53 protein-coding genes are annotated in these 53299 nt (G+C 72.6%); 26 read left to right on the plus strand and 27 right to left on the minus strand.

All coding sequences use genetic code 11. From position 1 onward, the window contains the following. Nucleotides 1–153: 153 nt before the first annotated feature. From ACP4IX_RS32615 to ACP4IX_RS32625, 3 genes are all read right to left on the minus strand, one after another. Nucleotides 154–1122: an aldo/keto reductase gene (locus tag ACP4IX_RS32615; protein ID WP_426558123.1), complete on the minus strand. Its 969-nt coding sequence runs from the start codon at nucleotides 1120–1122 to the stop codon at nucleotides 154–156. Nucleotides 1123–1199: 77 nt separating this feature from the next. Next, on the minus strand, nucleotides 1200–1670 hold the full coding sequence (locus ACP4IX_RS32620) for a flavoprotein (protein ID WP_426558165.1): 471 nt from the start codon (nucleotides 1668–1670) through the stop codon (nucleotides 1200–1202). Between the two features lie 171 nt (nucleotides 1671–1841). Further along, nucleotides 1842–2276: a nuclear transport factor 2 family protein gene (locus tag ACP4IX_RS32625; RefSeq protein WP_426519096.1), complete on the minus strand. Its 435-nt coding sequence runs from the start codon at nucleotides 2274–2276 to the stop codon at nucleotides 1842–1844. A gap of 120 nt (nucleotides 2277–2396) precedes the next feature. Here ACP4IX_RS32625 and ACP4IX_RS32630 point away from each other — a divergent pair, with 120 nt between their 5' ends. After that, on the plus strand, nucleotides 2397–3005 hold the full coding sequence (locus tag ACP4IX_RS32630) for a TetR/AcrR family transcriptional regulator (RefSeq protein WP_426558125.1): 609 nt from the start codon (nucleotides 2397–2399) through the stop codon (nucleotides 3003–3005). 304 nt (nucleotides 3006–3309) lie between these two features. Next, the gene (locus ACP4IX_RS32635; RefSeq protein ID WP_426519100.1) at nucleotides 3310–3759 is read left to right on the plus strand and encodes a nitroreductase family deazaflavin-dependent oxidoreductase; all 450 of its coding nucleotides are present in this window, start codon (nucleotides 3310–3312) and stop codon (nucleotides 3757–3759) included. A 64-nt stretch (nucleotides 3760–3823) separates the two neighbouring features. On the opposite strand, the gene ACP4IX_RS32640 is transcribed toward ACP4IX_RS32635, so the two are convergent. Further along, nucleotides 3824–4744 (minus strand): cation diffusion facilitator family transporter, encoded by a 921-nt coding sequence (locus ACP4IX_RS32640; protein WP_426519457.1) that lies wholly within the window; start codon nucleotides 4742–4744, stop codon nucleotides 3824–3826. Nucleotides 4745–4964: 220 nt separating this feature from the next. Between ACP4IX_RS32640 and ACP4IX_RS32645 the strand changes: the two genes are divergently transcribed. Together ACP4IX_RS32645 and ACP4IX_RS32650 are read left to right on the plus strand one after the other, a co-directional pair. Then, a complete protein-coding gene (locus ACP4IX_RS32645) occupies nucleotides 4965–5990 on the plus strand; it encodes a glutathione S-transferase family protein (protein ID WP_426519102.1) in 1026 nt (341 codons plus the stop codon). A gap of 52 nt (nucleotides 5991–6042) precedes the next feature. Continuing rightward, nucleotides 6043–6345, plus strand: a complete 303-nt coding sequence (locus ACP4IX_RS32650) for a DUF4235 domain-containing protein (RefSeq protein WP_426519104.1) — start codon at nucleotides 6043–6045, stop codon at nucleotides 6343–6345. 235 nt (nucleotides 6346–6580) lie between these two features. Here the strand turns inward: ACP4IX_RS32650 and ACP4IX_RS32655 are convergent, their stop codons facing one another. Beyond that, a complete protein-coding gene (locus tag ACP4IX_RS32655; protein WP_426558127.1) occupies nucleotides 6581–6976 on the minus strand; it encodes a VOC family protein in 396 nt (131 codons plus the stop codon). Between the two features lie 78 nt (nucleotides 6977–7054). Next, on the minus strand, nucleotides 7055–7519 hold the full coding sequence (locus ACP4IX_RS32660; protein ID WP_426519108.1) for a pyridoxamine 5'-phosphate oxidase family protein: 465 nt from the start codon (nucleotides 7517–7519) through the stop codon (nucleotides 7055–7057). 239 nt (nucleotides 7520–7758) lie between these two features. Here ACP4IX_RS32660 and ACP4IX_RS32665 point away from each other — a divergent pair, with 239 nt between their 5' ends. Next, nucleotides 7759–8790: a 7-epi-alpha-eudesmol synthase gene (locus ACP4IX_RS32665; protein ID WP_426558129.1), complete on the plus strand. Its 1032-nt coding sequence runs from the start codon at nucleotides 7759–7761 to the stop codon at nucleotides 8788–8790. A gap of 59 nt (nucleotides 8791–8849) precedes the next feature. On the opposite strand, the gene ACP4IX_RS32670 is transcribed toward ACP4IX_RS32665, so the two are convergent. The 5 genes from ACP4IX_RS32670 to ACP4IX_RS32690 are packed head-to-tail and all read right to left on the minus strand — an operon-like array spanning nucleotide 8850 to nucleotide 13218. Continuing rightward, nucleotides 8850–10097 (minus strand): cytochrome P450, encoded by a 1248-nt coding sequence (locus ACP4IX_RS32670; RefSeq protein ID WP_426558131.1) that lies wholly within the window; start codon nucleotides 10095–10097, stop codon nucleotides 8850–8852. Continuing rightward, nucleotides 10094–10699, minus strand: a complete 606-nt coding sequence (locus tag ACP4IX_RS32675) for a GTP-binding protein (protein ID WP_426519114.1) — start codon at nucleotides 10697–10699, stop codon at nucleotides 10094–10096. Before ACP4IX_RS32675 ends, ACP4IX_RS32670 begins: the two co-directional genes overlap by 4 nt. Next, entirely contained in the window at nucleotides 10680–11051 is a 372-nt protein-coding gene (locus ACP4IX_RS32680; protein WP_426519116.1) for a DUF742 domain-containing protein, read from the minus strand. The genes ACP4IX_RS32675 and ACP4IX_RS32680 overlap by 20 nt, the downstream gene beginning before the upstream one ends. Beyond that, a complete protein-coding gene (locus tag ACP4IX_RS32685) occupies nucleotides 11048–11458 on the minus strand; it encodes a roadblock/LC7 domain-containing protein (protein ID WP_019327713.1) in 411 nt (136 codons plus the stop codon). The genes ACP4IX_RS32680 and ACP4IX_RS32685 overlap by 4 nt, the downstream gene beginning before the upstream one ends. Before the next feature lie 5 nt (nucleotides 11459–11463). Next, the gene (locus ACP4IX_RS32690) at nucleotides 11464–13218 is read right to left on the minus strand and encodes an ATP-binding protein (RefSeq protein WP_426558133.1); all 1755 of its coding nucleotides are present in this window, start codon (nucleotides 13216–13218) and stop codon (nucleotides 11464–11466) included. Nucleotides 13219–13666: 448 nt separating this feature from the next. On the opposite strand from ACP4IX_RS32690, the gene ACP4IX_RS32695 reads away from it, so the two are divergent. Both ACP4IX_RS32695 and ACP4IX_RS32700 read left to right on the plus strand, forming a co-directional pair. Next, on the plus strand, nucleotides 13667–14608 hold the full coding sequence (locus ACP4IX_RS32695) for an NADP-dependent oxidoreductase (RefSeq protein WP_426558135.1): 942 nt from the start codon (nucleotides 13667–13669) through the stop codon (nucleotides 14606–14608). Nucleotides 14609–14857: 249 nt separating this feature from the next. Further along, nucleotides 14858–15244 carry an anti-sigma factor antagonist gene (locus ACP4IX_RS32700; protein WP_426558137.1) on the plus strand — a complete coding sequence of 129 codons (387 nt, stop codon included), beginning with the start codon at nucleotides 14858–14860 and terminating at the stop codon, nucleotides 15242–15244. Here ACP4IX_RS32700 and ACP4IX_RS32705 read toward each other — a convergent pair. Further along, complete coding sequence (locus ACP4IX_RS32705) at nucleotides 15210–16163, minus strand: ribose-phosphate diphosphokinase (protein WP_426558139.1); 954 nt, start codon at nucleotides 16161–16163, stop codon at nucleotides 15210–15212. The genes ACP4IX_RS32700 and ACP4IX_RS32705 overlap by 35 nt on opposite strands. Before the next feature lie 190 nt (nucleotides 16164–16353). Between ACP4IX_RS32705 and otr(A) the strand changes: the two genes are divergently transcribed. From otr(A) to ACP4IX_RS32725, 4 genes are all read left to right on the plus strand, one after another. After that, nucleotides 16354–18258: a tetracycline resistance ribosomal protection protein Otr(A) gene (gene otr(A) / locus ACP4IX_RS32710; RefSeq protein WP_426558141.1), complete on the plus strand. Its 1905-nt coding sequence runs from the start codon at nucleotides 16354–16356 to the stop codon at nucleotides 18256–18258. Between the two features lie 100 nt (nucleotides 18259–18358). Further along, nucleotides 18359–19021, plus strand: a complete 663-nt coding sequence (locus tag ACP4IX_RS32715) for a DUF4230 domain-containing protein (protein ID WP_426558143.1) — start codon at nucleotides 18359–18361, stop codon at nucleotides 19019–19021. Between the two features lie 82 nt (nucleotides 19022–19103). After that, nucleotides 19104–19646 (plus strand): VanZ family protein, encoded by a 543-nt coding sequence (locus tag ACP4IX_RS32720; protein WP_426519129.1) that lies wholly within the window; start codon nucleotides 19104–19106, stop codon nucleotides 19644–19646. Between the two features lie 131 nt (nucleotides 19647–19777). Then, nucleotides 19778–21025, plus strand: a complete 1248-nt coding sequence (locus ACP4IX_RS32725; RefSeq protein WP_426558145.1) for an RICIN domain-containing protein — start codon at nucleotides 19778–19780, stop codon at nucleotides 21023–21025. Between the two features lie 15 nt (nucleotides 21026–21040). Here ACP4IX_RS32725 and ACP4IX_RS32730 read toward each other — a convergent pair whose 3' ends face one another. Together ACP4IX_RS32730 and ACP4IX_RS32735 are read right to left on the minus strand one after the other, a co-directional pair. Then, a complete protein-coding gene (locus tag ACP4IX_RS32730) occupies nucleotides 21041–21277 on the minus strand; it encodes a hypothetical protein (protein WP_426519133.1) in 237 nt (78 codons plus the stop codon). 67 nt (nucleotides 21278–21344) lie between these two features. Next, on the minus strand, nucleotides 21345–22154 hold the full coding sequence (locus ACP4IX_RS32735; RefSeq protein WP_426519135.1) for an SDR family oxidoreductase: 810 nt from the start codon (nucleotides 22152–22154) through the stop codon (nucleotides 21345–21347). 189 nt (nucleotides 22155–22343) lie between these two features. Here ACP4IX_RS32735 and ACP4IX_RS32740 point away from each other — a divergent pair, with 189 nt between their 5' ends. The 4 genes from ACP4IX_RS32740 to ACP4IX_RS32755 all read left to right on the plus strand — a co-directional run bounded on the left by ACP4IX_RS32740 (nucleotide 22344) and on the right by ACP4IX_RS32755 (nucleotide 26688). Further along, nucleotides 22344–23375 (plus strand): PHP domain-containing protein, encoded by a 1032-nt coding sequence (locus ACP4IX_RS32740; protein ID WP_426519137.1) that lies wholly within the window; start codon nucleotides 22344–22346, stop codon nucleotides 23373–23375. A gap of 67 nt (nucleotides 23376–23442) precedes the next feature. Next, entirely contained in the window at nucleotides 23443–24099 is a 657-nt protein-coding gene (locus ACP4IX_RS32745) for an HAD family hydrolase (RefSeq protein WP_426519139.1), read from the plus strand. Nucleotides 24100–24160: 61 nt separating this feature from the next. Beyond that, on the plus strand, nucleotides 24161–25360 hold the full coding sequence (locus ACP4IX_RS32750) for an FUSC family protein (RefSeq protein WP_426519141.1): 1200 nt from the start codon (nucleotides 24161–24163) through the stop codon (nucleotides 25358–25360). Nucleotides 25361–25656: 296 nt separating this feature from the next. After that, entirely contained in the window at nucleotides 25657–26688 is a 1032-nt protein-coding gene (locus ACP4IX_RS32755; protein ID WP_426558147.1) for an SDR family oxidoreductase, read from the plus strand. Nucleotides 26689–26809: 121 nt separating this feature from the next. On the opposite strand, the gene ACP4IX_RS32760 is transcribed toward ACP4IX_RS32755, so the two are convergent. Beyond that, nucleotides 26810–27130: a hypothetical protein gene (locus tag ACP4IX_RS32760; protein ID WP_426519145.1), complete on the minus strand. Its 321-nt coding sequence runs from the start codon at nucleotides 27128–27130 to the stop codon at nucleotides 26810–26812. 324 nt (nucleotides 27131–27454) lie between these two features. Between ACP4IX_RS32760 and ACP4IX_RS32765 the strand changes: the two genes are divergently transcribed. From ACP4IX_RS32765 to ACP4IX_RS32775, 3 genes are all read left to right on the plus strand, one after another. Continuing rightward, nucleotides 27455–27949 (plus strand): FBP domain-containing protein, encoded by a 495-nt coding sequence (locus tag ACP4IX_RS32765; RefSeq protein WP_426519147.1) that lies wholly within the window; start codon nucleotides 27455–27457, stop codon nucleotides 27947–27949. A gap of 114 nt (nucleotides 27950–28063) precedes the next feature. After that, on the plus strand, nucleotides 28064–29320 hold the full coding sequence (locus tag ACP4IX_RS32770) for an FUSC family protein (protein ID WP_426519149.1): 1257 nt from the start codon (nucleotides 28064–28066) through the stop codon (nucleotides 29318–29320). 61 nt (nucleotides 29321–29381) lie between these two features. After that, nucleotides 29382–30434 carry a hypothetical protein gene (locus tag ACP4IX_RS32775; protein ID WP_426519151.1) on the plus strand — a complete coding sequence of 351 codons (1053 nt, stop codon included), beginning with the start codon at nucleotides 29382–29384 and terminating at the stop codon, nucleotides 30432–30434. Between the two features lie 72 nt (nucleotides 30435–30506). Here the strand turns inward: ACP4IX_RS32775 and ACP4IX_RS32780 are convergent, their stop codons facing one another. From ACP4IX_RS32780 to ACP4IX_RS32835, 12 genes are all read right to left on the minus strand, one after another. Next, nucleotides 30507–31232, minus strand: a complete 726-nt coding sequence (locus ACP4IX_RS32780) for a DUF2470 domain-containing protein (protein ID WP_426519153.1) — start codon at nucleotides 31230–31232, stop codon at nucleotides 30507–30509. A 174-nt stretch (nucleotides 31233–31406) separates the two neighbouring features. Next, nucleotides 31407–31562, minus strand: a complete 156-nt coding sequence (locus tag ACP4IX_RS32785; RefSeq protein ID WP_426558149.1) for a hypothetical protein — start codon at nucleotides 31560–31562, stop codon at nucleotides 31407–31409. A gap of 107 nt (nucleotides 31563–31669) precedes the next feature. Beyond that, nucleotides 31670–32590: an RNA polymerase sigma factor SigJ gene (gene sigJ / locus ACP4IX_RS32790; protein WP_426519157.1), complete on the minus strand. Its 921-nt coding sequence runs from the start codon at nucleotides 32588–32590 to the stop codon at nucleotides 31670–31672. Between the two features lie 4 nt (nucleotides 32591–32594). Further along, on the minus strand, nucleotides 32595–33338 hold the full coding sequence (locus ACP4IX_RS32795; RefSeq protein WP_426519159.1) for a PIG-L deacetylase family protein: 744 nt from the start codon (nucleotides 33336–33338) through the stop codon (nucleotides 32595–32597). A gap of 56 nt (nucleotides 33339–33394) precedes the next feature. Next, nucleotides 33395–34696: an alpha/beta fold hydrolase gene (locus tag ACP4IX_RS32800; RefSeq protein WP_426519161.1), complete on the minus strand. Its 1302-nt coding sequence runs from the start codon at nucleotides 34694–34696 to the stop codon at nucleotides 33395–33397. 128 nt (nucleotides 34697–34824) lie between these two features. Next, complete coding sequence (locus ACP4IX_RS32805; protein WP_426519163.1) at nucleotides 34825–35850, minus strand: LacI family DNA-binding transcriptional regulator; 1026 nt, start codon at nucleotides 35848–35850, stop codon at nucleotides 34825–34827. Nucleotides 35851–35950: 100 nt separating this feature from the next. Further along, the gene (locus tag ACP4IX_RS32810) at nucleotides 35951–37369 is read right to left on the minus strand and encodes a BNR repeat-containing protein (protein WP_426558151.1); all 1419 of its coding nucleotides are present in this window, start codon (nucleotides 37367–37369) and stop codon (nucleotides 35951–35953) included. 41 nt (nucleotides 37370–37410) lie between these two features. Further along, entirely contained in the window at nucleotides 37411–37731 is a 321-nt protein-coding gene (locus ACP4IX_RS32815; RefSeq protein WP_426519167.1) for an L-rhamnose mutarotase, read from the minus strand. Nucleotides 37732–37748: 17 nt separating this feature from the next. After that, on the minus strand, nucleotides 37749–38831 hold the full coding sequence (rhaS, locus tag ACP4IX_RS32820) for a rhamnose ABC transporter substrate-binding protein (protein ID WP_426558153.1): 1083 nt from the start codon (nucleotides 38829–38831) through the stop codon (nucleotides 37749–37751). A gap of 32 nt (nucleotides 38832–38863) precedes the next feature. Beyond that, a complete protein-coding gene (locus ACP4IX_RS32825) occupies nucleotides 38864–39895 on the minus strand; it encodes an ABC transporter permease (RefSeq protein ID WP_426519171.1) in 1032 nt (343 codons plus the stop codon). Further along, nucleotides 39888–40928, minus strand: a complete 1041-nt coding sequence (locus ACP4IX_RS32830) for an ABC transporter permease (protein WP_426519173.1) — start codon at nucleotides 40926–40928, stop codon at nucleotides 39888–39890. The genes ACP4IX_RS32825 and ACP4IX_RS32830 overlap by 8 nt, the downstream gene beginning before the upstream one ends. A 172-nt stretch (nucleotides 40929–41100) precedes the next feature. Further along, complete coding sequence (locus ACP4IX_RS32835; RefSeq protein ID WP_426519175.1) at nucleotides 41101–42618, minus strand: sugar ABC transporter ATP-binding protein; 1518 nt, start codon at nucleotides 42616–42618, stop codon at nucleotides 41101–41103. 275 nt (nucleotides 42619–42893) lie between these two features. Between ACP4IX_RS32835 and rhaI the strand changes: the two genes are divergently transcribed. From rhaI to ACP4IX_RS32875, 8 genes are all read left to right on the plus strand, one after another. Beyond that, nucleotides 42894–44054: an L-rhamnose isomerase gene (gene rhaI, locus ACP4IX_RS32840; RefSeq protein ID WP_426519177.1), complete on the plus strand. Its 1161-nt coding sequence runs from the start codon at nucleotides 42894–42896 to the stop codon at nucleotides 44052–44054. Nucleotides 44055–44206: 152 nt separating this feature from the next. Next, on the plus strand, nucleotides 44207–46246 hold the full coding sequence (locus tag ACP4IX_RS32845; RefSeq protein WP_426558155.1) for a bifunctional aldolase/short-chain dehydrogenase: 2040 nt from the start codon (nucleotides 44207–44209) through the stop codon (nucleotides 46244–46246). Beyond that, on the plus strand, nucleotides 46243–47697 hold the full coding sequence (locus tag ACP4IX_RS32850) for a rhamnulokinase (protein WP_426558157.1): 1455 nt from the start codon (nucleotides 46243–46245) through the stop codon (nucleotides 47695–47697). Before ACP4IX_RS32845 ends, ACP4IX_RS32850 begins: the two co-directional genes overlap by 4 nt. Nucleotides 47698–47788: 91 nt before the next feature. Then, nucleotides 47789–48544, plus strand: coding sequence for a (Fe-S)-binding protein (locus tag ACP4IX_RS32855; RefSeq protein ID WP_426519182.1), 756 nt, complete (start codon nucleotides 47789–47791; stop codon nucleotides 48542–48544). After that, nucleotides 48541–50034 carry a lactate utilization protein B gene (locus ACP4IX_RS32860; protein WP_426519184.1) on the plus strand — a complete coding sequence of 498 codons (1494 nt, stop codon included), beginning with the start codon at nucleotides 48541–48543 and terminating at the stop codon, nucleotides 50032–50034. Before ACP4IX_RS32855 ends, ACP4IX_RS32860 begins: the two co-directional genes overlap by 4 nt. After that, a complete protein-coding gene (locus tag ACP4IX_RS32865) occupies nucleotides 50031–50675 on the plus strand; it encodes a LutC/YkgG family protein (RefSeq protein ID WP_426558159.1) in 645 nt (214 codons plus the stop codon). The genes ACP4IX_RS32860 and ACP4IX_RS32865 overlap by 4 nt, the downstream gene beginning before the upstream one ends. A 384-nt stretch (nucleotides 50676–51059) precedes the next feature. Continuing rightward, the gene (locus ACP4IX_RS32870) at nucleotides 51060–51845 is read left to right on the plus strand and encodes an ABC transporter ATP-binding protein (RefSeq protein ID WP_426558161.1); all 786 of its coding nucleotides are present in this window, start codon (nucleotides 51060–51062) and stop codon (nucleotides 51843–51845) included. Nucleotides 51846–51848: 3 nt separating this feature from the next. Continuing rightward, on the plus strand, nucleotides 51849–53159 hold the full coding sequence (locus ACP4IX_RS32875) for an FtsX-like permease family protein (RefSeq protein ID WP_426558163.1): 1311 nt from the start codon (nucleotides 51849–51851) through the stop codon (nucleotides 53157–53159). The last annotated feature ends 140 nt before the right edge of the window (nucleotides 53160–53299 follow it).

Genomic DNA, 53299 nt, shown 5'->3' on the forward strand with positions numbered 1-53299 from the left:
CTTGAACCACCACACGAGTCTGGCCCCACCGCAGACGCGGCGGGGCCAGAACCCAAGATCTTCATCAGTCTTCTAGGCGCACGACCGCCCCGGACGCCGGAACGGGTCCCCGGGCGCACGCGGAAGCGGGCCCCGAAGCCGTCCCGTCCTAGGTCAGTGACCGGCGATCGGATGCGGCGCGTAGGGCCGCTCCAGCTCCTCCGTCTCCTTCTCGCTGAGCGTCAGTTCGACCGCCGCCACGGCGTCCTCGATGTGCCGCGGCTTCGACGCCCCGATGATCGGCGCGGTCACCGTGTCCTGGTGCAGCAGCCAGGCCAGAGCGACCTGGGCGCGCGGCACGCCGCGGTCGCCGGCGATGCGCGTGACGGCTTCGACCACGGCACGGTCGCCGTCCCGGTAGAGCGTGCTGCCGAAGTCGTCGGTGGCGCTGCGCTCGGTGGCGGTGTCCCAGTCGCGGGTGAGCCGGCCGCGGGCGAGCGGGCTCCAGGGCAGCACCCCGACGCCCTGGTCCGCGCAGAGAGGCAGCATCTCGCGCTCCTCCTCGCGGTAGACGAGGTTGTAGTGGTTCTGCATGGACACGAACCGGGTCCAGCCGTGCCGCTCGGCGGTGTACTGCGCCTTGGAGAACTGCCAGGCGTACATCGAACTGGCCCCGATGTAGCGGACCTTGCCCGCCTTCACCAGGTCGTGCAGCGCCTCCATGGTCTCCTCGACCGGCGTGTGCGCGTCGAAGCGGTGGATCTGGTAGAGGTCGACGTAGTCGGTGCCCAGGCGCCGCAGGCTGTGGTCGATCTCGGTCATGATCGCCTTGCGGGACAGCCCACCCCCGTTGGGTCCCGGCCGCATCCGGCCGTGCACCTTGGTCGCCAGCACGATGTCGTCCCGGCGGGCGAAGTCGCGCAGCGCCTTGCCGACGATCTCCTCGCTGGTGCCGTCGGAGTAGACGTTGGCCGTGTCGAAGAAGGTGATGCCGGCCTCCAGCGCCTGCCGGATCAGCGGACGCGAGGCCTCCTCATCGAGGGTCCACTCGTGCGTACCGCGATCGGGCACGCCGTAGGTCATGCAGCCCAGGCAGATCCGTGACACGTCCAGGCCCGTCGAACCGAGCTTCACGTACTGCATCGTTGCTGCTCCTGTCTTCGGGATCATCAGTACCAGGGGGAGCGTACGTCGTCGTGCGGCCTCGGAGCCGGGGCGGGTCAGCGCCGTTCGAGCAGGTCCAGCGCCCGCTCCCAGCCGAACGCCGGGGGGCCGCCGCCCTCCCCCGCGTACGGATCGCCGAAGCGCACGCCCATCCCGCGCAGCCGTGCCAGGCTCTCCCGGTACGCGGGATGGGAGGCCAGCGCGTCGGCCACGCAGGGCAGGACGGCGACGGGGACGCCGAGGCCGCAGGCCTCGCACAGAGTGGCCAGGGCGAGCGTGTCGGCCAGGCCGGCGGCCCATTTGTTGACCGTGTTGAAGGTGGCGGGCGCGACCACCACGGCGTCCGGCGCCGGGAAGGGGCGCGGTTCGCCGGGGCGGCGCCAGGCCGACCGGATGGGGCGGCCGGTCTGCGCCTCGACGGCGGCGGTGTCGAAGAAGCCGCCCATGGCGACCGGGGTCGCGAAGACGCCGACCTCCCAGTCGCGTTCCTGCGCGGCGGTGATCAGCCTGCCGACGTCACAGGCCACGCCGGCGGCGCAGACGACGACGTAGAGGAAAGGCTTGCCGGGCTTCTCACCGCTCCCGGGCTTCTCACCGCTCTCGGGGCCCTCGGCGTTCTCGGCGTTCTCGGCGTTCTCTGCGTTCTCGGCGTTCTCGGCGTTCTTGGCGTTCCGGGCCTGTTCGCTCACCCCGGAACCCTACTGAACGGGCCGCGGTCCGTGGATGCGGCGGTCCGACTCCTCGATGCGTACGTCGTTGATGCTGGCCTCCCGCCGGGTCATCAGGCCGTGCTCGTCGAACTCCCAGAGCTCGTTGCCGTAGGAACGCCACCACTGGCCGTCGGCATCGCGGGACTCGTACTGGAAGCGGACGGCGATGCGGTTGCCGTCGAAGGCCCACAGGTCCTTGCGCAGCGCGTACTCGTGCTCGCGCGCCCACTTGGCGGTGAGGAACTCGACGATGGCGGCGCGGCCCGTCAGGAACGTGTCGCGGTTGCGCCAGACCGAGTCCTCGGAGTAGGCGAGCGCGACCTTGTGCGGGTCCCGCGTGTTCCACGCGTCCTCGGCGGCCCGGACCTTCCGGGCGGCGGTTTCGCGGGTGAACGGCGGCAGGGGCGGTCGGGCGGGCGTCATGGCTGAACCTCCGTCGGCACGTGCGGAGAACGAGCGTTCTCCACGCGGCTGCTACGGTAGGAGAACGTTCGTTCTCGCGTCAAGGAACGCATCGAGGCACACGTCAGGGAAGAGGTCCCCATGGACAGCGAGGTCGCCCGCGAGCGGGCCCTGGACGCGGCGGAGCGGCTCTTCTACGGGCGGGGCGTCCAGGCCGTCGGCATGGACGCCGTCCGCGGCGGCTCCGGCGTCTCGCTCAAACGCCTCTACCAGCTGTTCCCGGCCAAGGAGCAGTTGGTGCTGGCCTACCTGGAGCGGCGCGACGTGCGCTGGCGTGGGCAGTTGGCGCAGTACGTCGACCGGTACGAGGAGCCCGGCCCGCGGATCCTGGCCGTCTTCGACTGGCTCGGGCAGTGGTTCGCCGAGCCGGACTTCCGCGGCTGCGCCTGGATCAACGCGTACGGCGAACTGGGGGCCGCCTCCCCCCTGGTGGCGGACCTGGTACGGACGCACAAGGGGGCGTTCCGCGAGTACCTCGACGGCCTGGCGGCCGACGCGGGGCTGCCCGCCCCGGTGGGCGGACAGCTGTTCCTGCTGGCCGAGGGCGCCATGGTGACGGCGGGCGTCACCGGCGGTACGGCACCCGCAGGCCAGGCGCGTGAGGCCGCGCGGGTGCTGCTGGGCGCCGCCGGGGTGAACGTCTCGGCGGCCGAGGCGCCCGGAGCCGGCCCACCGTCCGCGACACCCTGACGGGCCGACGGGCCGGCGGCCGGGTGGCGCGCAGCGGGACGTAGGCGGCTGGAGGGGGTGGCGGGCGGCGGAAGGGTGGCAGGGCCGGGTCCGGCCCCGCGGGAAGGTGACGGGTTCCGCCGCGTCCTGGCGTGCGGACGGTCGCGACGGTGCCGCGAAGCGCCCGGCGGCGCGATGACGTGCGGCGTAACGGCGCGGTCGGGTCGGGGCCGGCGGGCGTGATGGGGTAAGGATGGATCGTGCACCGGCAGGTGTCGCACCACGGTGCCGGTCAGCCGTACGACACGACGATGGGACGGATGCCATGCCTCTTGAGGGCGAGTACGAACCCAGCCCGACGCAGTGGGTGCGTGAACAGGTCGAGCTCTACGAGAGCTCGGGCGGCACGAAGGGCACGACGCTGATGGACACGGGTATGCCCGTGATCGTGCTGACCACGCGAGGCGCACAGAGCGGGAAGCTCCGCAAGACGCCGCTGATGCGCGTCGAGCACGAGGGCCGTTACGCCGTGGTCGCCTCCCTGGGCGGGGCTCCCAAGCACCCGGTCTGGTACCACAACATCAAGGCCGATCCCCATGTGGAGCTCCAGGACGGTCCGGTGAAGCGGGACATGACGGCCCGCGAGGTCACCGGCGTGGAGAAGGCCGAGTGGTGGGAGCGCGCCGTCGCCGCCTATCCGCCGTACGCCGATTACCAGAAGAAGACGGACCGAGAGATTCCGGTGTTCGTGCTGGAAGCGGCCGACGGAAGCTGAACCAGGCGCGCGGAAGTTTTCCGGATCCGCGTGCATGGCCCGGCGCCGGCCGGGAACACGTCGTTCAGGCCCCGCCGCGTTCCCCCGTCGCGGCGGGGCTTTCCGCTGCCTCCCGCGCGGGCCGGTCGGTGACGTCGAGGAAGATCTGCCGCGCCTCGGGAACGGTGCGCGCGATCGACCTCTTGATGCGCACGGCGACCTCCTCCACCCGCTCACTGTCCAGGCCCGGCACCAGGTCGACGCGGGCGGCCACCAAGGCCGAGTCGAGGCCCGTCTTCATCGTGAACAGCCCCTCGACGCTGTCTATCTCCGGCTGGGCCCGCAGCAGCGAGCGGATGCGGTCGCCGGTCTCCGGGTCGGCGGCCTCGCCGATCAGCTGGTCGCGGGCCTCGCGGCCCAGGCGGTACGCCACGAACACGAGCAGCGCACCGATCGCGAGCGAGGCGCAGGCCTCCCACACCACCTGTCCGGTGACCATGTGCAGGACCATGCCGGCCATGGCGAGGGTCACGCCGAGCACCGCGGTGCCGTCCTCGGCGACGACCGTGCGCAGGGCCGGGTCGCGCAGCCCGGTGGCCGGCCCGCCCTGGCCCCGCACCTGGTGCAGGGCCCGCAGCAGCGAGGCGCCCTCGGCGAGGAGGGCGACGGCGAGCACGACCAGTCCGGCCACGTAGCCGCCGAGCTCCTCCTGGGCGCCCGTGCGCAGGGCCTCGACACCCTGGAAGACGGAGAAGCAGCCGCCCATGACGAAGATCCCGACGGCGGCAAGGAGCGACCAGAAGAACCGCTCCTTGCCGTAACCGAAGGGATGCCTCCGGTCGGCGGGGCGACGGCTGCGGCGCAGCGCGGCGAGGAGGAAGAGCTCGTTCACGCTGTCCGCCACCGAGTGCGCCGCCTCCGACAGCAGCGCGGGCGACCCCGCGACGAGGCCGCCCACCGCCTTGGCGACGGCGATCACCAGGTTGGCCGCCAGGGCCACCAGCACGGTGACGCGCGTCCTGCGGTCGGCGTTTCCCCCGGTCCTCCGTCCCAGGGCGCGGCCGGGTGTCCGGTTCTGCTTCTCTTCCGAGGCTGTCCCACTCACGAGGGGCCGAATGCCCCGGCCGGTGCGGCTCACACACCCCTTGTGGGTGGCCCACCAGTGCCGACGGCCGAAAACGGGGAACGTGTCCCCCAGGGCACACGGACGACTGGGAGGCAGGCCCATGAGCGGTGACGGCGGAACGCCCGGCAACAGCGGCTACGGCAGGAAGGCGTTCAAGCGGTCCAGGAGCCACTTCGCGGACCGGATCACCGCGGACGGCCGGGACGGCTGGCCGGTGGCCCCCGGCCGGTACCGGCTGGTGGTGAGCCGGGCCTGTCCGTGGGCGAGCCGCGCCCTGGTCTCGCGGCGGCTGCTCGGCCTGGAGGACGCCCTGTCACTGGCGGTCGCCGATCCCGTCCAGGACGACCGCAGCTGGCGCTTCACGCTGGACCCGGACGGCCGCGACCCGGTCCTGGGCATCCGCTACCTCAGCGAGGCCTACGACCGGCGCGAGACCGGCTACCCGGGCGGGGTGAGCGTGCCGGCGATCGTGGACGTACCCAGCGGGAGGCTGGTCACCAACGACTACCAGCAGATCACCCTGGACCTCGCGACCGAGTGGACGTCCCTGCACCGGCCGGGCGCGCCCGACCTGTACCCCGACGCCCTGCGGGAAGAGATCGACGAGGTGATGGCGGACGTCTACGAGGACGTCAACAACGGTGTGTACCGGGCGGGCTTCGCGACCGGCCAGGAGGAGTACGAGGCGGCGTGCGCCGGGGTGTTCCGGCGCCTGGAGCGGCTGACGCCCCGGCTGGAGCGCCGGCGCTACCTGGTCGGCGACACGATCACCGAGGCGGACATCCGGCTGTTCACGACGCTGGTCCGCTTCGACGCCGTCTACCACGGTCATTTCAAGTGCAACCGCTGGAAGCTCACGGAGAATCCGGTGCTGTGGGGGTACGTCCGCGACCTGTTCCAGACGCCCGGCTTCGGCGACACGGTGGACTTCGACCACATCAAACGCCACTACTACCAGGTGCACACCGGCATCAACCCGACCGCCATCGTGCCCCTGGGGCCGGACCTGTCCGGCTGGCTCACGCCCCATCACCGGCAGGAGCTGGGCGGCCGGCCGTTCGGCGACGGGACACCGCCGGGGCCGGTCCGCGCCGACGAGACGGTTCCGGTGCGGGGCAGGCCCTGACCGCGGGACCGGGCCCGCCGCGGATTCATTCACCGAACACAAGGAGATCCACGTGGTCAGGAAGAAGAAGCAGAAGCTCCCGCTCGCCTACAAGCCCGTCGGCTTCGTGCTGGGCTGGGCGGGCGGCGCGCTGGCCGGGATGGCGTTCCAGAAGACGTGGAAGGTGATCCGGCACGAGGACGACGCACCCGACGCGCTGGACCCGGACCGCGGCTGGGGGGAGATTCTGCTCGCCGCCGCGATCCAGGGCGCCATCTTCGCCGCGGTGCGCAGCGCGGTGGACCGGACGGGCGCCAAGGTCATCGAACGCTCGACCGGTGTCTGGCCTGCCGCCGGGAGGGGCGGGCGGGACTGACCGCACCCCGTGCCCCTCCCCCTCCCCCGTCGCCGACGGCACCCGGCAGACCGCCGCCGGGGCCTGTCCGGCCTTCCCTGTCGCCCGAGGACGGCCCCGCGGCGTGGCGTCAGGTGAGCGGCTCCCGGCGCGCCGGCGCCCGGCCCCGGCCCTCGTACGGGAGGTACGCGGGCCGGGCGCCGGTACGGCGGGAGCGCGTGCCCGGTGTCGCGGGGCGGGGACCGTCCGTCAGGCCCTAACCCTGCTTGGGTGCCGTCGGCGCGGTGCTGCCGCGCAGGGTGAAGGAGTGGCCCGCCGGATCGGAGAAGCCGCGCTCCTCGTACGGGCCGGCCGGGTCCTTCGCCTCCACCGGGCGGCCGCCGAGCCCCACGATCACGCGCTCGGCCTCGTCCAGGTCCGCCACCACGAAATCCAGGTGGACCTGGAGGGAGTTCTCGGGGCGGGGCCAGCTCGGCGGGGTGGCGTTGGCGTCCCGTCGGAACGCCATGCGGAAGCCGCCGGGTCCCTCGATCCCGATCCGGTTGGCGGTCACGTCGGTCTCCTCCGCACCCAGCAGCCCCTTGTAGAACTCGGCGAGCTTCTCGGGCTCGGCGCAGTCGAGCACCACGACGCCCGCGTTGACCAGTGCCATGTCTCCTCCGAAGGATTCCGGGCGCGGGGCGGTCGTGCCCCGGGCCCTGTACCTTGCGGATATCCCGGCTCCGCCGAATCAGTCGGTCGGCAGCCAGCGGCCGTCGCGCATCAGTTCGCGCCCCTCCAGCTCGTTGGCCTCGCGCCACGCCTGGATCCGCTGCGGGTGGATACGGAAGTACAGGTAGGGCGTGGCGAGTCCGCGCGGGTCGAAGCCGGTCTTGGCCGCGAACAACTCGGCGTCCTGCTCGGACAGTCCGGCGGGTTCCACGGTCTCGACGGTGCCCTCGACCATCACCACGTCACGGGTGGGTCCGATGCCGACGCGCGCCCTGCCGCTCGCCTTCAGGTTCCGGCCGGTGGGACTGGCGGCGGGGGTGGAGAACAGCAGGCAGGAGCCGTTCCAGAGGAACGACAGGGGGACGAGGTACGGCGCGCCGGACGCGCCGTCGGCCGTGGCCACCCAGGCGTCCACGTCGTGCTCCAGGCGGTGCAGGGTGTCGTGCTTGCGCTGTTCCGCGCCGCGGGCGGGTGACCGGGTCATCGGCGGACGCCTCCTGATGTGTCGTCATGCTCCGTGGTCCCGATGGTGCCATGCGGCGTGGGCAGTAACGAAGATCACGACCGGGCCGCCGTGTAGATCATTTAGGGTCGGGGCAGCCTCGTACTGCTTCTCGGTTCAACTTACGGACCGGGAGGCCCGGTTCGAGTGTGCGGGTGGCCCGGTGACCGCCCGCTCGCAGGGCGGGGGGACTCTGCGTGCCGTCTCCCGAAAGGAAGCACATGTCTCAGGACGTCCGGTTCGACCTCCCCTTCGACACGCCCGTCAGCCCTCATCTCGCCCGCGCCCGCGACCGTCATCTGCGCTGGGTGCGTGAGCGGGGGCTGGTGCGCAGCCGGGCCGGGTTCGAGGAGTACCAGTCGTGGGACCTCGCCCAGGCCGCGGCCCGCACCTACCCGCATGCGTCGGAGGACGACACGGTCGTCCTGATGAACTGGTTCTCCCTCGCCTTCCTCTTCGACGACCAGTTCGACGCCGGCCGGCCGGACCGCGCGGAACGCATAGCGGAGGTGGCCCGGGAACTCATCGCGACACCCCTGCGTCCGGCGGGCACCCCGCCGCGGGTGGAGTGCCCCATCACCCTGGCCTGGGCGGAGGTCTGGGCTCACCTTTCGGATGGCATGTCCCTGACATGGCGGTCGCGTTTCGCCGCCTCCTGGGGTCGCTTCCTGGTGGCGCACTGCGAGGAGGTGGACCTGGCGGCCCGCGGCCGGGCGGGGACACTCGGACTCGACGAATACACCGTCTTCCGGCGCCGTACGGTGGGCATCCATCACAGTATCGACGCGGGCGAGCGCAGTCGCGGCTTCGAGGTGCCGGCCGCGGCGATGGCGCATCCGCTGATGGAGCGGATGCGGGACCTGGCCGCGGACACCATCGGGTTCATGAACGACATCCACTCCTTCGAGCGCGAGCGTCGCCGCGGGGACGGCCACAACCTCATCGCCGTCCTGCACCGGGAGCGCGGCTGCTCGTGGCAGGAGGCGGCCGACGAGGCGTACCGCATGACGACCGGCTGCCTCGACGAGTACGTCGCCCTCGAGGCGCGCGTACCGCGGATGTGCGACGAGCTGGGTCTGGACGCGGACGAGCGGGCCCGGGTGGCGATGGGCGTGGAGGCCATCCAGCACTGGATCAACGGCAACTACGAGTGGGCGCTGACCACCGGCCGGTACGCGGCGGCCAAGGAGGGCCCGGTGGCCACGGCCGAGCTGGCCGGGCGGGGATCGGTGGACGACCTGCTGACCGTGTGAGGCGAGTACGTGCCGCCCGGCCGGAGTGTCCGGCCGGGCGGTGCGTACTCCGCGTGGCGCTAGACGGCGAACTCGACCGGCAGGCTGTCCAGCCGCGACTCCCAGGTGGAGGCGGTGGAGGTGAGTTCGGCCGGCGGCACGGCCAGGCGCAGCCCCGGCAGGCGGTGCAGCAGGACGTCGACGGCCGTCTCGATGATGGCCTGGCCGATGTTCTGCCCCGGGCACTCGTGGGGGCCCGCGCTGAAGGCGAGGTGCGAGGCGTTGCCCTGGACCGAGACGGCGGTGTCGGGCCGGATCTCGGGGTCGTGGTTGCCGGCCGCGAGGCCCAGCACGAGCAGGTCGCCCTCCTTGACCGGGCAGCCGCCGAGTTCCAGGTCGGCGGTGGCGAACCGGCCGGGCAGCACGGCGAGCGGCGGGGAGTTCCACATCACCTCCTCCACGAGCGTGGACAGGTTCAGCTGGCCGCTCACCAGGCCGGAGAGCCAGGAGGTGTCGGTGAGGAGGAGCTGGAGCGCCCGGGCCAGCAGGTTGCTGGTCGTGGTGTGGGCGGTGATCAGGACCAGGCGCAGGTGGTTGACGATCTCGTCCTCGTCGAGACCGGAGTGGTGCTCGATGAGGCCGGAGGCGAAGTCGGATCCGGGCTCCTGGCGCTTGCGCGCGGCGAGTTCACCGAGGATGTCCATGATGCGCTCGTTGTGCGTGAGGGCGTCCGCACCGCCCTTGATCACCTGCTTGCTGGACTCCGCGAGGTGACGCCCCTCCCGCTCGGCGAGTCCGAAGACGCGGGTGAGGACCAGCATCGGCAGGTACTCCGCGAAGTCGGCCACCAGGTCGGCACGGCCCGCGTCGGCGAAGGCGTCGATCTGCTTGTTGGCGAAGTGCGTGGCGTGCCGGCGGATGCCCCGGCCGGCCACGGCGTACAGGTTGTCGGTGACCGCCCCGCGCAGCCGGCGGTGCGGTTCGCCGTCCTGGGACACGCAGTCGGGGCGCCAGCCCAGCATCTGTATCAGCGGGGACGTCTCCTCGATCCGGCCGTCCCGGAAGTCCCGCCAGATCCGGGAGTCGCGGCTGAACTGCAGGGGGTTGTCCAGGACTCGCCGGTTCTCCCGGTACCCGAGGACCAGCCAGGCGGGCACGTCGCCCTCCAGCAGTACCGGTGCGACGCTGCCGTGCTCCTTGCGCAGCCGCGCGTAGATGTCGTGCGGGTCGGTCGCCGCCTCGGGGCCGTAGAGCCGGGTGACGTCCTCGCCGTGGGCGACGGGGCAGCCGCCGCCGGTGGGGCCGGACGGGGTCTGGTCGTCGTTCATCGGGGCTCCAGGGCGGCGGCCGAGCGGTCCTTCAGATGCCGTATCAGGGTGACGAGCACGTCGCGGCTGGCGGTGCGGTCGCGGGCGTCGAAGGCGACGACCGGCGTGTGCCGGGGGATGTCGAGGGCGTCGCGGATCTCCTCGACCGGGTAGTCGCGGGAGTCGGGGAAGACGTTGAGCGCGATGACGAAGGGGACCTTCTGCCGCTCCATCTCCTCGATCGCCCGGAAACTGGAGGCCAGCCGCCGGGTGTCCACCAGGACGACCGCGCCGAGCGCGCCCTTGAACAGGCCGTTCCACAGGAACCAGAATCTCTCCTGGCCGGGGGTGCCGAACAGGTACAGCATCAGCGTGTCGTTGAGACTGATCTTTCCGAAGTCCAGGCTGACGGTGGTCTGCGTCTTGTCGCCGACGCCGACGAGGTGGTCGACGTCGGCGCTGGCCTGGGTGAGGGTCTCCTCGGTGGTCAGCGGCTTGATGTCGCTGACGGAGCGGACCATGGTGGTCTTTCCCGTCCCGAAGCCGCCGGCGATCATCACCTTCACCGAGCGGGTGTCCCCGGCCGTCGGTGACCCCGGTCGGTCAAAGCCTTTCAAGTCCACTGAGTACCTCCTCGAGGAGCGCGATGTCGGGCCCGTGCCCGGCGCCGTGCGCCGGGATGGGATCACGGGCTTCGACGCGGCCTGCCTGGAGCAGGTCGGACAGCAGCACCGCGAGAATGTTGAAGGGCAGGTGGAGGTGGGCGCCGAGCTCGGCCACCGACAGCGGTTCCCGGCAGCGCCGGAGAATCTCCTCGTGCTCGTGCTGCATGCCCGGTAAGGGAACGGCGCGGGAGACGACCAGGGTCGCCACGTCGAGGGTCGCCGCCGACCCGCCCGGCCCGCTGCGCCCTCCGGTGAGGACGTAGTAGCGCTCGAGACCGGACGGATCGGTCGGTCGGCGGGGAGCACTCATCCAGAGTGCTCCTCCTGGCGCGGCGTGGTGCCGAGGAGTTCACCCATCCGGCGGGCCAGGTCGCGCATCTGATGGCCGAGCAGGCCCTGGTCGAGGCCTTCGCGGGCGAGGACGCCGAGATACGTCTCCAGGCCCGCCCGGACGACGAAGAGGTGTCCGCCGTCCACTTCGATCATCGCCAGCCGCAGTTGCCCCGCGTGCTGCGGGAACTGCTCGGCGACCGGCTGGGCCAGCGCCTGCAGTCCGGCCACCACCGCGGCGAAGCGGTCCACGTCGTCGGGGTCTTCGGCCCCGTAGGAGGTGATGGCCTTGCCGTCGCTGGAGGCCACGAGGGCGAAGCGGATCTCCTGGATGCTCTCCACAAGGTCGCGGAGCGCCCAGCTCACGTCGGTTCCCTGGTGCGTCATGGGGACTAGTCGCTCTCTTCAGTGCGGTGCTCGGTGGACGCGCCACCGGTGGTCGTGTCAAGGGCGTCGGCGGCCCTCGGCGGGGACGCGCCGGTCACGGTGCCGGGATCACGTCCGGCGGTGGCGAAGGCCGCGAGACCGGCGAAGGAGGCGTCCGGCGGTACGACGGCCCGGTCGGCCGGGCCGGTCCGGTCGGTGTACGCGGCGGGCTCGGGAGCCGGAGCCTGTGCGGCGGCCGGCTCGGCCCGCCTGCTCCTGCGCCGGGGCAGTCCGCCCGGAGTGGTCTCCACGGTACCGGCGTCACCGTCGGTGGGGACGGGAACGGTGGCCGGTACGGGACCCGGGTCCGGGGCCGCGGTGGCGGGCGGTGCCGTGGTGGCCGGCGGGGCCTCCGGTGTGGTGACGGTGGCCGTGGCGGCCGCCGGCAGCGGGCTGAAGTACTTGTGCGGTACAACGACAACGACAGACGTACCCAGCCACGGCGAGTCGGCGAAGGTGACGCGGATGCCGTAGCGGCGGGCGAGTGCGCCGACGACGCGGAGGCCGATGTTGGCGTCCTCCGAGATGCCGCCGAGCCCCGGGCCGGGCGTGGTGCCCGCGAGGGCGTGTTCGGCCTCGCGCTTCTTCTCCTCGCTCAGGCCCTTGCCGGAGTCCTGGATCTCGATGCCGACGCCGTTGGGCACCTCCTTGCCGGAGACGACCACCGGCTCGGTGGGCGGCGAGTAGCGCGCGGCGTTGTCCAGCAGGTGCGCGAAGACCAGCGTGAGGTGGTCCACCAGTCCGCCGTCGACACCGAGCTCGGGCAGATGGCGCAGCTGGACGCGGTGGAAGTCCTTGATCCGGCCGATGCCGCCGCGCATCACGCTCAGCAGCCGCTGCGGCTCCTGCCACTGCCGGCCCGGGCGGTCGGATCCGCCGAGCACGCCGATGCTGGCGGCGAGGCAGTCGGCGGGGCCGATGGCCTGGTCGAGCTCCATCAGCCCCCGGGCGACGGCCGGCAGTCGTCCGTGCTCGCCCTGCATCTCGTGCAGGCGGCCACGGAGTTTGCTGGTCAGGACGTGGATGCGGTTGCCCACACCGATGACGGCCTGTTCGGCGGAGGTCGAGCGGTCGAACTCGGCCTCGATGCCGATCAGCGCGGTCCTGAGAACCTTGCGCAGTTCGGCCTGGAGGTCGGCTCCGACCTTCGCGCACTGCTCGACGGTCGGCAGGATGTCGTCGATGGCGTCACCGGCACGCAGTCTGCGCATCGCGTCGGGCAGCTGCTCGTCGGCGAGGCGGGAGACCGCGGCCAACTGGTGGCTCAGCCGCTCCTGCCAGGCCTCGGTCTGCTCGGTGAAGCGTGTCTCGTACGTCCTGGCCTGCTCGGCCAGCCGGTCCTCACAGGCCCGGGAGTGTTCCGCCAGCCGGGCCTCGTACGTCTGTGCCTGCTCGGTGAGCTGTGCGTCCAGCGCGGCGCGCTCGACGGAGAACGTGCGCTCCAGGCCGGCCGCGTGCTGCTGCCACTGCCGGGAGTGCTCGGCCTGCGCGGCGCGGTGGCCCTCCTCGGCCCGGCGCAGTTGCGCCCGGGTTCTCAGGAGGAGGCGCACGCACACGGTGCCGGCCGCCGTCGCCACCACACCGGCGACAGCCGCGGTTATTCGCTCCGAGCTCATGAACGTGGCGGCTGCCGTCCCGCCTCCCAGACCCAGTGGCATCAGCCACCAGCTGTACCAGGCGACAGGGGCCCGCGCCGCCGGTGGCGGAGTGGCGAGTTCCATCTGCATCCTTCGAGCAAAACGATCGAACAGGGGGGGTGTGCAAGGGGACCGCACTCATGAGTACGCACCGCGGGTCGACTCGTCGCGATCGCGTCAACTCGCAGTACCGATCAGGAGCTTATCGGTTGTGAACCCTGAAAGATCAATTTCACGGCCCAGCGGAAGTGAGGATTCCGTCACGCTCCGCCAGGGCCCGCCCCGGGGTCGCCAGGTCGACAAGACCCTTTGCCTGTCAGGCAAGTTGACCACCGCATCCCCTACGCCCGCCCGGTTCTGCCGGAGGTACCGCGGCACGGCGGGCCCGGGGCGTGGCACCGGCCGGGGTATGCGGTTGCCGACGGATCGGCGCCCCGCTCCTCCGGGTGCCTTCCGGCCCGGGGAGTGACACCATTTCGTCGGAGGTCGCGGATCGTGCCGTGGAAGCCCTCCCCGAGTTGCGAGGTTCACGATGAACAGCATGCGTGCCATCAGCCAGGACACCCTCGGCGGTCCCGAGGTCCTGAAGGAGGTGCGGCGGCAGCGCCCCGAGCCGCGCCCGAACGAGGTACTGGTGCGGGTGCGGGCCGCCGGGGTGAACCCGACCGACTGGAAGCACCGGGCGGACGGCGGCTTCCTCGGTGAGCCGCCGTTCATCCTGGGCTGGGACGTCTCGGGCGTGGTCGAGGCGGTGGGAATCGGCGTCGCCGCGTTCCGTCCCGGCGACGAGGTCTTCGGCATGCTCTCCTACCCGTTCGGCCACGGCTCCCACGCGGAGTACGTCACCGCTCCCGCGCGCACCTTCACGCACAAGCCGTCCGCGATCGACCACGTCCAGGCGGGTGCGCTTCCCCTGGTCTCGCTGACGGCGTGGCAGGCGCTGGTGGAACGGGCGGAGGTCCTGCCGGGGCAGCGGGTGCTGATCCACGCGGCGGCCGGCGGTGTGGGCCATGTGGCGGTACAGATCGCCAAGGCGCGGGGCGCCCACGTGATCGGCACCGCCAGCGCGGGCAAGCACGGGTTCCTGCGCTCCCTCGGGGCGGACGAGACCGTGGACTACCGGGAGACGGACTTCGCCGAAGCCGTGCAGGACGTCGACGTGGTACTGGACACGATCGGGGGCGACACGTCCCTGCGCTCGCTGCGCGTGCTGCGCCCCGGCGGGGTGGTGGTGTCGATCCTGCCGGTCGGGTCGGACGAGTTCTACGAGGAGGCCGAGCGGCTCGGCGTGCGCGCGGTGCGGATGCTCGTGGACGCCGACCGGGCCGACATGCGGGAGATCGCCGGCCTGGTCGAGTCGGGGAAGCTGCGGGCCACGATCGAACGGACGTTCCCGCTGGCCGACGCGGCCGAGGCGCACGCGCTCGGCGAGACCGGCCGCACCACGGGCAAGCTCGTCCTCGTGGTCGACTGATCGCCCGCCAGCCGGTTGCTGATCGGCTGACGGCTGATCGACTGATCGACTGAAGGGCCCGGCTGACCGGTCCGGCTGCGAGATGTCCGATCCGGCTGCGAGATGTCCGACCCGGCTGTGAGATGTCCGGTCCGACCGTGAGATTTCAACGACATATGTCAATCGAACATGCTCAAACTCGCTCGTTCCGGGTAACTTCCCGAGCAGTATGGGTCATTGGCCCCCGATCCGGCTGGAGGCAAGGTCGCCGTGCGGCAGGAACCCGCGTCGCCCACCTGGCACCTGCGCGTGCGCCACGACCGGGGGCACACGGTGCTGGAGTTCCGAGGCGAGATCGACATCGCGTCGGCCGGGGAGATCGTCCCCCACCTGGACCGGGAGACGGGGCGTCCCGGCCCCCCGGTCGTGCTCGACCTGAGCCGGATCGAGTTCTTCGACTGCTCCGGCCTGCGGCTGCTGTACCGGGCCCGGAGCCAGGTGCTCGACCGGGGCGGGCAGGTGCACCTGGTGTGCGCCCACCCGCTAACCCTGCGCATGCTGCGGATCACCGGACTGGCACGGCTCCTGCCCCCGCGGCCGACCCTGGAGGACGTGCTCGGCGTCAGCCGGCCGGCGGGGCGTCGAACAGGGCGCTGACCGACTCTCCGTTGTGGATGCGGCGCACGGCCTCGGCGAGCGCGGGGGCGATGGACAGGATCCGCAACTTCTCCGTGTGGTCGTCGGCCGGCACCGGCACGGTGTTGGTGCACACGATCTCCAGCACGTCCGGCTGCTCACTGAGCCGCCCCAGCGCACCGGCCGCGAACAGCCCGTGCGTACAGGCGATGCGGATCGTGCGCGGCCCGGCCTCCCGCAGCCGGTCCAGGAGTTCCAGCACGGTGCTGCCCTTGGCGATCTCGTCGTCGAGCACGATGACGTCGCGCCCGGCGACGTCCCCGATCACCGCGCTGATGCTGACCCGGTCGTCGGCGTACCGCTGTTTGGCGCCGGCCGCGACCCGGGTGCCGAGCATCCGGGCGAACGCCGCGGCCTCCTTGGCGTTACCCAGGTCCGGCGAGACGACCGTGGTGCGGGACAGGTCGTACTGCCGGAAGTGCGCGGCCAGTTCGCGCAGCGCGTGCAGATGGTCGACCGGGACCGAGAAGAAGCCGTGCACCTGCGGCGCGTGCAGGGTCATGGCGAGCACCCGGCTCGCGCCCGCCGCCACCAGCAGGTCCGCCACCAGGCGCCCGCCCAGCGAGATGCGCGGCGCGTCCTTCTTGTCGGAGCGCGCGTAGGAGTAGTGCGGCATGACGACGGTGATGCGGCCGGCCGACGCCCCGCGGGCTGCGTCGCACATCATCAGCAGCTCGACGAGATGCTCCTGGACCGGCTTGACCAGCGGCTGGACCAGGAAGACGTCCCGCTCCCGGCAGTTGGCCCTCAGCTGTACCTCCAGGCAGTCGTTGGCGAACCGGCTGACCCGGGCGGGGCTGAGGGGCACGCCCAGATGTGCGCAGACCTCCTCGGCCAGCTCGGGATGGGCACTACCGCTGAACACGGCGATGTCTCGCACGGACCGCTCCTCGGGTGATCCTGTCCGGCCGGATCCTCAGCTTACGGAAATCCGGTTGCCACGGGCCCGGGAGGTGACGCCATGATGATGCCGTCCGTGTTGCCTCAGGTCAGGATCACTCGCATGCGCCGACTCCTCGACATCACCCAGTGCCCCTTCAGGCCCACGGTTGACGAGGACTCGACCCCGCATGCAGACTCCGCACACCCTGAACACCCTGAACACCCAGAACACCCTGAACATCGGCATTCTGGCCCACGTCGACGCCGGTAAGACCAGCCTCACCGAACGGCTCCTGTTCGACCACGGGGCCGTCGACCGGCTCGGCAGCGTCGACGCCGGTGACACCCGGACGGACGACGGCGAAATCGAGCGCCGCCGCGGCATCACCATCCGCTCCGCCGTAGCCGCCTTCACCGTCGGCTCCACCCAGGTCAACCTGATCGACACCCCGGGGCACTCCGACTTCGTCGCCGAGGTCGAACGCGCCCTGGAGGTCCTCGACGGCGCGGTGCTGCTGCTGTCCGCCGTGGAGGGCGTACAGGCGCGGACCCGGATCCTGATGCGCACCCTGCGGCGGCTGCGGTTGCCCACGCTCGTCTTCGTCAACAAGATCGACCGGGCCGGCGCACGCACCGACGCCCTGCTCACCGACGTCCGGCGTCTGCTGACGCCGCACGTCGCGCCGCTGACGGAGGTGGCGGGCGCCGGCACCGCGCACGCCCGGGTCACGCGCCGCGCACCGGACGAGCGGACCGCCGAGGCTCTCGCCGAGGTCGACCCGGACATCCTCGCGGCACTGGTGGACGGCCCCGCGCCGGCCTCCGGGGAACTCGCCGCGGCGCTCGCCGCCCGCACCGCCGACGGCTCGTTCCACCCGCTGTACCACGGCTCCGCACTCGGCGGCCAAGGCGTCGCGGAGCTGGTGACGGACCTGGTGCGGCTGGTCCCGCCCGCCCCGCGCCGAGCGGCGGGCGGCGCGGCACCGCGCGGCACGGTCTTCGCCGTACGGCCCGGACCGGGCGGCGAACGGACGGCGTACCTGCGCCTGTACGACGGCGAGGTACGCCCGCGCCAGCGGCTGACGTTCCTGCGGCGCGAATCCGACGGCCGGACCACCGAGGTCCCCGGCCGGGTCACGCGCCTGGCCGTGGTCGGCGGGGCCGGGACGCTCACCGCCGGGAACATCGCCGCGATCGGCGTTCCCGGCGGCCTGCGCGTCGGCGACCGGCTCGGCGGCCTGACCGACCGCGCCCCGCAGTTCGCGCCGCCGACCCTTCGGACCCTGGTCCGCGCCCGGCACCCCGGGCAGGCGGCGGCGCTGCGCTCCGCCCTGCTCATGCTGGCCGACCAGGACCCGTTGCTGCACGCCCGCCCGGCGGCGTCCGGCGCCACCGCCCTGCTCCTGTACGGCGAGGTCCAGATGGAGGTGCTCGCGGCGACGCTGGCCGAGGACTTCGGCATCGAGGCGGAGTTCGCGCCGGGCCGCGTCCGGTTCCTGGAGCGCCCGGCCGGTGCCGGCGAGGCGGTGGAGGAGATGCCGTGGCTCGACCGCACCCGGTACTGGGCGACGATCGGGCTGCGCGTGGAGCCGGGGCCGCGCGGCTCGGGTGGCGTGTTCACCCACGAGACGGAGCTGGGCGCGCTTCCCCGTGCCTTCCACCAGGCGGTCGAGGAGACCGTGCACGCCACCCTGCTGACCGGCCTGAACGGCGCCGCGGTCACGGACTACCGGGTCACGCTCATCCGGTCCGGTTTCAGCTCGCCGGTCAGCACCGCCGCCGACTTCCGGGGACTGACCCCGATCGTGCTGCGCCAGGCCCTGCGGCAGGCGGGGACCCGGCTGTACGAGCTGTACCACTCCTTCGAGGCGGAGGTCCCGGCGGACGCGCTGGCGCCGGTGACGGCCCAGCTCGCCGCGCTGGGTGCGGACTTCACCGGCACGACGGGCGGCGCCCCGGGCTGGCTGATCACCGGTGAGCTGCCGGCCCGGCGGGTGCGGGAAGCCGAGCTGGCACTGCCGGGGCTGACCCGCGGGGAGGCGGTCTGGTCGTCCCGTCCGTCGGCGGACCGGCCGCTGAAGCCGTCCCACTGAGCGGCCGAACACGCCCCCGCTCTGCCTCAGCGGACGCCAACTTCGCGGCCTGGCAAGGGAGATGGGGGGCATGCGGAAAGCAGGAAGGAGGGCCGTCGCCATGACGACTCCCGTCAGGAAGCTCCCCCGGCACTTGCCCGGCTGGGCGAAGCTGCTGAGTGTGTTCGTGCTGGTCCTCGTCGTGCTGTTCGCGGGATTCCGGCTGAGCCTCGTACCGGGGCTGAAGGACGTGTTCGGCAGCGAGACCCACGACCGCTCGGGCCCCGCGCTGCTGGAATCGGTCCAGGACCTCAGCCGTTACGAGGCCGCCTCCGGCACCTTCCAGGTCGTCGTGGACCTGGAGAAGGACGCGAAGTTCCTGCCGGACGCGGTCCGGGGCACCCGCACCCTGTACGTCGGCGCGGGCACCGTCGACGCCCACGTCGACCTCGGGAAGGTCGGCGAGGACGACGTGACGGTCGACGGCGACCGCACCGCGGCCACGCTCCGGCTGCCGCACGCCGCGCTCGGCGAGCCGGCCCTCGACCCCGAGCGCTCCTACGCCGTGTCCAAGCAGCGCGGGCTCCTCGACCGCCTCGGCGACCTGTTCTCGGACAACCCGAACGGCGAACAGGCCGTGCGGAAGCTCGCCGCCCGGCACATCGCCGACGCCGCGAAGGACAGCGAGCTGAAGGCGCGCGCGGAGAGCAACACCACGGCGATGCTCAAGGGCCTGCTGCACTCCCTCGGCTTCGAGCAGGTACGGGTGACCTACGGGTCCTGAGGGGCAGGAACCACACCTCATCCCCGCCGTGTCCGCGGGCAACCGCCTCAGCACACGGGGAGCTTGACGACTGGAGGACCGAATGGCTCGTGCCGCCTCACGGCCGCGCTCCCTGCCGCGCCGCCCCCGCACCGCCAGGGCCGAGGACGCCGGCCTGCGCGAACGGCGCCCGCTCGCCCTTCCGTTGCGCCTGCTGGCGGTGGCGTGCGCGTTCGTCTTCATGGTGGCGTTCGCGGTGGTGCTGGCGCGGCTGACGCTGCACCCCTCGCCCGCCTCGGAGGCGCTGACCCACACCAACATGCGTCCCGGCAGCTCGCTGCGGGCCTATCTGGACCAGCCGGCGCTGCGGGACGCCGGGAAGCAGATCGGCGGCAACCTGCTGCTGGGCGTGCCGTTCGGCGTGCTGGTGCCGCTCGTCGCCCCGCGCACGCGGGGCCTGCTGAGGGTGCTGCTGCTGACGGCCGTGGTGATGCTGCTGGTGGAGTTCGCGCAGGGCGCCCTGGTCACCGGGCGGGCCTTCGACATCGACGACGTCATCCTCAACACCACGGGCGCGCTGGCCGGTTACCTGCTCCTGGGCCGGCGGATGAGCCGCGCGGTGCACGCGCGCCGGCCCCGCGACTGAGAGGGGGAAGGTGGTCCGTACCAAGGTATTGACCACCTCGTGCCCCAGCCCTTGAATCAAGAGGCATCGCCCTTGTCCCCCCACCTCGGTCGGCGCTCCCGTCCCCGGGACGCCGTACGGAAGGGAGAGCCGTGGCCCGCCCACGCCTGCTCCGCAGATGCCTCCTCGCCGCCGCCCTGTCCGCCGGGCTGGCCGCCTCCCTCGTGACCGGACCCGCGCAGGCGGAACCCGGCGCCGCCCGGGCCGCCGACGCCCCGGCCGCCGCCGTGACGTTCTCCGACACCTTCGACGGGCCGGCCGGCGCGGCCGTCGACTCCTCGAAATGGCAGATCGAGACCGGCGACAACGTCAACAACCACGAGCGGCAGTACTACACCTCCGGCAACAAGAACGCGGCGCTGGACGGCCAGGGGCACCTGGTCATCACCGCGCGCAAGGAGAATCCGGCGAACCACCAGTGCTGGTACGGCACCTGCCAGTACACCTCCGCACGGCTCAACACCTCGGGGAAGTTCACGGCGCAGTACGGGCACGTCGAGGCCCGGATGAAGGTGCCGCGCGGGCAGGGCATGTGGCCCGCGTTCTGGATGCTCGGCACCCCGGTGAACTGGCCGGACTCCGGCGAGATCGACATCATGGAGAACGTCGGTTTCGAACCCTCCACCGTGCACGGCACCCTCCACGGCCCCGGCTACTCCGGCTCCGGCGGCATCGGCGCCGGCTACACCCTTCCGGGCGGTCAGGCCTTCGCGGACGGCTTCCACACCTTCGCCGTCGACTGGGCTCCCGACTCGATCACCTGGTCGGTGGACGGCACCGTCTACCAGCGGCGCACCCCGGCCGATCTGGGCGGGAAGCAGTGGGTGTTCAACAAGCCGTACTTCCTGATCCTCAACCTCGCGGTCGGCGGCTACTGGCCCGGCGACCCGGACGCCTCCACGGTCTTCCCGCAGTCGCTGGTGGTCGACCACGTGTCGGTGACGACGAGCGACTCGGGAACGGGCGGCCCCATCCGCGGCCTGGCCGGCACGTGTGTGGACGTCGCCGCGGCGAACACAGCCAACGGCACCCCCGTACAGCTCTACGACTGCAACGGCACCGCGGCCCAGCGGTGGACGGTGGGCTCCGACGGAACGGTCCGGGCGCTGGGCAAGTGCCTGGACGTGAGCGCCGGCGGCACGGCGGACGGCACCGTGGTGCAGCTGTGGGACTGCAACGGCAGCGCGGCCCAGCGGTGGGTCGTCACCGGGGCGCGCGACATCGTCAATCCGCAGGCCGACAAGTGCCTCGACGCCACCGGCAATAGCTCGGCCAACGGCACCCGGCTGCAGATCTGGACCTGCACGGGCGGCGCCAACCAGAAGTGGACGGTGGGCTGAGACCTCGGACCGGCGTCAGCGCAGCGTCCAGGTGAACTTGTCGCCGCCCACCCAGCGGACCACGTCCGGGTCGTCCAGGTCGTGGACCGTGATGCCGAAGGCGGCGGCGGCCTCCAGTACGTCGGTGACCGCCTTGGCCTCGCCGACCACCTGCCCGTCGATCTCCACGATCCGGAACGGCGGAGTGCCCGGCTGCACCCGGAGCACGAGAATCCGCGGACTGCCGATGTGCGGGGTGTCGATTTCGGTCATGCAATCGAGGGTAGGCCGCAACCCGCGGTAGTGGCCGGGCGAGCGGACCACCGGGCGGAACGGTCCCTCAGGGCCGCCGCCAGTCGTCGCTCGCCAGATGGGATCCGGCCATCGGTCCCATCCGGAGCATGCCGCCGTCCACGCTCCAGGACGCGCCGGTGACGTACGAGCCGTCGGGGCCGGCGAGGAAGGCGATCACGGCGGCGACCTCGCGGGCGTCGCCGGGCCGGCCGAGAGGCACGCCGGGGCGGCGCTCGGTGTGCGGGTCGGTGTCCTCCTGGCCGGTCATGGGCGTGGCGATCTCGCCGGGCGCCACCGCGTTGACGGTGATGCCGTGCTCGGCGAGCTCGATCGCCATGACCTGGGTGAGCAGGCCGAGGCCGCCCTTGGCCGCGCAGTACGGGGCGGCGCCCACCCGGGGCTGGTGCTCGTGGACGGAGGTCACGTTGACGATCCGGCCGCCCCCGCCCTGCTCGATCATGCGCCGGGCCGCCCTCTGGCCGCACAGGAAGGGGCCGGCGAGGTCCACGTCGAGGACGTGCCGCAGATCGTCCAGTCCCAGGTCGAGGAAGGGCGTGGCGGTTCCCGTACCGGCGTTGTTGACGAGGACGTCGATCCGGCCGAGCCGCTCGCACAGCTCGTCGACCGTGTCCGCGGCCTCGGGCAGCCTGGTCAGGTCCACCCGGGCGGTCTCGGCCCGGCGGCCCAGGGCACGGACCTCCTCGGCGGTCCGCTCGGCGCCCTCCTCGTCGTGGTGCCAGGTGATGCCGACGTCCATTCCCGCCTCGGCCAGGCGTACGGCGGCGGCGCGGCCGATGCCGGAGTCGGAGCCGGTGACGACTGCGACCTCGGCGTCGGACGGGCTGGGGCTGGACATGGAGGCCTCCTCTTCGGCGCTGCTCGGCTCCGTCGCCGCTCGGTCGTGTCGCGCCGCCGCACGGAGCGGTGCGCGGGGCATCGCAGTACCCGGTGCGGCAGACACGAAACCGCCCCCGCCCCGTGGTGCGGGTACCGGGGCGCTGGGGAACCCTGGACGTGCCGGAGGAGGCCGCAGCAGGAGGTGGCGATGGAACCCGTCGAGGCGCTGGAGCGGATCGCCTTCCTGCTGGAGCGGTCCCAGGCGCCGACGTACCGTGTCCGCGCCTTCCGCACCGCGGCCCGGGTGCTCGGTGAGCTGACCGCCGCCGAGCTGCGCGAGCGGGCCGGTTCGCTGGAGTCGCTGAAGGGCGTCGGCCCCAGGACGGCGCAGGTGGCGCGCGAGGCACTGGACGGGCAGGTGCCCGGCTACCTGGAGAAGCTGGAGGGCGAGGCCGGGGCCCCGCTCGCCCGGGGCGGTGAGCGGCTGCGGGAGCGGCTGCGCGGCGACTGCCATCTGCACTCCGACTGGTCCGACGGGGGCAGTCCGATCGAGGAGATGGGCCGGGCCGCGGCGGCGCTCGGGCACGAGTGGGCCGCGCTGACGGACCACTCGCCGCGGCTGACGGTCGCGCGCGGCCTGTCCCCCGAGCGGCTGCGCGAGCAGCTGGACGTGGTGACGGGGCTGAACGAGACCTGGGCGCCGTTCAGGCTGCTGACCGGCATCGAGTGCGACATCCTCGACGACGGTTCGCTGGACCAGGAACCCGAACTGCTGGATCGGCTCGACGTCGTGGTGGTGTCCGTGCACTCCAAGCTGCGGATGGACGCCCGCGCGATGACCCGCCGCATGGTGACCGCCGTCCGTGATCCGCACGCGGACGTCCTGGGCCACTGCACCGGGCGGCTGCTGACCGGGCGGGGGCGGCCGGAGTCGCGGTTCGACGCCGACGAGGTGTTCGCCGCCTGCGCGGAGTCCGGCACGGCCGTGGAGATCAACAGCCGGCCGGAGCGGCTCGATCCGCCGCGGCGGCTGCTGCGCCGGGCGGTGGACGCGGGCGTGCTGTTCTCCATCGACACCGACGCCCACGCGCCCGGCCAGCTGGACTGGCAGATCCACGGCTGCGCGCGGGCGGAGGAGTGCGGGGTGCCCGCGGAGCGCGTGGTCACCACGTGGTCCCTGGACGATCTGCTGGCCTGGACGCGGGAGGGCCGTACACCGTCCGGAGTGGCGGGCCGCTGACGTGGTACCCGCCGGGCCATCCACGGACCGGGGACGAACCGGGAACGGACCACGAAAGGAACAGTGCATGGAACGGGCGGCCGTGTTCGACGTCGACGGAACCCTCGTCGACACCAATCATCTGCACGTGACGACCTGGTGGGAGGCGTTCCGGCAGGCCGGACACCAGGTGCCGATGCACGCCGTCCACCGGGCGGTGGGCCTCGCCTCCACCGACCTCATCGGGCACCTGCTGGGCGAGGACCGGGACACGGACCAGGACGCTCGGCTGAGCGCCGCCCACAAGGCGCTGTACGGGCAGTACTTCGACCGCCTGCCGGCGCTGCCGGACGCCGGGGAACTGCTGCGCCGCCTGGCCGGCGACGGCTGGAAGGTGGTCCTCGCCACCTCCGCGGGCGGCCCGGAGCTGGAGGCGCTGCGGCGGGCGATCGACGCGGACGACGCGATCGCCGCCACCGCGAGCGCCGACGACGTCGACGCGGGCAAGCCGGCGCCCGAGCCGGTGGAGCACGCCCTGGACCTGGCCGGGGTGCCGGCCGAGCGGGCGGTCTTCGTCGGCGACACCGTCTGGGACATGCGCGCGGGCAGCCGGGCCGGAGTGCGCTGCGTGGCGGTGCTCTGCGGCGGTCTGCCCCGCGCCGACCTGGAGGAGGCGGGCGCGGACGCGGTCTACGCCGACCCGGCCGACCTGCTGGCCTCCCTGAAGCAGAGCCCGTTCGGATGAGCCGCCGTGCCGTACCTCACACCGGGGAAGGCCGGCCCGTCACGCGGATACCCGGCGCCGTATGACCGCTGTGACGAGTACGGTCCGGGAGGTGCTCCGGGGACGGCGGCCGGTGACCGCGGTGTGGCGGGAGGCGTGTGCCGTCGGGCGCTCCGTCCGGGCCGCCTGGCAGGGGCCGGGGCGGGAACGCGACCTGGTCGTGCAGTCGTTGAAGGCCGCGGGCGCGGCGCTGATCGCCTGGGCCGTGGCGGGCGTCTGGCTGAACGATCCGATGGCGCTGATGGCCCCCTGGGTCGCGCTGGTCCTCGTACAGGCCACGGTCTACAGCTCGGTGCGGCAGGCCGGGCAGCAGTTCACGGCGATCTGCGCCGGGGCGCTGATGGCGTCGGCGGCGCAGGCGATCACCAACGACATCACCGCGGCGCTGGCGCTGTCCCTGCCGCTGCTGATGCTGATCGCGAACTGGTCGCGCTTCGGGCAGCAGGGCATCTACACGGCCACCACCGCGGTGTTCGTCCTGGCCTCCGGCACGGCGGTGTCCGCCTCCGCGGTCGGGCACCGGGTGGGACAGGCGGCGCTCGGCGCGGTCATCGGCGTCGCGGTCAACGCCTTCGTACTGCCACCGATCCACCTGAGGGACGTCAGCGAGAACCTCGCGGCGCTGGCCCGGGAGGCGGGCGACGTCCTGCACTCCGTCGCGGCCGATCTGCGGGAGACCGAGTGGGACGCGCAGACCGCGGCCGGCTGGACGAGCGGCGCCGCGCGGCTGCAGCGTCGGCTGGAGGCCCTGGAGTCGGCCCGGGCCTGGAGCCGGGAGAGCCTGCGCCTCACCTCCGGCCCCCTGCGCAAGCTGCACCGCGCGCCCACCCCCGTCCCGCCCGAGGACGAGGACCAGCGGTGGAGTCACGTCACCGGCAACATCACGGCGCTGACCCGGACACTGGCGGTGGCGGCCGACGAGCACCGGACGCCCGCCCCGCCCGAGGGCCCGGTGCTGGACCTGTACGCGCGGCTGTTGAAGCTGATCGGCGACTCCTGTCACACCGAGTCCGGCCGTCTGCTCGGCGAAACCGCCCCGTCCCGCCCGCAGGAGGCGACGGAGGAGACCGAGGCGACGATGGAGGAACTGCACCGGCGGTTGCAGGAGGGGCTGCGGGAGCACGCCGGGCAGGAAGCCGCGCGGACGGCGGTCCTCGGCACACTGCTGCTGCAGGCCGAGAACCTGTGGGCCGAGGTCGTGCCCGAGCCCCGGCAGCAGTGACACACATCACCCCAAAACATGACACACGGATGGAACACCGGCAGGGCCTTCCCCGTTGAAGAGGGCGTGGGTACGGACGGGACAGTGTCCCCGGGCCTCACCTATTGCCCACAGGGACGATCGTTCGGCTGAAGCCCTGTGGAGCCCTTCGCCGAGAGGCGACCGCCGTCCGTATCCACCTCGTACCGCCCCGATCGTGATTCCCCCGTCACGGTCGGGGCTTCTCCTTGCGTGCCTGCCCTGCGGGGCGGGTACCCGGTGACCTCCGTACGGCAGGCGGCCGAGAGGAGCGCAAGGTGAGCAGCGCAACGGGCAGCAGGATCGTGGTCACGGGTGCCACCGGCAACGTGGGCACCAGCGTGGTGCGGCTCCTGTCGGAGGATCCGGGGGTCGCGTCGGTGCTGGGGCTGGCCCGGCGGATCCCCCCGTGGTCGCCCCCGAAGACGGAGTGGGCCGCGGTCGATCTGGCCTCGGAGCAGGCCGACCTGACCGGGCACTTCGCCGGTGCCGACGCCGTGGTGCATCTGGCCTGGGCGTTCCAGCCGACGCACGACCCGGCGACGACCTGGCGCACGAACGTACTCGGCTCCATCCGGGTCTTCGAGGCGGTGGCCGCCACCGGGGTGCCGGCACTGGTGCACGCCTCGTCGGTCGGCGCGTACTCGCCGGGACCGAAGGACCGCGCGGTGGACGAGTCCTGGCCGACGCACGGCTGGCCGGACGCCGCGTACTGCCGGGAGAAGGCCTATCTGGAGCGCGCCCTGGACACCTTCGAGCGGGACCACCCGGGAATCCGGGTGGTCCGGATGCGGCCGGCCTTCCTCTTCAAGCGGGAGTCGGCGAGCGAGCAGCGCCGGATCTTCGGCGGCAGGTTCCTGCCGGGTCCGATGGCGCGTCCGGAGCTCCTGCCCTTCCTGCCGGACGTTCCCGGCCTGCGGGTCCAGGCCCTGCACACCGACGACGGGGCGAACGCGTACCGGCTGGCGGCACGCTCCGAGGACGCCCGGGGTCCGTTCAACCTCGCGGCCGAGCCGCCGGTCGACGCCGGGCTGCTCGGCGACATGATCGGCGTGCGACCGGTGCGGCTGCCCCGCACCGCGGCCCGCTCGGCGATCGCCGCCGCGTGGGGACTGCGTCTGCTGCCCGCCTCCCCGCACCTGTTCGACGCGGTGCTCCGGCTGCCGCTCATGGACTGTACGCGGGCGCGGGCCGAACTGGGCTGGCGTCCGGAGCATACGGCCACGGAGGTGCTGGAGGAGTTCCTGCGGGGCCTCCAGCAGGGTGCGGGCGCGGCTACGGAACCGCTGCGCGGGCGCAAGGTCGGCTGAAGCGCGGGCCCCGTCATCCGAATGGCCCGAGCCGGACGGGCCGGGCCGTTCGGGCCGTCCGCGTCAGCACTCACAGCCCGTCAGACTCAGCCCGTCAGCCGCCTCAGCCCGTCACACAACGTCAGCCGGAGGACTCGTCGGGCACCGGATGCTCCGGATGTACCGCGGCCGAGTGCGGTGCGCCCTGCCGGCCCGTCCCCGCTTCGTCCGTGTCGGGCACGTCGGCGGCGGGCCCGGTCGACGGTTCCGCCCTGTCGTCACCGGCGCCGTCGTCGGCTTCGTCGCCCTGGTCGCCCTCGGGACGCTGGCCCTGTTCGAGCTGCTCGCGCGTGGGCGCCGCGGCCTCCCACGGGTCGTCGCCGGTGCCGGCCTGCTGGTCGGGCATGTCCCGCGGAACGGGGGCACCGTTCTCGCCCGGTCCTTCGAGGCGGTGGTCGGTCACGGCGCACTCCCTTTCCGCGGTCCTCCTGGTCGTCCGGGCGACTTCGGGTACCTCCGCGGTGACCGGCGAAACCTCCGTGCGGCGCCCGCTCCTCGAGCCGTGCGCCACCTGGGAACCGGGTCCTCGGAGACCGGTTCGGGGCGTCGGCCACCGGGTGCGGAGAAGCCGGCCGGCGGCCGGATCGCGGCGTGGTTCCCGCCGGGAAACGCGCGCTCGCCGAAATCCACTGGCACCGCCTCCCCACGCCTATCTACGCTAGGTGAAAACCTAGGGACCCTAGGTTCAGCACTGTCGAACATCGATACGCAAGTGGAGTTTCCTCCCATGAGAGCACTCACCGAGCAGGACATCCGCGGCTCCTTCATCAACTGCTCGAAGGGCGAGGCCAAGCGCCTGGCCGTCCCCCGCGATCTCGGCGAGCGCCCCTGGGACGATCTCGACTTCCTGGGCTGGCGGGACCCCGGGGCGCCCGACCGCAGCTACCTGGTCACCGACCACGGCGAGCGCCTCGTCGGAGTGGCCCTGCGGTTCCAGCAGGCTCAGCGCGGCTTCTTCCAGCGCAGCATGTGCGCGCTGTGCCTGACCACCCATCCCCGGGGCGGGGTGGCGCTGATGACCGCACGCAAGGCCGGCCCGGCCGGCCGCGAGGGCAATTCGGTCGGCCTGTACATGTGCACCGACCTCGCCTGCCCCCTGTACCTGCGGGGCAAGAAGGTACCGGAGGGCGGCGCCCGCTTCGAGGAGAGCCTCAGCCTGGAGGAACAGATCACCCGGACCCTGGGGAACCTGTCCGCCTTCCTCGCCAAGGTGACCGCCTGACGTTCACGGATGGCCGCCGGCGTACGGCGCGTGAGAACCACTCCTGCCCCCTTTGTCCGGCTACCGTCCTGTCCGGATACGTTCGAGGCGCCCGGGGAAGGGAACAGCCCGAGGATGCGGGATGTACGTGAGAGTGCGGCGGCGGCTCTGCGGCGGGTGAAGTGGCTCAGGGACCCCATGGTGGTGCAGGCGCTGCGATCCGCCGCCGCTGCCTCGATCGCCTATGTCATCGCGGTGCGGCTGACCCCCGACAAGTCGGCGGCGCCACTGACCGCGCCGCTCACCGCGCTGCTGGTCGTCCAGGTCACCCTGTACGCCACGCTCAAGATGAGCTTCCGCCGCGTGAACGCCGTGGTGGCCGGCGTCCTGGTCGCCATCGCCTTCAGCCAGCTGGTCGGGCTGAGCTGGTGGAGTCTGGCCCTGGTGATCGTGGCGGCGCTGGGCGTGGGGCACCTCGTGCGGGCGCACGAGTTCGTGGCCGAGGTGGCGATCAGCGCGATGCTGGTGCTCGGTGTGACCTCGCACGGCAGCCTGGCATGGGCCCGGGTGGTGGAGACCCTGATCGGGGCGATCGTCGGGCTGACCTTCAACCTGATCCTCGCCCCTCCGGTGTGGGTGGAGCAGGCCGGCGAGTCCATCGAGGGGCTGGCCCGGCGGGTGCGGCAGCTGATGCTGCGCATGGGTGAGGAGGCCGCCGACAGCACGCCGTTCCACGAGGCGGCGGCCCGACTGCACGAGGCACGCCGCCTCGACCACGACATCGGCGAGGTGGACGAGGACCTCCGCCAGGCCGAGGACAGCCTGCGGCTCAATCCCCGGGTACGCGAGGGACTGCTCCACCGGGTCGTGCTGCGCACCGGTCTGGACACCCTGGAGATCTGCACGGTGGTGATGCGGGTCCTCGCGCGCACCTTCACCGACCTCGCGAAGGAACGCGAACCGGAGCCCCTGTTCCCGCCGGAGACGGGGGCCACCGTCCAGCAGCTGCTGTCCGAGATCGCCGACGCCGTGGTCAGCTTCGCGGTCCTGGTCACCACCAGCGTCAGCGAGAACGCCGAGTCCGCCGAGGAACGCCTCTCCACCGAGCTGCGGCAGGCCGCGGTCACCCGGGACAGGCTGGCCCGGCTGCTCCTGACGGAGGTGCAGCGCAGCCCCCTGCACTGGCAGTTGCACGGCGCGGTACTGACCGAGGTCAACCGCATCATCGACGAGCTGGACACCGAGCACCGCTCTCGCCGGCTCCTGGAGGAACTGGACCACCACACGCGCGAGCTGCGCGAACGCATGCCGCGGCTGACCCGACTCCGGGACCGGGTACGGTCCCTGCTCCGGAAGCGGAACCGCAGCGCCGCCGGACGTCGTTCCACGTGAGGAGCGGTGTGGGGCGACCGGCAGATCCCCGCACCGGAAGACGGGAAGAGGAGGCGTACGGATGAGCGACACGAGCGTGCGGATCGACGGGAACAGGCTGCTGCTGCCGGGCGGTGCGGCGGTGCGCTTCATCCGCACCCTGCGGCTGCCCGAGACGGGCACCCACCCGCTGCCGCCGGGGCTCGGCGAGTTCCCCGTCCGCCGGGTCTCCGACTACGCCGGCACCGTGCCCGAGGCCTGGCGGGCGCGCGGCGGCGTCATGCTGCCGGTCTACCTGCGCGAGGCCATGTGGCTGAGTTTCGCCGGCACGAAGGAGCCCGCGGCGCTCCAGGTCGGGGTGGGCAAGGTGTGCGCGGTCTCGGGCAGGCCCTGGAGCGACCGGCTGACCCGAGATCCGCAGAACTACGTGGTGCTCCCCCGTCAGCCCTGGCTGGACGGCATCAACTCCGGGACGGGCACGGTCCGCCAGTTCGTGGCGGTGCCGCTCGGCATGGGGGCGACCGTCGAGGGCCAGGTCACCGGCGAGGAGGTCTGGGGCGGCGTCCAGTTGCAGGCCTTCCCGCTGGGCGAGGCGGAGCTGGCCCGCTGGCGCGAGGAGGAGCGGCGCCGGGCCGAAGCGGCACGCAGGGCCGCCCGGTCGGGCGGCGCCTTCGGGGCCGCGATGCCGATGTCGGCCCCGGCCGCCCCGGGCTCGGCCCCGGCCCGCTCCGGCGTGGCCCGGGCCCGGTCCGCGCCGGCGATGGGACTCGGTGTCGGAGGGTCCATGCGTCAGGAGGTCTACCGCGACGAAAGGCCACTGACGGACTGGGCCGAGCGGCCCGCGGGCCGGGTCTTCGTGCACCTGGTCACGCCGCCGGAGTGGCGGCGCATCACCGGCGAGACGCCACCGCCGTCCCCCGTGGACCGGGCCGCGTACACGCAGGCCGGCCTGCCCTGGTACGACTACTACGACCAGGACGCCCTCGACCTCCCGCCCACCGGTCCGCTCCAGGGCGTCAAGCCGGTCGGGGACTGGATCGGGGACGACCACGAGCCGTGGCAGACGCCCGCACAGCAGCAGGTCCGGCCGCTCAAGGACGCACCGGGCGCACCGGTGGAGGACGGGGACTGGTAGGCACGGGGGCCCGGTTGGCCGGCGACGGCGGACATCGGACGGCGGGAAGAGCCCTTCGCCTCAGCCTTCGTGTCAGCCGTCGCCGTCCGTGCGCTGCCGTTGCAGGGCCCGGGGGCGGGAGGCGGCGCCCGCCTGCGCCAGGAGCACGTGCATTCGCTCCGTGAGCTGCGCGATGTCGTCGGCGGGCGCGTGGAAGGGCAGTCGTACGTCGCCGTGGGCGCCGGCACGCTCGATGCGCAGCGTCAGTCCGTGCCGGTCGACGGCGAGCGGCCGCACCCGGACCGCGCCGTGCAGACTGTCGGCGTCGACGAGCCGGGTCAGCCGTTCCACCGCGTCGCCGTGGCAGTCGGCGAGGTGGGTCAGCAGCCGGGCCTCGGCCAGGGCCAGCGGATCGGGTCCGGCGGAGGCGAACTCCTCGAGGCCGACCACAACCGCACCGGAGGGCTGCCGCAGCACCACACGCGTGGGCGTGAACGCCACGTGGCCGTCCTCCGGGGCGAACCGGCCCGCGAGCCAGAGCCGGGCCCTGATCCGGCCCCGCACCGGGACGGGCGCCACGTCGGCGAACTCCAGCACGGCGGTCGGCTCTCCGCGTGGCGCGCAGATCGCCGCCGCGAGCAGGGCGCTGTCCTCGGGCACGTGCAGGAGCACCCGTCCGTCGTCGGACACGGTGTGCGCGCCGACGAACTCCTCGCGGCCGCCTTCCGCGGTCACCGCGCAGGACCAGGCGGCGGCGAGTACGGAGCGGGCCTGCTCCGCCGCGGCAGGCGCGGCCGTCCAGGTGTGGCTGTCGCCCATCCCCAACCTCCGTCGTCAATTCGGTGGGCAATTCATTAGGTAAGGCTCACCTAACTTATAGGAGATCGAGGTGTGCGCCAACCGGGACGCGTGATTCTTTGCGAGACCTTTCAGCGCGCCCGGGGGCGCATTTCAGCGGCTTGTGCGCGCGTTCCGGAGTGCAACGGGGGTGCTTCACGGCGCGAGGGCGCCCAGCAGGGTCCGTGCGCACGGGTCGCGCGCCTGCTCCCGGCCCGGCTCGGGATCCGGCAGCCACTGCACCGCGACCCGGAGGTGTGGGGGGCCGGACGCCGAGCGGTTCGACCCGGACCGCTTCGACTCCGAGGACATCGCCTCAGGGTCCCGCAGGTCAGGTCCGCGGCGCGGCTGCGGGGCTGCGGGCCGCGCGGGTCCGCAGCCCCGCAGCCGCGCGTGGATGCCGCAGCGGTGGTCGCCGGTCAGGCCTCCAGTGCGGAAAGGTCCAGGCGGGCCAGACGCTCGGGGTCGGACAGGATGTACAGGCCGGTGATGAGTCCGTCGGCGACGGTGACGTAGGTGACGGACTGCGGGCGTCCCCCGGACACGGCGACGGTGCCGACCGCGCCGTTGACCAGCACGACGCGGGCGAGCCCGGCAAGATGACGGAAGTGGAACGCCCCGGTGGCGACCGTCCGCGCCCCCCGCACCACCTTCGACGCCGCCACGCCGCTCGCCGCCGCGCCCGCGTCGGCTCGCAGCACCACGTCCGGGTGGAGGACGGACACCAGCGCCTCGAAGTCGCCGGCGCGGCTCGCGGCCAGAAAGGCCTCGACCGCCCGGCGCTGCCGGCCGAGGTCGGGTTCGGCGGCGGGGGTGGCGTCGCGCACCCGGCGCCGGGCCCGGCTGGCCAGTTGCCGGGTGGCTGCCGGGCTGCGCTCGACGACCCGCGCGATGTCGTCGAAGGGCACGGCGAACATGTCGTGCAGGACGAACGCCAGCCGCTCGGCCGGCTCCAGGGTCTCCAGTACCACGAGCAACGCGATGCCCACCGAGTCGGTGTGCAGCACCTCCTGCTCGGGGTCGGCCTGCGGCAGGGCCCGCACCACGGGATCCGGCACGAAGGTGTCGAAGCCCTCGGTCATCGGTTCCTCGCGGCGCGCGGTGCGTGAGCGCAGCAGGTCCAGGCAGATCCGGCCGGTCACCGTGGTCAGCCAGGCGCCCAGGTTGTCGATGCCGTCCCCGCCGGAGCGATCGAGCCGCAGCCAGGCCTCCTGCACGGCGTCCTCCGCCTCGGCGAGCGAGCCGAGCATGCGGTAGGCCACCGCCTCGAGCTGCCCGCGGTGCTCCTCGAACCGCTCCGCCAGACGCTGCCGCCCCTGCACGTCCCGCTCCCCCGCCATGTCGCTACCGCCCGAAGACTTCGAAGGTCACCGCCGGTTTCCCGCCGAACCGCTCCCCGGCGGCCTCGGCGAACCCGACGAGGAATCCGCGCACATACGTCTCCGGGTCCTCGTCGGTCAGCCCCTCGATGTACGTGCGGTGGGCGAGCAGGGAGCGGACGGCACGCTCCAGCCCCGGTGTGGCGTCCACGGCGTGCGTGGGCGAGGCGGAACCGGCGACGGCGACCCAGCGCACGCCGTCCCAGGGTTCGAGGCCCCGCTCGGTCAGCTCCGGGAAGATCCACCGGTTGCCCGCGTCGCCCGCCGCGTCGAGCGTGGCGCGGCCGACGGCAACGTGGTCCGGGGTGTTCCAGGCGACGCCGCCCCAGGTGTCCCGGTGGTTGAGCGTGACGACCAGCTCGGGCCGGTGCCGGCGGATCGCGGCGGCGATGTCGCGGCGCAGGGCGGTGCCGTACTCGATGACGCCGTCCCGGTGGTCGAGGAACTCCACCTCGCTCACCCCGACGACGGCCGCGCTCGCCCGCTGTTCCCGCTCCCGCAGCGGGCCGCACTCGGCGGGCGCCAGCGTGTCGATGCCCGCCTCGCCCCGGGTGGCGAGGACATAGGCGACCTCGCGGCCCTCGTCGGTCCAGGCCGCGACAGCCGCCGAGCAGCCGTACTCCAGGTCGTCCGGGTGGGCGACGACGGCCAGGGCGCGCCGCCAGTCGCCGGGCATGGGCTCCAGCTGCGTGATCGTCGGCTCGGTCATGTCCGCACACTAACGCGAGCCGCCGACATCCCGCCGCGTGTTTCGAGCGTCGCCGTTCAGGCCTCGTCGCGGGCGAGCGCGAGCAGCCGGTCCAGGACGCGCGGGCCCCCGGCCCGTACGCCGTCGTGCTCGAACTCGTCGGTGACCCAGGTGCGCAGGCCGCGGATCGCGCGGGCGGTGGTCAGCGCGTGGCCGGTGTCGACGTACATGTCGTCGTGGTAGACGGCCGCGGCGGCCGGCACCTCGTTGGCGGCGAGCCGGGCGGGGTCGTACAGGGGGGTCCAGTCGGTGCGGGCGGCGAGCAGCTCGGCGGTCTCGCGCAGCGGGCGCAGGGCCGGGTCGCAGTCGAACATCCACGGGTGGATCGACTCACCGGTGAACATCAGCGGTTCGTCGCCGGCGAGGGCCTTGGCGGCGTCGAAGCGCGGGAACTCGGCACGGACCCGCTCGGCCGACCAGCCGGTGGGACGCGCGTCCTGGGCGTAGATGGCCTCGTGGACAAGGGCGTAGAGCGGGTGGCCGGCGTACGACAGCAGGCCCTGCGCCTGCTCCTGGAACGCGTCGGACAGCTCGTGGCCCCGCGGGGTGCGGACGAAGGCGTCCTCCAGGAGGAAGTGCAGGCGGTGGCTGCCCTCGCCGCCGCCGAGGAGGATGCCGAGCGACTGGAAGGCCTCGACGGTGAGCCGGTAGCCGTTCGGCAGGACCACGTCGTGGGCGAGCAGGTGGTCGGCGATACGGCGGGCGCGCTCGACGTCCTGCGGGTAGCGGGCGTAGTGCGCGGCGACCTTGCGCTCGATGCGGGGGTAGGCGGCCCGGTAGACGTCGTCGGCGTGGGCGTCCAGGGAGGGCAGGCCCCCGGTGATCAGGGCGGTGTTCAGGCCCTCCGGAGCGAGCGACAGGTAGGCGACGGTGCAGAAGCCGCCGAAGCTCTGGCCGAGGACGGTCCAGGGGGCGCCGCCGGTGACCCGGGGTCGGATGGCCTCGCAGTCGCGGACGATGGCGTCGGCACGGAAGTGGGTGAGGTGGTCGGCCTGCTCGGCGGGGCCGCCGCGCAGCGGGAGCGTCTGGCGGTTGGCGGGCGTGGAGGCGCCGGTGCCGCGCTGGTCGAGGAGGAGGACGCGGTACTCCTTCAGGGCGCGGCCGAGCCAGGCGGGACGTCCGATGAAACGGTTCGCCCCGAAGCCCGGGCCGCCCTGGAGGTAGACCAGCCACGGCAGGTCCTGGTGTGCCTTGTCGCTCGCGACGACCTCACGCGCGTACAGCTCGATCGTCTCCCCGGAGGGATTCGCGTGGTCGAGGGGCACGGTGAAGCGGCGGTCGGTGAGGACGACGCCGGGCTGGCGGTAGCTGACGCTCAACGGGGCTCCCGGGACGGAGGGACCGTACGGACGGATCGTACGGGTGGATCTTTCGGCCGTGTCCCAGTTCAGCACATGGTTCTGCGGCCGCCGACCCGCGGGATCACGAATTCGTACTGAATGACGGGTCAGCGGGCGGCGAGGCTGGAGCGCCGCACCACCAGTTCCGGCTGGAGCACGACCCGCCGGTGCGGGTGGACCCGGTCCGAACCCGCCAGTTCCGTCTCCTCCAGGAGCAGCTCGGCGGCCATGGCGCCCATGGTGACGGCGGGCTGGCGCACGGAGGTGAGCGGGACGGCCGCGGCGGCGGCGAACTCGATGTCGTCGTAGCCGACGATCGCCAGGTCGTCGGGAACGCCGACCCCGGCGGCGTACATGGCCTGCAGGACGCCGAGGGCGAGCAGGTCGTTGGCGCAGAAGACGGCGGTGGGCCGGTCCGCGAGGCCGAGGAGGCGGGCGCCGGCGTCCCGGCCCGCGGCGACGTCGAGCCGCTCGGTGGGCAGTTCGCGCAGCGCGCCGGGGCCGAGTCCGGCCTCGGCGAGCGCCTGCAGGGCGCCGGTACGGCGGTCGTGCACCTGGTTGAGGCCGGGCGGGCCGCTGACGTAGGCGATGGAGCGGTGCCCGGCGTCCACCAGGTGGCGCACGGCCAGGGCGCCGCCGGCGACGTCGTCGACGGAGACCGAGCACTCGGTGGTGCCCTCGGCGACGCGGTCGACCAGCACGAAGGGGATGTGGTGGCGCCGGAAGCCCTCGATGTTGCGGCCGGTGGCATCGGCCGGGGTCAGCAGGACGCCCCGGACCCGCTGCTCGGCGAAGAGGGAGAGGTACTCGGCCTCCTCCCCCGGGTTCTGGGCGCTGTTGCAGACCATCACACCGAGCCCTGCGTCGCGCGCGGCCCGCTCGGCGCCGCGGGCGACGTCGACGAAGAAGGGGTTGCCCATGTCCAGGACGAGCAGCCCCATTATCCGGCTGCGGCCCGCGCGCAGCTGGCGCGCGGACTCGCTGCGGACGTAGCCGAGCCGGTCGATCGCGGACAGCACGCGTGCGCGGGTCTCGGTCGCGACGGTGTCGGGGCGGTTGATGACGTTGGAGACCGTGCCCACGGATACTCCGGCGGCGCGGGCGACGTCCTTGATACCCACCGAATGGGCCATCGGGCAGGGACCTCCAGGGTCGGGCTGGGAAGCGTGCGCCAGGGACGCGGGGCGGCGGGGAGACCTTCACATTACCCGCGCCGCCCGGGGAGGACGTCCGTCAGGCGGGCAGCCGGAAGTCGGCGACGTGGAGCGCCGAGGGCGTGGTGCCACGGGACCTCTCCTGGTACATCACCGACAGCACGCCGTCCTGCGCGATGCGCGTCTCGTCGATCAGGACCTCGCCGAAGGCGTTCAGTCCGGCGCCGTCGTACAGGAGCCGCCAGTCGGTGTACCCGGACTCCTGGGAGGCACCGGCGATCCTGCCGTACGGGAGGACCGCGTAGGCGTTGTCGTGCCGGTCCAGGACCAACCGGGTGCGCTGGCTGGAGTTCAGCGGTACCGGTATCTCGGTCTTGCGCCAGGTGCCGGAGGTGTCCTTGCGGAGGTGGAAGGCGCGGCCGTGCGCGGTGCGGTCGGCGACGTAGTCGGTGGTGCACCGGCCGAAGCGGCCGGGGACGTAGGAGATGATCGCGTGCGGCCGGCCGGCGGAGTCGGTGTACTGGCTCTCCTGGTTCATCAGGGAGTGGTCGGGGTTCAGCGGGTCCACCACCAGGCCGCGGTCGGTGACGGAGACCTTGTCGGTGCCGCCGGTGGTGCCGACGACCCGGCCGGCGTCGTTGCGCCAGGTGCGGCCCCGGTCGTCGGAGTGGACGTAGCCGGTGTCGTGGTTGGTGATGCCGCCGCCGGAGCACATCACGGCGCTGTTCTGCTCGCGCCAGGTGAAGAAGGCGTGCAGGCGGCCCCTGCGGTCGTAGTCGATGCCGTGCAGGTACATGTTGCGGGCGTCCGAGGAGCCGTGCTCGCCGCGGTAGGTGCCGGTGGAGCTCGACCACTCCCCCAGCGCGGTCCACCGGTGGCCGTCGTACTCGGCCAGCCCGTTGCGGCCGTTGCCGGAGACACCGGCACGGTAGCTCAGCTGGAGCCGTCCCTCGGGGGTGGCGACGAACTGGGGGTAGGTGAACCGCGGGGTGAGGGTGAGCCCGTCGAGCGTGGACTGCGGGGCGCCGAAGCGGTCCGCGGTCCAGCTCAGCCCGGCGGGGTCGTCGAGGAGTCCGGCGACGGACTTGACGTAGGTGAAGCCGTCGCTGTGGGAGTCCATGGTGAGGTGCAGGCGCCCGTCGGTCCGGGAGACGCCCATGGAGATCACGTTGTGGGAGTCGTCGTACCGCAGGGTGTGGCCCACCTTCACGGTCCGCCAGGTGCCCGACCCGAGGGCGCGGCGGGCGACGACGGCGTTGCGGTCTGCGGTGTACCAGGCGGCGTACTGGTGGCCCTTGTGGGTGAGGAGTCCGTTCTTCTGGAAGGAGTTGTTGTTGACCAGGCCGTCGTACGAGACGAAGTAGATCGCCCGGCTGTCGAGCGTGGTACGGCCGGCGGGGGTGACCGAGGGGCCGGGGGCGGTGGCAGCGCGCGCGGTGCCGGCGGTCGTCAGCACGGGGACGGCGAGGGCGCCGGTGAGGAAGGTACGTCGTCGCATCACGAGGGGGACTCCGTTCTCGGACGAGCCTCGGGTGGGTCTCAGGCGAGGTGGAACACTTCGGTGAGCGGTTTCATCGCCTCGTCGGGGCGGGCCCCGTCGAGGGACTCGAAGAGGGGCCCCATCTCCGCCTGCCAGCGGGCGTTGACCTCGGTGGCCTCCATGCCGGCCCGGGCCGCCTCGAAGTCCTCCGTCTCCAGGTAGCCGACGAGCAGGCCGTCGTCGCGCAGGAAGAGCGAGTAGTTGTGCCAGCCGGTGGCGGTGAGTGCCTCGCACATCTCCGGCCACACGGCCGCGTGGCGCTCGCGGTAATCGGCGATCCGGTCCTTGCGGACCTTGAGCAGGAAACAGACGCGCTGCATGAAGTACCACTCCCTGACTAGAAGTCGAACTGGTCGATGTTCTTCGCGTTGAACACGGTCGGCTTGCCGAGGTTGATCACGCCGTCCTCGCCGATGGTGTACTCGCCCATGGCGCCGGCCTGGAAGGTCTCGCCCTCCTTGCCGGTGATCTGTCCGGAGGCCAGCGCGACGGCGGTGCGCGCGGCCAGTTCGCCGAGCCTGGCCGGGTCCCACAGCTCGAACGCCTCGACGGTGCCGTTCTTGACGTACTTGCGCATGTCGTTGGGGGTGCCGAGGCCGGTCAGCTTGACCTTGCCCTTGTACTTGGAGCCGGACAGGTACTGGGCGGCGGCCTTGATGCCGACGGTGGTCGGGGAGATGATCCCCTTCAGGTCCGGGTGCTCCTGGAGCAGGCCCTGGGTCTGCTGGAAGGACTGCTGGGCGTCGTCGTTCCCGTAGGCCACCTTGACCAGCTCGATGTCCTTGTACTTCGGGTCCTTCAGCTCGTCCTTCATGATCTCGATCCAGGCGTTCTGGTTCGTCGCGGTCTGCGCGGCGGACAGGATCGCGATCTCGCCCTTGTAGCCGATCTGCTCGGCGAGCAACTGCACCTCGGTACGGCCGAGGTCGTCGGCGGACGCCTGGGAGATGAAGGCGTTGCGGCACTCCGGCTTGGTGTCGGAGTCGTAGGTGACGACCTTGATGCCGTTCTTCATGGCCTGCTTGAGCGCGGTGCACAGGGCGCCCGGGTCCTGCGCGGAGACGGCCATCGCGTCGACCTGCTGCTGGGTGAGGGTGTTGACGTAGGAGACCTGGCCGGCGGTGTCGGTGGCGCTGGAGGGGCCGACCTCCTTGTAGGTGGAGCCGAGTTCCTCCAGGGCCTTCTCGCCGCCCTTGTCGGCGACGGTGAAGTAGGGGTTGTTGACCTGCTTGGGCAGGAAGCCGACGGTCAGGCCCTTCTTGGTCTCGGCGTTCGGGTCGGCCTTGCCCGCGGTGGCGGCCGCGCCGCCCTCGTTCTCGACGTCCTCCTTGGTGGTGCCGCCGCAGGCGGTGGCGGCCAGGGCGAGGGAGGTGACGGCGGCGAGGGCCGCGCAGGTGCGGCGGATCGACGGCTTGCGCATGGTGGGGTCCTTACGAGGGTGGGCGGAGCCGGTCACGGGGTGGGGGCGGGCGCCTTGGGCGGGGGCGCCGATGCCGCCCTGCGTCCGGCCCTGGCGACGGAGATCTGCCGTGCGACGCGGGGGCCGAGCACGGAGACGACGAGCAGGACGCCGGTGACGACGATCTGCGACTGGGCTGAGACGTCCTGGAGGCTCATCACGTTCTGCAACGCCCCGAGCAGGAACACCCCGGCGATCGCGCCGCCGAGCGTGCCCTTGCCGCCGTCGAAGTCGATGCCGCCGAGGAGTACCGCGGCGACGACGGAGAGTTCGAGGCCGGTGGCGTTGTCGTAGCGGGCGCTGGCGTAGTGCAGGGCCCAGAAGACGCCGGTGAGGGCGGACATCAGGCCGGTCAGGGTGAACAGGATCAGCTTCTGCCGCCTGACCCGGATGCCGGCGAAGCGCGCCGCCTCCTCGCCGGCGCCGATGGCGAACAGCGACCGGCCGAACGGCGTGGCGTGCAGGGCGACCACGGCGATGGCGAGCAGCACCAGGAACGGCAGGAAGGCGTACGGGACGAAGGTGCCGCCGATGCGTCCGGCCGCGAAGTCCAGGTACGGGGAGGGGAAGTCGGTCACCGCGTCGGAGCCGAGCACGATCTGGGCGATGCCCCGGTAGGCGGCCATCGTGCCGATGGTGACGGCGAGGGAGGGCAGGCCGAGCCGGGTGACCAGCAAGCCGTTGACCAGGCCGCACACGACACCGAGCAGCAGGCAGACCGGGATGATCGTCTCGATGGCCATGCCCTGGTTCCACAGGGCGCCCATCACCGCGCCGGACAGGCCCGCGGTGGAGGCGACCGACAGGTCGATCTCGCCGGAGACGACCAGCAGGGTCATCGGGAGGGCGATGAGCGCGATGGGGAGGGTGTTGCCGATCAGGAAGGACAGGTTCAGGGAGTTGCCGAAGCCGTCGACGAAGCCGAAGGAGAGGAGGAGGACGACGACGAGGAGCGCGCCCACGGCTCCGTCCCACCTCAAGGAGGCGGACCGGCGGACGGCGCGCGTCAGGGAGCGGTCAGCCATGGCGGGCGTTCCTCTTCTTCAGGGCGGTGGCCACCCGCAGCGCGACGATCCGGTCGACGGCGATGGCGAGGATGAGCAGGATGCCGTTGATGGCCAGCACCCACACGGAGCTGACGCCGAGGGCGGGCAGCACGCTGTTGACCGAGGTCAGCAGCAGCGCGCCGAGGGCGGCGCCGTAGACGCTGCCGGAGCCGCCGGTGAAGACGACGCCGCCCACGACGACGGCGCTGACGACGGTCAGTTCGTAGCCGGTGCCGGTGCCGGAGTCGACGTTGCCGAACCGGGCCAGGTACAGGGCTCCGGCGAGACCGGCGAGGGCGCCGCAGAAGGTGTACGCGGTGAGGATGCGCCCGCGGACCGGGATGCCGGCCAGCCGGGCGGCCTCCGGGTTGGAGCCCAGCGCGTACAGCTCGCGTCCGCTGCCGAAGTGCTTGAGGTAGTACGCGGTGGCGACGAGCACGGCGAGGGCGATCATCGCCGGCCACGGCACCGCGCTCAGGCCGCCGGAGCCGAACTCGACGAAGCCGCCGGGCAGGTCGGCCGCGGTGATCTGGCGGGAGCCGACCCAGATGGAGTCGATGCCGCGGATGATGTAGAGGGTGCCGAGGGTGACGACCAGCGCGGGCACCTGACCGAGGCTGACCAGCAGACCGTTGAGCAGGCCGAAGCCGACGCCCATCAGCACCGCGAGGAACACGGCCACGACGGGGTTTCCGCCGCCCTGGAGGTACGTACCGGCGGCGAAGGCGCTGATGCCGAGGGTGGAGCCGACCGAGAGGTCGACGTTGCGGGTGATGACGACCAGGGACTGGCCGGTGGCGACCAGGACCAGGATGGTCGCGTTCAGCAGCAGGTCCTTGATGCCCTGCTCGGACAGGAACTCGCTGTTCCCGGCCTGGGTGACGGCGATCATCACCAGGAAGACGAGCAGGATGGCCAGTTCCCGCATCTTGAAGACGCGGTCGACGAGCCGGGTGGCGCCGGCCCCGGGCGCGTCGGCGACGGGGGCCTGGTCGGGTGCGGTGACCGTCATGCGGCGGCCCTCCCGGTGGCGTGCGGGGTCACGAGGGAGGCACTCCCGGCGGTCGTGCGGCGGCCTCCTCCGTGAGGCGCGGAGGTCACGGCGGAGGCACTCCCGGCGGCGGTCACACGACGGCCCTCCCCATGACGTGCCCAGGGCACGACGGAGGCACTCCCGGCGGCGGTCACGCGGCGGCCCTCCCCGTGGCTGCGGCCATCACGGTCTCCTCGGTGGCGTCGGTACGGGGGATCTCGGCGGTCAGACGGCCCTCGTGCATCACCAGGACGCGGTCGGCCATCCCGAGGACCTCCGGCAGGTCGGAGGAGATCATCAGGACGGCCACGCCGTCGGCGGCCAGCGCGCTCAGCAGCCGGTGCACCTCGGCCTTGGTGCCGACGTCGATGCCGCGGGTCGGCTCGTCGACGATCAGCACCTTGGGGCCGGTGGCCAGCCACTTGGCCAGGACGACCTTCTGCTGGTTGCCGCCGGAGAGGGTGGAGACGGTGTCGGCGATGCGGGCGTACTTCACCTGGAGTCTGACGGCCCAGTCGAGGGAGCGGCTGCGTTCGGCGCCACGGTCCATCAGTCCGGCCTTCACGGTCGTGCGCAGCCCGGTGAGGCCGATGTTGCGTTCGATGGACATGTCCATCACCAGGCCCTGGGCGCGCCGGTCCTCGGGGACGAGGGCGAGTCCGGCGGCCATCGCCGTGGACGGGGCGCCGTTGACGAGGAGCTTGCCGTCGACCTCCACCTCCCCGGCGTCCCACCGGTCGACGCCGAACACGGCGCGGGCGACCTCGGTGCGTCCGGCGCCGACCAGTCCGGCGAGGCCGACGATCTCACCGCGCCGTACGTCGAAGGAGACGTCGGTGAAGACGCCCTCCCGGGTCAGCCGGCGCACGCTGAGGGCGACCTCGCCGGGACGGACCTCCTGCTTGGGGTAGAGCTCGTCGAGGTCGCGGCCGACCATGCGGCGGACCAGGTCGTCCTCGGTCATGCCGTCCAGCGGCTCGGCGGCGATCCGGGCGCCGTCGCGCAGGGTGGTGACCCGTCGGCAGATCTCGAAGATCTCCTCCAGGCGGTGCGAGATGAACAGCACGGCGGCGCCCTGGTCGCGCAGGGTGCGCACGACGCCGAACAGGCGGGCCACCTCGCTGCCGGTGAGGGCGGCGGTCGGCTCGTCCATGATCAGGACGCGGGCGTCGAAGGAGAGGGCCTTGGCGATCTCCACGATCTGCTGGTCCGCGATGGACAGGCCGCGCGCGGGACGGTCGGGGTCGAGTTCGACGCCGAGCCGCCGCATCAGGCCGGCGGTGGCGGCGTGGGTCGCCTTGTGGTCGATGCGGCCGAGGGCGCGCCGGGGCTGCCGGCCCATGAAGATGTTCTCGGCGATCGACAGGTCCGGGAAGAGGGTCGGCTCCTGGTAGATCACGGCGATGCCCGCGTCGCGGGCGTCACCGGGACCGTGGAAGACCACCGGCGCACCGTCGAGGAGCACCTGGCCGGCGTCCGGCCGGTGCACTCCGGCGAGCGTCTTGATGAGGGTCGACTTGCCGGCACCGTTCTCGCCGGCGAGGGCGTGCACCTCGCCGGGGAACAGTTCCAGGGAGACGTCCCGCAGGGCGCGGACCGCGCCGAAGGACTTGGAGACGTCCCTGAGCGCCAGAACCGGGGCCGTACCCGTGTCGGACGGGTGGGTCATGAGGGCTCCTCGACGACGCCGGGCGGGACGGCCCTCACGGCGTCGTGAAAGGTTTCAACTGGGTTGCCGGGACGTTAGGCAGGCAGGGCATGTCACGTCAATGGGGCGGCATCGAAAAAGTTTCGATAATCGAAGGTCACGACCGAGTCACGAAGGGGCGGCTCGAGCAGAAGGGTTGACACCCCTTCGGGCGACTCATAACTTCGCGTTCTGAATCGTTTCACACATGGTCGTACTCAAGGTGGGTTGCGACCCGATGCCACAGGAGCGCCGAAGTGACCGAGCTCGCCGCGGTGAAGGCCGCGCTCAAGACCCAGGCAGTCGAGACTCCGTCGTGGGCGTACGGGAACTCGGGCACCCGGTTCAAGGTGTTCGCCCAACCGGGCGTGCCGCGCGACCCGTTCGAGAAACTGGACGACGCGGCGAAGGTGCACGAGTTCACCGGCGTGGCCCCGACCGTCGCCCTGCACATTCCGTGGGACAAGGTCGACGACTACGCCGCGCTGGCGGCGCACGCCGAGGACCGGGGCGTACGGATCGGCGCGATCAACTCCAACACCTTCCAGGACGACGACTACAGGCTGGGCAGCATCTGCCACCCCGACGCGGCGGTGCGCAGGAAGGCCGTCGACCACCTGGTGGAGTGCGTCGACATCATGGACGCCACCGGGTCGCGGGACCTGAAGCTGTGGTTCGCCGACGGCACGAACTATCCCGGGCAGGACGACGTACGGTCCCGGCAGGACCGGCTTGCCGAAGGGCTGGCGGAGGTGTACGGGCGGCTCGGTGAGGGGCAGCGGATGCTGCTGGAGTACAAGCTCTTCGAGCCGGCGTTCTACACGACGGACGTGCCGGACTGGGGCACGGCGTACGCCCACTGTCTGAAGCTGGGTGAGAAGGCGCAGGTCGTGGTGGACACGGGACATCACGCGCCGGGCACGAACATCGAGTTCATCGTGGCGACGCTGCTGCGGGAGGGGAAGCTCGGCGGGTTCGACTTCAACTCGCGGTTCTACGCGGACGACGACCTGATGGTCGGGGCCGCCGACCCGTTCCAGTTGTTCCGGATCATGTACGAGGTGGTGCGCGGGGGCGGGTTCACCTCCGACGTGGCGTTCATGCTCGACCAGTGCCACAACATCGAGGCGAAGATCCCCGCGATCATCCGGTCGGTGATGAACGTGCAGGAGGCCACGGCCAAGGCGTTGCTGGTCGACGCGGAGGCGCTGTCCGCCGCGCAGGCTTCGGGGGACGTGCTGGAGGCCAACGCCGTGCTGATGGACGCGTACGACACGGACGTGCGTCCGTTGCTTCGTGAGGTGCGTGAGGAGATGGGGCTCTCCCCGGATCCCATGGCGGCGTACCGCGCGTGCGGCTGGGCGGAGAAGGTCGTCGCCGAGCGGGTCGGCGGGCAGCAGGCGGGGTGGGGCGCCTAGGCCGTACGCACCTGCCGGGTTCCGACCGGTCACGGTCTGCGGGCCGTATGTGGCTGACCGCGCCCACGCGGCAAAGCCGCATGTCCCGTACAGCCCCGCGCCCCTTGCAGGGGCGCTGTCCTCGCCCTCCGTCGAAAAAGGACTGACAAGACATGGCATCCCACCCCGAAGCCGCCGCCCTCCTCGCCCGTTCCCACCGGCTCGGCTCCGATCCCCGCAACACCAACTACGCCGGCGGCAACGCGTCCGCCAAGGGCACCGCCACCGACCCCGTCACCGGTGGTGACGTCGAGCTGATGTGGGTCAAGGGCTCCGGCGGCGACCTGGGCACCCTCACCGAGGCGGGGCTGGCCGTGTTGCGGCTGGACCGGATGCGGGCGCTCAAGGACGTCTACCCGGGCGTCGAGCGCGAGGACGAGATGGTCCCCGCCTTCGACTACTGCCTGCACGGCAAGGGCGGCGCGGCGCCCTCGATCGACACGGCGATGCACGGGCTCGTCGAGGCGGCGCACGTCGACCACCTCCACCCCGACTCCGGGATCGCGCTGGCCTGTGCGGCCGACGGCGAGAAGCTGACCGCCGAGTGCTTCGGCGACACGGTGGTGTGGGTGCCGTGGCGGCGGCCCGGTTTCCAGCTGGGGCTGGACATCGCGGCCGTGAAGGAGGCCAACCCGCAGGCGATCGGGTGCGTGCTCGGCGGGCACGGCATCACCGCGTGGGGCGACACCTCCGAGGAGTGCGAGCGCAACTCGCTGCACATCATCCGCACCGCCGAGGCCTTCCTCGCCGAGCGCGGGCGGCCGGAGCCGTTCGGCGCGGTCCTGGACGGGTACGAGGCGCTCCCCGAGGCCGAGCGGCGGGAGCGGGCCGCGGCGCTGGCACCGTACGTCCGTGGCCTCGCCTCGCAGGACCGGCCGCAGGTCGGGCACTTCACCGACACCGACGTGGTGCTCGACTTCCTCGCGCGTGCCGAGCACCCGCGGCTCGCCGCGCTCGGCACCTCCTGCCCCGACCACTTCCTGCGCACCAAGGTGCGGCCCCTGGTCCTGGACCTGCCGCCGACCGCGCCCCTGGACGAGGCGGTCACCCGGCTGAAGGAGCTGCACGCCGCCTACCGCGAGGAGTACGCCGCCTACTACCACCGGCACGCCGAGCCCGGCTCCCCCGCGATGCGCGGCGCCGATCCGGCGGTCGTGCTGGTGCCGGGCGTCGGCATGTTCAGCTTCGGCAAGGACAAGCAGACCGCCCGGGTCGCCGGCGAGTTCTACGTCAACGCGGTCAACGTGATGCGCGGGGCGGAGGCGGTCTCGTCGTACGCGCCGATCGAGGAGTCGGAGAAGTTCCGCATCGAGTACTGGGCGCTGGAGGAGGCCAAACTCCAGCGGATGCCGAAGCCCAAGCCGCTGGCGACGCGCGTCGCGCTCGTCACCGGCGCGGGCAGCGGCATCGGGAAGGCCATCGCGCGGCGGCTGGCCGCCGAGGGCGCGTGCGTGGTCGTGGCCGACCTGAACGCCGAGAACGCGGCGCGGGTGGCCGAGGAGCTGGGCGGGGCGGACCAGGCCGTCGCCGTGACCGTCGACGTCACCTCCGAGGAGCAGATCGCGGAGGCCTTCCGGGCGGCCGTCCTCGCCTTCGGCGGCGTCGACCTGGTGGTCAACAACGCGGGTATCTCCATCTCCAAGCCGCTGCTGGAGACTTCCGTCGAGGACTGGGACCTCCAGCACGACATCATGGCCCGCGGCTCCTTCCTCGTCTCACGCGAGGCGGCCCGGGTGATGACGGCGCAGGAGATGGGCGGCGACATCGTCTACATCGCCTCGAAGAACGCCGTGTTCGCCGGCCCGAACAACATCGCCTACTCCGCCACCAAGGCCGACCAGGCCCACCAGGTGCGCCTCCTCGCCGCCGAGCTGGGTGAGCACGGCATCCGTGTGAACGGAGTCAACCCGGACGGTGTGGTGCGCGGTTCGGGCATCTTCGCGGGCGGCTGGGGTGCCAAGCGGGCGGCGGTGTACGGGGTTCCGGAGGAGAAGCTGGGCGAGTTCTACGCGCAGCGGACGCTGCTCAAGCGCGAGGTGCTGCCCGAGCACGTCGCGAACGCCGTGTTCGCGCTGACCGGCGGCGACCTGACCCACACCACCGGCCTGCACGTCCCGGTCGACGCCGGCGTCGCCGCCGCGTTCCTGCGATGAGCGCAGCCGTGGACGTCAAGTCGTACGCCGCGGTCGATCTCGGCGCGTCCAGCGGGCGCGTCATGGTCGGCCGCGTCGACCCGGACCGCCTGGAGCTGGCCGAGGCGCACCGCTTCCCCAACCGGCCGGTCCGGACGCCCGAGGGGCTGCGCTGGGACGTCCTGGCGCTGTACGCCGGTGTCCTGGACGGGCTTCGCGCGGCGGGCCCGGTGGACTCGGTCGGCATCGACAGCTGGGCCGTCGACCACGGCCTGCTGGACGCCGACGGGGCACTGCTCGGCAACCCCGTGCACTACCGCGACGCCCGCACCGAGGGCGTCGCGGAGAAGGTGTGGGCCACGCTGCCCGCCGCGGAGCTGTACGCGGCGACCGGGTTGCAGTACGCCCCCTTCAACACCCTTTACCAGCTCGTCGCCGCCCGTGGTACGGCCCAGTTCGCCCAGGCGCGGCGGCTGTTGCTGATACCGGACCTGCTGACCTACTGGCTGACCGGCGAGCAGGGCACGGAGCTGACCAACGCCTCCACCACCCAGCTCGTCGACCCCCGCACCCGCGACTGGTCGCACGACGTCGCGGACCGGCTCGGGATCGACCTCGGCCTGTTCGCGCCGCTGCGCCGGCCCGGTGACCCGGCGGGTGTGCTGCGCCCGGCCGTGCTGGAGGAGACGGGGCTGGCGGGGCCCGTGCCGGTGACGGCGGTCGGTTCGCACGACACCGCCTCCGCGGTGGCCGCCGTCCCGGCCTCGGGCGAACGGTTCGCCTACATCTGCACCGGCACCTGGTCGCTGGCCGGTCTGGAGCTGACCGCTCCGGTGCTGACCGAGGAGAGCCGCGCCGCCAACTTCACCAACGAGCTCGGGCTGGACGGCACGGTCCGTTACCTGCGCAACATCATGGGGCTGTGGCTGCTCCAGGAGTGCGTACGGGCCTGGGGCGAGCCGGATCTGGGCGGGCTGCTGCTCGCGGCGGCCCGGGTGCCGGCGCTGCGGTCGGTGGTGGACGCGGGGGACGCGGCGTTCCTGGCGCCGGGCCGGATGCCGGAGCGGATCGCCGAGGCGTGCCGTGCCTCGGGGCAGCCGGTGCCCGGGACGCCCGCCGAGGTGACCCGCTGCATCCTCGACTCGCTGGCACTGGCCCACCGCAGGGCCGTCGAGGACGCCCAGCGGCTCGCCGGGCACCCGGTCGACGTCGTGCACGTCGTCGGCGGCGGCACCCGCAACGCGCTGCTGTGCCAGCTGACCGCGGACGCCTGCGGGCTGCCGGTGGTCGCGGGGCCGACGGAGGCCGCGGCCCTCGGCAACGTCCTCGTGCAGGCGCGCGCCGACGGGCTGGTCGGCGACCTCACCGGGATGCGCCGACTGCTGGTGCGCACCCAGTCGTTGACCCGGTACGAGCCGCGCGGCGGCACGGCGCGCTGGCGGGCGGCCGAGGCCCGACTCGCCGACCGGTGAACGGCATCTCCCCCCGGCCCCGGCATGCCGACTACCCTGCGTTTCATCCGATGATCAAGATGTTCGAGCCGACCGATCACAAGGAGCCGCGATGCGTGTCGCCCTGTTCCTGACCTGCGTCAACGACACGCTCTATCCGGAGACCGGCCGTGCCGTGGTGAAGCTGCTGACCAGACTGGGCGTCGAGGTCGACTTCCCGATGGCCCAGACCTGCTGCGGGCAGGCGCACTACAACACCGGCTACCGGCACGAGGCGGAGCCGCTGGCGCGGCACTTCTCGGAGGTCTTCGAGGAGTACGAGGCGATCGTGACGCCCTCCGGCTCGTGCGGCGCGATGGTGCGGGAGCTGTATCCGCGCATGGGCGAGCGGGCGCGGGCGGAGGGGCGCGGGGACACGCTCGCGGCCACCCTGGCGCCGGTGGTGCCGAAGACGTACGAGCTGACGGAGTTCCTGGTGGACGTGCTGGGGGTGACGGACGTGGGGGCGTACTACCCGCACACCGTCACCTACCACCCGACCTGCCACGGGCTGCGCGGCCTGGGGCTCGGCGACCGGCCCCGGCGGCTGCTGGAGGCGGTGAAGGGGCTGGAGCTGGTCGAGTTGCCGGGCGCCGAGGAGTGCTGCGGCTTCGGCGGCACCTTCGCCGTGAAGAACTCCGACGTGTCGGCGGCGATGGGCGCGGACAAGGTGCGCAACGCCGAGTCCACCGGGGCCGATGTGCTGTGCGCGGCCGACAACTCCTGCCTGATGCACATCGGGGGGACCATGACGCGGCTGCGGACGGGCATGCGGCCGGTGCACATCGCGGAGATCCTGGCGGGCACGGAGCGGGAGGCGGCCGTATGAGCGGGACGTATCTGGGGATGCCGGCCTTTCCGGAGGCGGCGCGTGCGGCCGTGCGCAATCCGACGCTGCGCGGGAATCTGCGTCACGCCACGCACACCATCCGGGACAAGCGGGCCCGCGCGGTCGCGGAGCTGGACGACTGGGCGGCGCTGCGCGAGGCCGGGAAGCGGATCAAGGACCACACGCTGCGTCATCTCGACCGGTACCTGGTGCAGGTGGAGGAGGCGGTCACGGCGGCCGGCGGGACCGTGCACTGGGCCGCCGACGCCGACGAGGCCAACGAGATCGTCGTCCGGCTGGTCAAGGAGAGCGCCGGCAGTGACGTCGGAAGGCGTGAGGTCGTCAAGGTCAAGTCGATGGCGACGCAGGAGATCGGTCTCAACGAGGCCCTCGAGGCGGAGGGCATCCACGCCTACGAGACGGATCTCGCCGAACTGATCGTGCAGTTGGGCAAGGACCGGCCCTCGCACATCCTGGTGCCGGCGATCCACCGCAACCGCGGTGAGATCCGGGACATCTTCCGTTCCGAGATGAGCGAGTGGGGCCGCCCGGCGCCCGAGGGCCTCACCGACACACCCGCCGAACTCGCCGAGGCGGCCCGGCTCCACCTGCGGGAGAAGTTCCTGCGGGCCGAGGTCGGCATCTCCGGCGCCAACTTCGTGGTCGCCGAGACCGGCACGCTCGTGGTCGTGGAGTCCGAGGGCAACGGACGGATGTGCCTGACCCTGCCCGAGACGCTGATCTCGGTCGTCGGCATCGAGAAGATCGTGCCGACCTGGCGGGACCTGGAGGTCTTCCTGCAGACCCTCCCCCGCTCCTCGACGGCCGAGCGCATGAACCCGTACACGTCCATGTGGACGGGCACCACCGACGAGGACGGTCCGCGGACCTTCCACCTGGTGCTGCTGGACAACGGCCGCACCGACACCCTGGCCGACGAGGTCGGCCGCCAGGCCCTGCGCTGCATCCGCTGCTCGGCGTGCCTGAACGTCTGCCCGGTGTACGAGCGGGCGGGCGGCCACGCCTACGGCTCGGTGTACCCGGGTCCGATCGGCGCCATCCTCAGCCCTCAGCTGCGGGGCACGGGAAGCGAGATCGACGCCTCCCTGCCGTACGCGTCGTCGTTGTGCGGCGCCTGCTACGAGGTGTGCCCGGTCGCCATCGACATCCCCGAGGTGCTGGTGCACCTGCGGGAGCGGGTGGTGCAGGGCGGGCCGGCCGTCCGGCAGGGCAACAGGGTCGTCCTGAAACCGGCGAAGGGACACGCCGCGGAGCGGGCGGCGATGCGCGCGGCGCAGTGGGCGTTCACGCGTCCGGGCGCGCTGCGGGCCGGTCAGCGGCTGGCGTCGCGCACCCGCCGCCTCCACCCGCGCACCCTTCCGGGACCGGGCCGGGCGTGGACCGGCAGCCGGGACCTTCCGGAGGTGCCCGCGGAGCCGTTCCGCGACTGGTGGCAGCGCACGCACGGCGGAAGGGACGGGGCGAAGTGAGCAGCAGGGAACGCATCCTGGGCCGCGTGCGACGCGCCCTCGCGGACGTACCGGACGACGACCCGGCCTACGAGCTGGCCGTACCGCGGGACTACCTGCGCGAGCACGGGCAGCGGACCGTCGCCGGGACGGTGGAGTTGCTCGCCGAGAACCTGGCGGACTACCGGGCGGTCGTGCACCGGTGCACGGACGAGCAGTTGCCGGAGCTGCTGACGCGGCTCCTGGCCGCCCACGGCTCGCGGAGCGTGGTGGTACCGCCCGGGTTGCCGCCGGGCTGGCTGGGGGCCGTCGACGTGACCCTCGTCCATGACAGGGCGGCGCACACCCCGCACGAACTCGACCGGGTCGACAGCGTGGTCACGGGGTGTGCCGTCGCCGTCGCCGAGACCGGCACGATCGTCCTGGACGGCTCACCCGACCAGGGCCGCCGCCGCATCACCCTCGTCCCCGACCACCACATCTGTGTCGTCCGGGTGCCGGACCAGGTGGTCTCCGCCGTGCCCGAGGCCCTGGAACGCCTCGATCCGGCACGCCCGTTGACCTGGATCTCGGGTCCCTCGGCGACCAGTGACATCGAGCTGGACCGGGTCGAGGGGGTGCACGGTCCGCGCACCCTGGAGGTGGTGCTGGTGGGCGGGTGAGCGAAGGGGCCGGCCGGCCTCGTCCAGGGCCACCCGGTCGCGCGTGCCCGCCACGATCCGACGCCGCCGCAGCGACGAGCCGAGGACCTGGCCGAGGACGTCCGGCGAGGAACGGTCCACGGCCTTCGGGTCGTCGGCGTCCTCCTCCGGGAGTCCGGCGGCCGCGAGCATCGTCTCGGTCCGGCGCGACCGGCCGGGGTAGCAGTCGACGCCCTCGTGACCCACGAGCGGTCCGGCCGTGGCGGACACCGTGACGCATGCGGGGCCGGGGTGTCACTGAGTACACCCCCCGGACGGGTTCTGCGCCCAGTGTGGCCCGGCCCCGGGCTCCGTAGCGTCGTCGGCGAGGCACCGCACAGGGCGTGCCGACGGAAGGTGATGACGATGTTTCGCACCGGCGCACGAGGCGGCCACGACCAGGGCCCCGCACCCGAGGCGCTCCGGCTCGTCGAGGTGACCAGGACCTACGGCACCGCCGAGAACGCGGTGACCGCGCTGGACGGGGTCACCCTGAGCCTGGGCCGGGGCACGTTCACCGCGGTGATGGGCCCGTCGGGCTCGGGCAAGTCCACGCTGCTGCAGTGCGCGGCGGGTCTCGACCGGCCGGACAGCGGCGTCGTGTGCGTGGACGGCACCGAGCTGACGGGGGGCGGCGAGGCGGAGCTGACGAGGTTCCGGCGCGGTCGGGTCGGGTTCGTGTTCCAGCAGTACAACCTGCTGGAGACGCTGACGGTCGCGCAGAACACGGTGCTGCCGCTCAAGCTCGCCGGACGCCGCGTCGACCGGGGGCGGGCCCGGGAGATCCTGACCGCGGTCGGCCTCGGGGACCGGCTCGGGCACCGTCCCGGCCGGCTCTCCGGCGGTCAGCGCCAGCGGGTGGCGATCGCCCGTGCCCTGGTCACCGAACCCCGGGTGATCTTCGCGGACGAGCCGACGGGCGCGCTGGACACGCGCAGCGCGCGGCAGGTGATGCTGCTGCTGCAGGAGGCGGTGCGGGTGCACGGGCGGACCGTGGTGATGGTGACGCACGACCCGGTCGCCGCCTCGTACGCCGAGTCGGTCGTCTTCCTCGCCGACGGACGGCTGGCGGGGCGGTTGGACGCCCCGACCCCGGACGCCGTCGCGGAGCGGCTGGCGCACCTGGGCGACGACGTGCCGGCCGGGGTGTGAGCGATGTTCGTACTGGCCCTGCGGTCGGTCCGGCGCCGCCCCGGACGGTTCCTCGCGACGCTGCTGTCCGCCTTCCTGGGGGCGGCGGTCGTCATGATGTTCCACTCCCTGCACGACACGGCCGGGCAGGACGGGGTGGACCCGGTCAGCTCCGAGACGCTGGGTACGGCGGCGGGGGTCGTGGGCGGTTACGGAACCCTGCTGGTGTTCTTCGCGGTGGCCTCGACGCTGACGGTCAACGTGCGTCAGCGGACCGCCGAGTTGGAGCTGCTGCGCTGCTCGGGGGCGACCCCGGCGCAGATCGGGCGGATGGTCGTGGGTGAGGCGGTGGTCGTGGCGCTGGTGGGCGCGGCGTCGGCGACCGGTCCGGCGATGCTCGGCGGGCGGGCGCTGCTGGGGATGTTCCAGGACGGCGGTCAGGTGGCGCGGCCGGTCGAGTACTCCTTCGGTCCGATCGCGCTGACGAGCGGCATGGGGATCACGCTGCTCGCGTCGGCGGGCGCCGCGTTCCTGGCGGTGCGGCGGGTGGCGCGGGGCAGCCGGGAACGGGCCGGGGCCAAGCGGTTCCTGGCGTACGCCGCGCTGGTCACCGGCGCCGCGGGGGCCGGTGCCACCTTCCTGTTCTCGGCGACGGACGAGGCGCTGATGGCGCCGCCGGCCTATGGGGCGATCCTGCTGTCGGTGGGCTTCGCGCTGCTGTCGCCGCGGCTGCTGCGGGGCGTGCTCACCCGGCTGCCGCTGAGCGGGGCGAGCGGCTGGCTGGCCGTGCGCAACCTGCGTGCGCGGGCCGATCACCTCGCGGGGATCCTGGTGTCGCTGATCCTGTTCACGGCGGTGTCGACGGCGACGCTCACCATGCAGGCGGTGGAGAGCGACGCGGTGAAGGCCTCCGGCCTGGTCAAGTCGGTCGACGCCAAGAACCTGGAGACGCTCAACCTCACGGTGGTCGGCATCATCGCGGTGTTCGTCTGCGTGATGCTGGTCAATTCGCTGTACGCGGCGACGACGTACCGCTCCCGGGAGTTCGGGCAGCAGCGGCTGGCGGGGGCGACGCCCGGGCAGGTGCTGGGCGTGGTCGGCGCCGAAGGCGTGATCCTGACGGTCACGGGGGTGTTCTTCGGCACGGTGGCGGCGCTGGCCGGGGTCGTGCCGTTCGCGGTCGTGCGGACGGACGCGGTGCTGCCGGACCGGTTCCTCGGCGTATGGCTCGCGATGGTGGCCGTGTCGGCGGCGGTGACGCTGGGGACCGGTCTGGGCACGGCCCGGCGGGTGCTGCGGACGCCGGCGGTCGGGGCGGTGGCCCCGGCGGCGTGAAGGTCTGGCGGGGGGGGGGGGGGGGGGGGGGGGGGGGGGGGGCCCCCCCCCCCCCCCCCCCCCCACGGCCGCGGGTCAGCTCAGCGGCTCCACGCGGATGTTGCGGAACCGCACCTTGTTGCCGTGGTCCTGCAACCGGA

This window comes from Streptomyces sp. WG5 (assembly GCF_049974565.1).
GTDB lineage: Bacteria > Actinomycetota > Actinomycetes > Streptomycetales > Streptomycetaceae > Streptomyces.

Bases quoted from the DNA above. Each gene is read 5' to 3' on its own strand.
- ACP4IX_RS32635 (WP_426519100.1), top strand. From the start codon at position 3,310: ATGCCTCTTGAGGGCGAGTACGAACCCAGCCCGACGCAGTGGGTGCGT.
- ACP4IX_RS32770 (WP_426519149.1), top strand. From the start codon at position 28,064: ATGCGGGATGTACGTGAGAGTGCGGCGGCGGCTCTGCGGCGGGTGAAG.
- ACP4IX_RS32825 (WP_426519171.1), bottom strand. From the start codon at position 39,895: ATGGCTGACCGCTCCCTGACGCGCGCCGTCCGCCGGTCCGCCTCCTTG.
- ACP4IX_RS32810 (WP_426558151.1), bottom strand. From the start codon at position 37,369: ATGCGACGACGTACCTTCCTCACCGGCGCCCTCGCCGTCCCCGTGCTG.
- ACP4IX_RS32715 (WP_426558143.1), top strand. From the start codon at position 18,359: ATGACGACTCCCGTCAGGAAGCTCCCCCGGCACTTGCCCGGCTGGGCG.
- ACP4IX_RS32745 (WP_426519139.1), top strand. From the start codon at position 23,443: ATGGAACGGGCGGCCGTGTTCGACGTCGACGGAACCCTCGTCGACACC.
- ACP4IX_RS32830 (WP_426519173.1), bottom strand. From the start codon at position 40,928: ATGACGGTCACCGCACCCGACCAGGCCCCCGTCGCCGACGCGCCCGGG.
- ACP4IX_RS32690 (WP_426558133.1), bottom strand. From the start codon at position 13,218: ATGGAACTCGCCACTCCGCCACCGGCGGCGCGGGCCCCTGTCGCCTGG.
- ACP4IX_RS32695 (WP_426558135.1), top strand. From the start codon at position 13,667: ATGAACAGCATGCGTGCCATCAGCCAGGACACCCTCGGCGGTCCCGAG.
- ACP4IX_RS32815 (WP_426519167.1), bottom strand. From the start codon at position 37,731: ATGCAGCGCGTCTGTTTCCTGCTCAAGGTCCGCAAGGACCGGATCGCC.
- ACP4IX_RS32625 (WP_426519096.1), bottom strand. From the start codon at position 2,276: ATGACGCCCGCCCGACCGCCCCTGCCGCCGTTCACCCGCGAAACCGCC.
- ACP4IX_RS32740 (WP_426519137.1), top strand. From the start codon at position 22,344: ATGGAACCCGTCGAGGCGCTGGAGCGGATCGCCTTCCTGCTGGAGCGG.
- ACP4IX_RS32850 (WP_426558157.1), top strand. From the start codon at position 46,243: ATGAGCGCAGCCGTGGACGTCAAGTCGTACGCCGCGGTCGATCTCGGC.
- ACP4IX_RS32720 (WP_426519129.1), top strand. From the start codon at position 19,104: ATGGCTCGTGCCGCCTCACGGCCGCGCTCCCTGCCGCGCCGCCCCCGC.
- ACP4IX_RS32730 (WP_426519133.1), bottom strand. From the start codon at position 21,277: ATGACCGAAATCGACACCCCGCACATCGGCAGTCCGCGGATTCTCGTG.
- ACP4IX_RS32835 (WP_426519175.1), bottom strand. From the start codon at position 42,618: ATGACCCACCCGTCCGACACGGGTACGGCCCCGGTTCTGGCGCTCAGG.
- ACP4IX_RS32680 (WP_426519116.1), bottom strand. From the start codon at position 11,051: ATGAGTGCTCCCCGCCGACCGACCGATCCGTCCGGTCTCGAGCGCTAC.
- ACP4IX_RS32615 (WP_426558123.1), bottom strand. From the start codon at position 1,122: ATGCAGTACGTGAAGCTCGGTTCGACGGGCCTGGACGTGTCACGGATC.
- ACP4IX_RS32875 (WP_426558163.1), top strand. From the start codon at position 51,849: ATGTTCGTACTGGCCCTGCGGTCGGTCCGGCGCCGCCCCGGACGGTTC.
- ACP4IX_RS32775 (WP_426519151.1), top strand. From the start codon at position 29,382: ATGAGCGACACGAGCGTGCGGATCGACGGGAACAGGCTGCTGCTGCCG.
- ACP4IX_RS32685 (WP_019327713.1), bottom strand. From the start codon at position 11,458: ATGACGCACCAGGGAACCGACGTGAGCTGGGCGCTCCGCGACCTTGTG.
- ACP4IX_RS32665 (WP_426558129.1), top strand. From the start codon at position 7,759: ATGTCTCAGGACGTCCGGTTCGACCTCCCCTTCGACACGCCCGTCAGC.
- ACP4IX_RS32780 (WP_426519153.1), bottom strand. From the start codon at position 31,232: ATGGGCGACAGCCACACCTGGACGGCCGCGCCTGCCGCGGCGGAGCAG.
- rhaS (WP_426558153.1), bottom strand. From the start codon at position 38,831: ATGCGCAAGCCGTCGATCCGCCGCACCTGCGCGGCCCTCGCCGCCGTC.
- ACP4IX_RS32795 (WP_426519159.1), bottom strand. From the start codon at position 33,338: ATGACCGAGCCGACGATCACGCAGCTGGAGCCCATGCCCGGCGACTGG.
- ACP4IX_RS32785 (WP_426558149.1), bottom strand. From the start codon at position 31,562: ATGTCCTCGGAGTCGAAGCGGTCCGGGTCGAACCGCTCGGCGTCCGGC.
- ACP4IX_RS32630 (WP_426558125.1), top strand. From the start codon at position 2,397: ATGGACAGCGAGGTCGCCCGCGAGCGGGCCCTGGACGCGGCGGAGCGG.
- ACP4IX_RS32750 (WP_426519141.1), top strand. From the start codon at position 24,161: ATGACCGCTGTGACGAGTACGGTCCGGGAGGTGCTCCGGGGACGGCGG.
- ACP4IX_RS32670 (WP_426558131.1), bottom strand. From the start codon at position 10,097: ATGAACGACGACCAGACCCCGTCCGGCCCCACCGGCGGCGGCTGCCCC.
- sigJ (WP_426519157.1), bottom strand. From the start codon at position 32,590: ATGGCGGGGGAGCGGGACGTGCAGGGGCGGCAGCGTCTGGCGGAGCGG.
- ACP4IX_RS32660 (WP_426519108.1), bottom strand. From the start codon at position 7,519: ATGACCCGGTCACCCGCCCGCGGCGCGGAACAGCGCAAGCACGACACC.
- ACP4IX_RS32805 (WP_426519163.1), bottom strand. From the start codon at position 35,850: ATGGCCCATTCGGTGGGTATCAAGGACGTCGCCCGCGCCGCCGGAGTA.
- ACP4IX_RS32870 (WP_426558161.1), top strand. From the start codon at position 51,060: ATGTTTCGCACCGGCGCACGAGGCGGCCACGACCAGGGCCCCGCACCC.
- ACP4IX_RS32855 (WP_426519182.1), top strand. From the start codon at position 47,789: ATGCGTGTCGCCCTGTTCCTGACCTGCGTCAACGACACGCTCTATCCG.
- ACP4IX_RS32845 (WP_426558155.1), top strand. From the start codon at position 44,207: ATGGCATCCCACCCCGAAGCCGCCGCCCTCCTCGCCCGTTCCCACCGG.
- ACP4IX_RS32655 (WP_426558127.1), bottom strand. From the start codon at position 6,976: ATGGCACTGGTCAACGCGGGCGTCGTGGTGCTCGACTGCGCCGAGCCC.
- ACP4IX_RS32765 (WP_426519147.1), top strand. From the start codon at position 27,455: ATGAGAGCACTCACCGAGCAGGACATCCGCGGCTCCTTCATCAACTGC.
- ACP4IX_RS32735 (WP_426519135.1), bottom strand. From the start codon at position 22,154: ATGTCCAGCCCCAGCCCGTCCGACGCCGAGGTCGCAGTCGTCACCGGC.
- ACP4IX_RS32645 (WP_426519102.1), top strand. From the start codon at position 4,965: ATGAGCGGTGACGGCGGAACGCCCGGCAACAGCGGCTACGGCAGGAAG.
- ACP4IX_RS32860 (WP_426519184.1), top strand. From the start codon at position 48,541: ATGAGCGGGACGTATCTGGGGATGCCGGCCTTTCCGGAGGCGGCGCGT.